Origin of the sequence: Teichococcus oryzae, from assembly GCF_008386565.1 — a bacterium.
GTDB lineage: Bacteria > Pseudomonadota > Alphaproteobacteria > Acetobacterales > Acetobacteraceae > Pseudoroseomonas > Pseudoroseomonas oryzae.
In genome coordinates this window covers 1,053,796-1,109,160 of sequence record NZ_VUKA01000001.1, presented here as the reverse complement: position 1 = coordinate 1,109,160, position 55,365 = coordinate 1,053,796, and the positions used below count along the sequence as shown (strand labels likewise).

General features: G+C 69.4%; 52 protein-coding genes, 1 tRNA gene and 1 pseudogene (2 of these 54 cut by a window edge). 15 read left to right on the top strand and 39 right to left on the bottom strand.

Translation table 11 applies throughout. The features are described from left to right. Positions 1-384, bottom strand: partial view of an aspartate aminotransferase family protein gene (locus F0Q34_RS05130; protein ID WP_149811003.1) — the start only. The gene continues 948 nt to the left of window position 1, outside the view; only the first 384 of its 1,332 coding nucleotides appear in the window; the start codon lies at positions 382-384; the stop codon falls past the left edge of the window. After that, positions 381-1,460, bottom strand: a complete 1,080-nt coding sequence (locus tag F0Q34_RS05125; protein ID WP_149811002.1) for a phosphotransferase — start codon at positions 1,458-1,460, stop codon at positions 381-383. The genes F0Q34_RS05130 and F0Q34_RS05125 overlap by 4 nt, the downstream gene beginning before the upstream one ends. Before the next feature lie 168 nt (positions 1,461-1,628). Here F0Q34_RS05125 and nhaA point away from each other — a divergent pair, with 168 nt between their 5' ends. Beyond that, entirely contained in the window at positions 1,629-2,789 is a 1,161-nt protein-coding gene (gene nhaA / locus F0Q34_RS05120; protein WP_241665325.1) for a Na+/H+ antiporter NhaA, read from the top strand. Between the two features lie 66 nt (positions 2,790-2,855). On the opposite strand, the gene F0Q34_RS05115 is transcribed toward nhaA, so the two are convergent. The 8 genes and pseudogenes from F0Q34_RS05115 to F0Q34_RS05085 all read right to left on the bottom strand — a co-directional run bounded on the left by F0Q34_RS05115 (position 2,856) and on the right by F0Q34_RS05085 (position 11,553). After that, the gene (locus tag F0Q34_RS05115; RefSeq protein WP_149811000.1) at positions 2,856-4,448 is read right to left on the bottom strand and encodes a PhoX family protein; all 1,593 of its coding nucleotides are present in this window, start codon (positions 4,446-4,448) and stop codon (positions 2,856-2,858) included. Then, complete coding sequence (locus F0Q34_RS05110) at positions 4,445-6,760, bottom strand: molybdopterin-dependent oxidoreductase (protein ID WP_149810999.1); 2,316 nt, start codon at positions 6,758-6,760, stop codon at positions 4,445-4,447. The genes F0Q34_RS05115 and F0Q34_RS05110 overlap by 4 nt, the downstream gene beginning before the upstream one ends. Positions 6,761-6,849: 89 nt before the next feature. Then, complete coding sequence (locus F0Q34_RS05105; RefSeq protein ID WP_241665324.1) at positions 6,850-7,578, bottom strand: CHAP domain-containing protein; 729 nt, start codon at positions 7,576-7,578, stop codon at positions 6,850-6,852. A 349-nt stretch (positions 7,579-7,927) separates the two neighbouring features. Next, positions 7,928-8,278 carry a RidA family protein gene (locus F0Q34_RS05100; protein WP_149810997.1) on the bottom strand — a complete coding sequence of 117 codons (351 nt, stop codon included), beginning with the start codon at positions 8,276-8,278 and terminating at the stop codon, positions 7,928-7,930. 111 nt (positions 8,279-8,389) lie between these two features. Then, entirely contained in the window at positions 8,390-9,346 is a 957-nt protein-coding gene (locus tag F0Q34_RS05095; RefSeq protein ID WP_241665349.1) for a Gfo/Idh/MocA family protein, read from the bottom strand. A gap of 91 nt (positions 9,347-9,437) precedes the next feature. Next, positions 9,438-10,574 (bottom strand): annotated as a pseudogene (locus tag F0Q34_RS05090) (MFS transporter); the annotation flags it as partial. A 64-nt stretch (positions 10,575-10,638) separates the two neighbouring features. Further along, the gene (locus F0Q34_RS22280; protein ID WP_241665323.1) at positions 10,639-10,965 is read right to left on the bottom strand and encodes a hypothetical protein; all 327 of its coding nucleotides are present in this window, start codon (positions 10,963-10,965) and stop codon (positions 10,639-10,641) included. A 60-nt stretch (positions 10,966-11,025) separates the two neighbouring features. Beyond that, positions 11,026-11,553: a hypothetical protein gene (locus F0Q34_RS05085; protein WP_149810995.1), complete on the bottom strand. Its 528-nt coding sequence runs from the start codon at positions 11,551-11,553 to the stop codon at positions 11,026-11,028. A 144-nt stretch (positions 11,554-11,697) separates the two neighbouring features. On the opposite strand from F0Q34_RS05085, the gene F0Q34_RS05080 reads away from it, so the two are divergent. Further along, the gene (locus F0Q34_RS05080) at positions 11,698-11,919 is read left to right on the top strand and encodes a bile acid:sodium symporter (protein ID WP_241665322.1); all 222 of its coding nucleotides are present in this window, start codon (positions 11,698-11,700) and stop codon (positions 11,917-11,919) included. Between the two features lie 22 nt (positions 11,920-11,941). Here F0Q34_RS05080 and F0Q34_RS05075 read toward each other — a convergent pair whose 3' ends face one another. The 6 genes from F0Q34_RS05075 to F0Q34_RS05055 form a co-directional block, all read right to left on the bottom strand. Then, entirely contained in the window at positions 11,942-13,000 is a 1,059-nt protein-coding gene (locus tag F0Q34_RS05075) for an alcohol dehydrogenase (protein WP_149810994.1), read from the bottom strand. Positions 13,001-13,149: 149 nt separating this feature from the next. Beyond that, a complete protein-coding gene (locus F0Q34_RS05070) occupies positions 13,150-14,223 on the bottom strand; it encodes a toxic anion resistance protein (RefSeq protein WP_241665321.1) in 1,074 nt (357 codons plus the stop codon). After that, positions 14,220-14,942, bottom strand: a complete 723-nt coding sequence (locus tag F0Q34_RS05065; RefSeq protein WP_149810993.1) for a hypothetical protein — start codon at positions 14,940-14,942, stop codon at positions 14,220-14,222. The genes F0Q34_RS05070 and F0Q34_RS05065 overlap by 4 nt, the downstream gene beginning before the upstream one ends. Further along, positions 14,939-15,094: a hypothetical protein gene (locus tag F0Q34_RS21735; protein ID WP_161600777.1), complete on the bottom strand. Its 156-nt coding sequence runs from the start codon at positions 15,092-15,094 to the stop codon at positions 14,939-14,941. Before F0Q34_RS21735 ends, F0Q34_RS05065 begins: the two co-directional genes overlap by 4 nt. Before the next feature lie 75 nt (positions 15,095-15,169). Beyond that, complete coding sequence (locus tag F0Q34_RS05060) at positions 15,170-17,143, bottom strand: PhoX family protein (protein ID WP_149810992.1); 1,974 nt, start codon at positions 17,141-17,143, stop codon at positions 15,170-15,172. Positions 17,144-17,276: 133 nt separating this feature from the next. Beyond that, positions 17,277-17,984, bottom strand: a complete 708-nt coding sequence (locus tag F0Q34_RS05055) for a GntR family transcriptional regulator (RefSeq protein WP_149810991.1) — start codon at positions 17,982-17,984, stop codon at positions 17,277-17,279. A gap of 91 nt (positions 17,985-18,075) precedes the next feature. Between F0Q34_RS05055 and F0Q34_RS05050 the strand changes: the two genes are divergently transcribed. Beyond that, a complete protein-coding gene (locus F0Q34_RS05050; RefSeq protein WP_149810990.1) occupies positions 18,076-19,263 on the top strand; it encodes a benzoate/H(+) symporter BenE family transporter in 1,188 nt (395 codons plus the stop codon). Positions 19,264-19,278: 15 nt separating this feature from the next. Here F0Q34_RS05050 and F0Q34_RS05045 read toward each other — a convergent pair. From F0Q34_RS05045 to F0Q34_RS05010, 8 genes are all read right to left on the bottom strand, one after another. Beyond that, positions 19,279-19,351, bottom strand: a tRNA-His gene (locus F0Q34_RS05045). A gap of 82 nt (positions 19,352-19,433) precedes the next feature. Continuing rightward, positions 19,434-19,607 carry a DUF1328 domain-containing protein gene (locus tag F0Q34_RS05040; protein WP_149810989.1) on the bottom strand — a complete coding sequence of 58 codons (174 nt, stop codon included), beginning with the start codon at positions 19,605-19,607 and terminating at the stop codon, positions 19,434-19,436. A 111-nt stretch (positions 19,608-19,718) separates the two neighbouring features. Then, positions 19,719-21,323 carry a cisplatin damage response ATP-dependent DNA ligase gene (locus F0Q34_RS05035; protein WP_174241977.1) on the bottom strand — a complete coding sequence of 535 codons (1,605 nt, stop codon included), beginning with the start codon at positions 21,321-21,323 and terminating at the stop codon, positions 19,719-19,721. Continuing rightward, the gene (locus tag F0Q34_RS05030; RefSeq protein ID WP_149810988.1) at positions 21,320-22,381 is read right to left on the bottom strand and encodes a ligase-associated DNA damage response exonuclease; all 1,062 of its coding nucleotides are present in this window, start codon (positions 22,379-22,381) and stop codon (positions 21,320-21,322) included. Before F0Q34_RS05030 ends, F0Q34_RS05035 begins: the two co-directional genes overlap by 4 nt. Positions 22,382-22,433: 52 nt before the next feature. After that, a complete protein-coding gene (locus tag F0Q34_RS05025; RefSeq protein WP_149810987.1) occupies positions 22,434-23,432 on the bottom strand; it encodes a glycoside hydrolase family 26 protein in 999 nt (332 codons plus the stop codon). A gap of 168 nt (positions 23,433-23,600) precedes the next feature. Continuing rightward, positions 23,601-24,332: a proteasome-type protease gene (locus F0Q34_RS05020; protein ID WP_149810986.1), complete on the bottom strand. Its 732-nt coding sequence runs from the start codon at positions 24,330-24,332 to the stop codon at positions 23,601-23,603. 54 nt (positions 24,333-24,386) lie between these two features. Beyond that, a complete protein-coding gene (locus F0Q34_RS05015) occupies positions 24,387-25,337 on the bottom strand; it encodes an alpha-E domain-containing protein (RefSeq protein WP_149810985.1) in 951 nt (316 codons plus the stop codon). After that, positions 25,337-26,893: a circularly permuted type 2 ATP-grasp protein gene (locus tag F0Q34_RS05010; RefSeq protein WP_456316230.1), complete on the bottom strand. Its 1,557-nt coding sequence runs from the start codon at positions 26,891-26,893 to the stop codon at positions 25,337-25,339. The genes F0Q34_RS05015 and F0Q34_RS05010 overlap by 1 nt, the downstream gene beginning before the upstream one ends. 299 nt (positions 26,894-27,192) lie before the next feature. On the opposite strand from F0Q34_RS05010, the gene F0Q34_RS05005 reads away from it, so the two are divergent. Both F0Q34_RS05005 and F0Q34_RS05000 read left to right on the top strand, forming a co-directional pair. Beyond that, positions 27,193-27,912, top strand: a complete 720-nt coding sequence (locus F0Q34_RS05005; protein ID WP_149810984.1) for a DUF1194 domain-containing protein — start codon at positions 27,193-27,195, stop codon at positions 27,910-27,912. Between the two features lie 83 nt (positions 27,913-27,995). Then, the gene (locus F0Q34_RS05000; protein WP_306419377.1) at positions 27,996-28,724 is read left to right on the top strand and encodes a transglycosylase SLT domain-containing protein; all 729 of its coding nucleotides are present in this window, start codon (positions 27,996-27,998) and stop codon (positions 28,722-28,724) included. Positions 28,725-28,782: 58 nt separating this feature from the next. Here F0Q34_RS05000 and F0Q34_RS04995 read toward each other — a convergent pair whose 3' ends face one another. Then, complete coding sequence (locus F0Q34_RS04995; RefSeq protein ID WP_206667950.1) at positions 28,783-30,072, bottom strand: NCS2 family permease; 1,290 nt, start codon at positions 30,070-30,072, stop codon at positions 28,783-28,785. Between the two features lie 347 nt (positions 30,073-30,419). On the opposite strand from F0Q34_RS04995, the gene F0Q34_RS04990 reads away from it, so the two are divergent. Beyond that, positions 30,420-30,938 carry an enolase C-terminal domain-like protein gene (locus F0Q34_RS04990; protein ID WP_241665320.1) on the top strand — a complete coding sequence of 173 codons (519 nt, stop codon included), beginning with the start codon at positions 30,420-30,422 and terminating at the stop codon, positions 30,936-30,938. Here the strand turns inward: F0Q34_RS04990 and glnA are convergent. Both glnA and F0Q34_RS04980 read right to left on the bottom strand, forming a co-directional pair. Then, the gene (gene glnA, locus F0Q34_RS04985) at positions 30,926-32,362 is read right to left on the bottom strand and encodes a type I glutamate--ammonia ligase (protein ID WP_149810983.1); all 1,437 of its coding nucleotides are present in this window, start codon (positions 32,360-32,362) and stop codon (positions 30,926-30,928) included. The genes F0Q34_RS04990 and glnA overlap by 13 nt on opposite strands. A 166-nt stretch (positions 32,363-32,528) precedes the next feature. Beyond that, entirely contained in the window at positions 32,529-32,867 is a 339-nt protein-coding gene (locus F0Q34_RS04980; RefSeq protein ID WP_120007455.1) for a P-II family nitrogen regulator, read from the bottom strand. A 402-nt stretch (positions 32,868-33,269) separates the two neighbouring features. Between F0Q34_RS04980 and F0Q34_RS04975 the strand changes: the two genes are divergently transcribed. Both F0Q34_RS04975 and F0Q34_RS04970 read left to right on the top strand, forming a co-directional pair. Further along, complete coding sequence (locus F0Q34_RS04975) at positions 33,270-34,463, top strand: aminotransferase (RefSeq protein ID WP_149810982.1); 1,194 nt, start codon at positions 33,270-33,272, stop codon at positions 34,461-34,463. Between the two features lie 163 nt (positions 34,464-34,626). After that, positions 34,627-34,896 carry an HU family DNA-binding protein gene (locus F0Q34_RS04970; RefSeq protein WP_149811281.1) on the top strand — a complete coding sequence of 90 codons (270 nt, stop codon included), beginning with the start codon at positions 34,627-34,629 and terminating at the stop codon, positions 34,894-34,896. 48 nt (positions 34,897-34,944) lie between these two features. On the opposite strand, the gene F0Q34_RS04965 is transcribed toward F0Q34_RS04970, so the two are convergent. Together F0Q34_RS04965 and F0Q34_RS04960 are read right to left on the bottom strand one after the other, a co-directional pair. Continuing rightward, complete coding sequence (locus tag F0Q34_RS04965) at positions 34,945-35,943, bottom strand: Bug family tripartite tricarboxylate transporter substrate binding protein (RefSeq protein WP_149810981.1); 999 nt, start codon at positions 35,941-35,943, stop codon at positions 34,945-34,947. A gap of 83 nt (positions 35,944-36,026) precedes the next feature. Further along, complete coding sequence (locus F0Q34_RS04960) at positions 36,027-36,743, bottom strand: ribonuclease activity regulator RraA (protein ID WP_149810980.1); 717 nt, start codon at positions 36,741-36,743, stop codon at positions 36,027-36,029. Positions 36,744-36,845: 102 nt separating this feature from the next. On the opposite strand from F0Q34_RS04960, the gene F0Q34_RS04955 reads away from it, so the two are divergent. Next, the gene (locus F0Q34_RS04955) at positions 36,846-37,742 is read left to right on the top strand and encodes a LysR family transcriptional regulator (RefSeq protein WP_149810979.1); all 897 of its coding nucleotides are present in this window, start codon (positions 36,846-36,848) and stop codon (positions 37,740-37,742) included. A 21-nt stretch (positions 37,743-37,763) separates the two neighbouring features. Here F0Q34_RS04955 and ydiJ read toward each other — a convergent pair whose 3' ends face one another. Beyond that, a complete protein-coding gene (gene ydiJ, locus F0Q34_RS04950) occupies positions 37,764-40,823 on the bottom strand; it encodes a D-2-hydroxyglutarate dehydrogenase YdiJ (protein ID WP_149810978.1) in 3,060 nt (1,019 codons plus the stop codon). Positions 40,824-40,848: 25 nt separating this feature from the next. Then, positions 40,849-41,649: an enoyl-CoA hydratase/isomerase family protein gene (locus F0Q34_RS04945; protein ID WP_149810977.1), complete on the bottom strand. Its 801-nt coding sequence runs from the start codon at positions 41,647-41,649 to the stop codon at positions 40,849-40,851. Between the two features lie 177 nt (positions 41,650-41,826). Here F0Q34_RS04945 and F0Q34_RS04940 point away from each other — a divergent pair, with 177 nt between their 5' ends. Next, positions 41,827-42,819 carry an ABC transporter substrate-binding protein gene (locus F0Q34_RS04940; RefSeq protein WP_149810976.1) on the top strand — a complete coding sequence of 331 codons (993 nt, stop codon included), beginning with the start codon at positions 41,827-41,829 and terminating at the stop codon, positions 42,817-42,819. Next, entirely contained in the window at positions 42,806-44,512 is a 1,707-nt protein-coding gene (locus F0Q34_RS04935) for an ABC transporter permease (protein ID WP_241665319.1), read from the top strand. The genes F0Q34_RS04940 and F0Q34_RS04935 overlap by 14 nt, the downstream gene beginning before the upstream one ends. Before the next feature lie 51 nt (positions 44,513-44,563). Here the strand turns inward: F0Q34_RS04935 and phoB are convergent, their stop codons facing one another. The 7 genes from phoB to F0Q34_RS04900 form a co-directional block, all read right to left on the bottom strand. Then, a complete protein-coding gene (gene phoB / locus F0Q34_RS04930; RefSeq protein ID WP_149810975.1) occupies positions 44,564-45,280 on the bottom strand; it encodes a phosphate regulon transcriptional regulator PhoB in 717 nt (238 codons plus the stop codon). A 19-nt stretch (positions 45,281-45,299) separates the two neighbouring features. Continuing rightward, positions 45,300-46,013: a phosphate signaling complex protein PhoU gene (gene phoU, locus F0Q34_RS04925; RefSeq protein WP_149810974.1), complete on the bottom strand. Its 714-nt coding sequence runs from the start codon at positions 46,011-46,013 to the stop codon at positions 45,300-45,302. A gap of 18 nt (positions 46,014-46,031) precedes the next feature. Next, positions 46,032-46,868, bottom strand: coding sequence for a phosphate ABC transporter ATP-binding protein PstB (gene pstB / locus F0Q34_RS04920; protein WP_149810973.1), 837 nt, complete (start codon positions 46,866-46,868; stop codon positions 46,032-46,034). A gap of 7 nt (positions 46,869-46,875) precedes the next feature. Then, the gene (gene pstA, locus F0Q34_RS04915; protein WP_149810972.1) at positions 46,876-47,766 is read right to left on the bottom strand and encodes a phosphate ABC transporter permease PstA; all 891 of its coding nucleotides are present in this window, start codon (positions 47,764-47,766) and stop codon (positions 46,876-46,878) included. A gap of 4 nt (positions 47,767-47,770) precedes the next feature. Beyond that, positions 47,771-48,775 (bottom strand): phosphate ABC transporter permease subunit PstC, encoded by a 1,005-nt coding sequence (gene pstC / locus F0Q34_RS04910; protein ID WP_370750976.1) that lies wholly within the window; start codon positions 48,773-48,775, stop codon positions 47,771-47,773. 98 nt (positions 48,776-48,873) lie between these two features. Next, positions 48,874-49,923 carry a phosphate ABC transporter substrate-binding protein PstS gene (gene pstS, locus F0Q34_RS04905; protein ID WP_149810971.1) on the bottom strand — a complete coding sequence of 350 codons (1,050 nt, stop codon included), beginning with the start codon at positions 49,921-49,923 and terminating at the stop codon, positions 48,874-48,876. A 169-nt stretch (positions 49,924-50,092) separates the two neighbouring features. Beyond that, positions 50,093-50,317, bottom strand: a complete 225-nt coding sequence (locus F0Q34_RS04900) for a hypothetical protein (protein ID WP_149810970.1) — start codon at positions 50,315-50,317, stop codon at positions 50,093-50,095. Between the two features lie 175 nt (positions 50,318-50,492). Between F0Q34_RS04900 and F0Q34_RS04895 the strand changes: the two genes are divergently transcribed. From F0Q34_RS04895 to F0Q34_RS04885, 3 genes are all read left to right on the top strand, one after another. After that, positions 50,493-51,911, top strand: coding sequence for an aspartate aminotransferase family protein (locus F0Q34_RS04895; protein ID WP_149810969.1), 1,419 nt, complete (start codon positions 50,493-50,495; stop codon positions 51,909-51,911). Between the two features lie 59 nt (positions 51,912-51,970). After that, on the top strand, positions 51,971-53,194 hold the full coding sequence (locus tag F0Q34_RS04890) for an O-antigen ligase family protein (protein WP_149810968.1): 1,224 nt from the start codon (positions 51,971-51,973) through the stop codon (positions 53,192-53,194). Positions 53,195-53,302: 108 nt separating this feature from the next. Beyond that, a complete protein-coding gene (locus F0Q34_RS04885; RefSeq protein ID WP_149810967.1) occupies positions 53,303-54,397 on the top strand; it encodes a glycosyl hydrolase family 8 in 1,095 nt (364 codons plus the stop codon). Between the two features lie 34 nt (positions 54,398-54,431). On the opposite strand, the gene F0Q34_RS04880 is transcribed toward F0Q34_RS04885, so the two are convergent. Then, positions 54,432-55,034 carry a hypothetical protein gene (locus F0Q34_RS04880; protein ID WP_149810966.1) on the bottom strand — a complete coding sequence of 201 codons (603 nt, stop codon included), beginning with the start codon at positions 55,032-55,034 and terminating at the stop codon, positions 54,432-54,434. Positions 55,035-55,128: 94 nt separating this feature from the next. Between F0Q34_RS04880 and F0Q34_RS04875 the strand changes: the two genes are divergently transcribed. Then, positions 55,129-55,365: the 5' portion of an SDR family oxidoreductase gene (locus F0Q34_RS04875; RefSeq protein ID WP_149810965.1), read on the top strand. Its footprint extends 513 nt past the window's final position; only the first 237 of its 750 coding nucleotides appear in the window; its start codon is at positions 55,129-55,131; its stop codon lies beyond the right edge, outside the window.

The following is a 55,365-nucleotide window of genomic DNA, read 5'->3' as shown; positions in this document are numbered from 1 at the left end:
GGCCTCGCTGCCGGTGCAAGTGAACATCACATGCGACAATTCCGGCGGGAAATACGTCAGCAGCTTCTCGGCATAGTCGAGGATGGTGTCGTTCAGGTAGCGCGTGTGGGTGTTCAGCACCGCCGCCTGCCGCGACAGCGCGGCGACAACGTGCGGGTGGCAATGCCCGACCGAGGCGACGTTGTTGTAGACGTCGAGATAGCGGTTGCCATCCGGGTCGTAGAGCCACACCCCTTCCCCGCGCACCAGATGCACCGGATTGCCGTAGAACAGCCGGTAGGCCGGGCCGAGCAGCTTCTGCCGCCGGGCGATCATGGCCTGCTCACGCAGGGCGACGCCATTGGTGGCGCGCGGGTCGAAGGCGTTGATCATGGTGCTGCTCATGCGGCAAGCCTTTCCTTCAGGAAGCGTTGCGCTTCGTCGCGCGGCAGCACGCCGAGGCGCCGCAGGCCGGACAAGGCGCGGTTGTAGTTGCGCAGGATGTAGCTGGCATTTTCCGGCTGCCGCGCCGCGCGCCAGCTGCTGATGGCCACCGAAACGGTAAGACGCGTGCCGATCAGGTCGGCCAGGATCGCGATTTCCTCGGGCTGCAAGGGACAATGGGCGTGGAAGGCCTGCGCCAGCTCGGCGGCGGCGGCCAGGGGGTGGCCCTCGGGCTGCATCTGGTAGGCGCAGGCGGTCGCGAGGTCCTGCACCAGCGGCGCGCGCACCATGTCGCCGAAATCGATGATCCCAGCGATCGCGGCATCGTCCGCCGGGTCGGCCAGGATGTTGTGCGGGTTGAAGTCGTTGTGGATGACCTGCATGCGCAGCCGCGGCAGCACCGGCAGGACATGGCGCTCGAAACGGTCCAGCATGGCGGCGGCCACCCCCCGGTCCCCCACCTGCGGCAGATGCGCCAGGAATCCGCGGAGCCGCAGCGCATGCTGGATGTCCCACATCAGCGGATGGCGCTCGGCGGGATGGGTGAAGCCCTGGAAGGCCAGGTCCAGCCGCGCCAAGCAGGCACCGACGGCCCGCCGCTGGGCCGGGCCCGGCGCCGTCAGGTGGAGAGGCCGGCCGGGGAGGTAGTCAAGCAGGCGCAGGCGGCAGGCCGGACGGCCCTCCGGCTGCCAGATCGCCTCGGTTCCCGGCCCGGCGACAGGCCTGTGCAGGCGCGGCACCGGCAGCGAGGGGTCGCTTCGCGCCAGATGCTCCAGCGCCAGGCTGTGGAAGGCGGAAACCGCGGCGTCCTCGGCCGGGTGGATCACCTTCAGCACGAAGCCGGCCTCATCCCCGGCCCGTAGATGAAAGTTGCGGTCGCGCTCGCCGCCCAGCGGCACGGCTTGGCCCTGCTGGCCGAAATGCTGTTCGGCCAGGGCTTCCGCCTCGGCCTCCGTCACCGGCAGGGGTGGCGCGTCCAGCAGCGCCCCCAGCCTGTCCTGATCCCAGTTCAACGTGCCATCCTCATCCGGCAGCATCAGCGGCAGAATTCCTCCCGCTATCTTGCGACGCGGATCGGCATTCCACCAGCCGGAGGCGCCTCGCCAACCCCGCACCGAGGCGGTAACTCAACCCGCGAACCCATCTGGCCGCCCGGCGGCATCAGGAGAACTGGCATGACAGCAGGCGGCGGCCGCATCCGATCCATGTTGCGAAACTTCCTCGACAACGAGGCGGCGGGCGGGCTGGTCCTGATGGCGGCGGCGGTGCTGGCGCTGGTCGTGGCCAACTCGCCCCTGGCCCCCGGCTATTTCGCGGCGCTGGCGGCTTATCTCGGGCCGCTCAGCCTGCTGCACTGGATCAATGACGCGCTGATGGCCGCCTTCTTCCTGATGGTGGGGCTGGAGATCAAGCGGGAGATGCTGGATGGCCAGCTTTCCACCTGGAGCCGCCGCGTGCTGCCGGGCGTCGCCGCCCTGGGCGGCATGGCGGCGCCGGCGCTGATCTATATCGCCTTCAACGCCGGCGATGCGCAGGCGCTGCGCGGCTGGGCCATCCCTTCCGCCACCGACATCGCCTTCGCGCTGGGCGTGTTGTCGCTGCTCGGGCCGCGTGTCCCGGCTTCCTTGAAGGTGTTCCTGGCGGCGCTCGCCATCATCGACGACCTGGGCGCCGTGGTGATCATCGCGCTGTTCTACACCACCGGCCTGTCCCTGCCGGATCTCGGCCTCGCCGCGCTGGTGGTGGCGGTGCTGTACGGCATGAACCGCCTCGGCGTGCGCAGCCTGTGGCCCTACATGGTGCTCGGCGTCGCGCTATGGCTGTTCGTGTTCCGCTCCGGCGTGCATGCGACGGTGGCCGGCGTGCTGCTGGCGCTGTGCATCCCGATCACGACGACGCCTGGCGCGCCCGAGGCACGGACGGACGAAAGCCCGCTCCACCGGCTGGAACACGCGCTGAGCTGGCCCGTCGCCTTTGTTATTGTGCCGATCTTCGGCTTCGCCAATGCGGGCGTTTCCTTCGCTGGCGTCGGACCGGAGGTGCTGCTGGAACCTTTGACGCTGGGCGTCGCAGTCGGGTTGCTGGCGGGCAAGGTCATCGGCGTGTTCGGCGCCTCCACCCTGCTGATCCGCTGCGGCCTGGCCGATCTGCCGGCCGGCGCGAGCTGGAGCCAGTTCTTTGGCGTCGCCCTGTTGTGCGGCATCGGCTTCACCATGAGCCTGTTCATCGGCCTGCTGGCCTTTGACGGCCTGCCGCTTCTTCAGGAGGAGGTGAAGTTCGGCATCCTGTGCGGCTCGATCATATCCGGCCTGCTGGGCTATGGCGTGCTGCGCGTGGCCCCGCGGGAGCGGCACCAGCTCGCCTGATGCAAGATCCGGCCGGGCCACGGCGCCCGGCCGGCAAAGCGGAAAAGGCGGCCCCTGTGGCGGTTGTCAGCCGCCGACGGGCGCGCCGCTGATGCTCGACAAGGCGATCAGCGTGGTGCGCGGCGGCAGCGTCGGATCAAAGGCCGGCCAGCGCGTCGCGGGCGCCACGAAGCTTGCGCCCGGCGTCGCGCCCGGGGTGCGCACGATGGCGAACAACGTGGCCGCGTCCGGCGTCATCGCCGAGCCGCCGATCGCCGCGCCCACCGGCGCCGCGTAGATCGGCAAGGCAAGGCCACGGCCGGGGCCTGCCGTGTCGGCGCCGAACAACGCATTCGGGGCCTCGAAGCCACGCCCCCGGTGATCGCTGCCGATCCACAGGCGCCCCGCCCCGTCCACGGACAGCACCGTCGGGGCCGCGGGCCAGCTGCGCGCCAGCCGGGCCAGATGCGCATCCGGCATGCCGCCCGTCAGCAGCACGTTCACCGCGGCCTCCCCGGAAGCCGGGTCCCCGCCTTCCGGCGCCAGTTCAAGCACGCGCCCCATGCCTCCACCCGGCCCTAGGCCGGGCGAAGGCGCTCCGGCCATGCCCCGGCAGGCGAGGTAGACCACGCCATTGCCGGGATCGACAGTGACATCCCTGGGCCCATCGAAGCTGGAGGCGCCGGCGGCGCGGGCGGCCGGCGCGGGGTTCATCAGCACCGCCGGCGTCGGCGGCAGGGGCAGCCAGGTCAGGCGCCCGGGCGCGAGGCGCGCAACCGAAAGCCAGCCACGGTCCATCGCATCCGGCGCTTCCGCCGGTCCCGCCGACACGAAGCGGTACAGGTAGCCCAGATTGCCGCCATCGGGCAGATACACCACCGCGCGGCCATCGCGGGACCGCGTGGCGGCGGCACCGGAATGGGCGAAGCGCCCAAGGGCGGTCCGCTTCATCGGCAGCGCGCCCGGGTCCAGCGGGTTCAGCTCCGCCACCCAGCCGAAACGGCCAGATTCGGAGAAGCGCGCATCCAGCCCCGACAGGCGGGCCAGCCAGGCGGTGGGGTCGCCTTCCGCCAGAAGAATGGTGCCCCAGGGGGTGGCGCATCCGCCGCGCGGACCCAGGATGCCCTGGGCGAGGCTGCCCAGGGCTTCGGTGGCGGGGCCGGTCATGCGGCAAAGCGAGGCCGCGGTCAGCCGGCGGGACTGATAGCCGCCATCCACCACCGTCCAGCGCCCGTTCAGGCGGGCGATGTTGAGCAGCGAGGCGCCCTGCATCATCGCCGCCACCGCCGGCCGGTCGCGGCCGTCGGGGAAGGCCATGGCCGGGTCCACCGTCGGGTGCGCCACCGCCAGGAGGGCGCGCGGCACGCCATCGCTGCCCATGGGCTGCACGACCATGCCGCAGATGCAGCCATCCCAGCCGAACTGGGTCGCCGCCGCGGCCGGGTTGGGTGCCAGCGGGTTCCACACGGCGGCGTCATAGGTGACGCGGTCGCCCCAGCGCACCAGCACATCGCGCCGATAGCCGGAGGCCACCGTGTCATCCAGCTTCAGCGGCAGGAACTGGGGCGGCATGTCGAGGGTGGAAAGCCGGCCCGCCTGGGCCTGGGCCGCCCCGCCCTTTCCAGCCAGCAGCGCCGCCGCGCCGGCGGCCAGCAGGCTGCGTCGTCCGTTGCGGATCAAACCGGGCGCTCCGATGGGCGTTCCAGCGGACGCGGCGCGCGATGCACCGTCACCGGAGGCGCGGCGGCCCGATGCGCCTCCACCTGCACCAGGCAGGACTGGGCGGCGCAGCCCTGCCCCAGCCGGGAGGTGCCGACATCCTGGGTCAGCACATTGGGGTTGCCATGCAGGTCCAGCCCTCCTTCCTCCGGCAGCGGGTCCCACCAGGCGCCGGTGGCCATGGCGACGACGCCTGGGCGCAAGCCCTCATCCAGCCGGAGCCCGGCGAGGCACGCGCCCCGCTCATTGAACACCCGGACCAGCATGCCATCCTCCAGCCCGCGCCCGGCCGCATCCCCGGGATGCATCAGCAGCGGCTCGCGGCCCTGGATCTTGCTGGCCGCCGAAACGGGACCGGGATCGAGCTGGCCGTGCAGGCGCGTGGCGGGCTGGACCGACAGCAGGTGGAGCGGGAAGCGCGCCGCCAGCGGCGCGCCGAGATATTCCGCCGGCTCCTGCCAACGTGGATGGCCGCCGCTCTCGGAATAGCCGAAGCCGGCGATGGTGTCGGAAAACAACTCCACCTTGCCGGAGGGCGTGTTCAGCGGATGCGCCTCCGGATCGGCGGCGAAATCGGCGAACAGCACGAAATCCTCATCGGGCGGGGGAACCTCCACATGGCCTTCCGCCCAGAAGCGGTCGAAACCGGGCGCGTCGAAGCCATGCTTGCCCGCCACCTGCCGCCAGCGTTCGTAAAGATGGCGCAGCCAGACGCCCTCGTCCCGCTGCTCGGTGAAGCGGTCGCGATAGCCGAGCGCGTCGGCGACATCCGCCAGCATGGAATGGTCATTGCGGGCCTGACCCTGCGGCGGGATGGCCTGGTGCATGGCGCGCACGAACCGGTCGGAGGATGACGAGCCGATGTCGTTGCGCTCCAGCGTGGTGGTGGCGGGCAGCACGATGTCGGCATGACGCGCGGCAGCGGTCCACCAGGGCTCCTGCACGATGATCGTCTCCGCACGGTTCCAGCCGCGCCGCAGCCGGTTAAGGTCCTGATGGTGGTGGAACGGGTTGCCACCTGCCCACCAGATCATCCGGATGTCGGGCAGCAGGATGTCACGACCATTGTATTGCAGGATCTCGCCTGGCCGCTCGAACAACTCCGTGACCCGGGAAACGGGGATGCCGATGCCGCCCGGATTGCGCGTCGCCGGCAACCCCACCGAGGGCAGCTTCCGCCGTGGCGTGCCCATGCCGTTCAGCGAGCCATAGCCGAACGCCACCCCTTCCCCCGGCCTGCCGATGCCGCCCAGCATGGCGGCGAGCGCCACCAGCATCCACCAGGGCTGCTCCCCGTGCTCGGCGCGCTGCAGCGACCAGGTGGCGGTCAGCATGGCCGGCTGCCGCGCGGCCTCCCACGCAAGGGCGCGGATCGTTTCCGCCGGCACGCCGGTGAGGCTGGCGGCCCATTCGGGGGTTTTCGGCTGGCCATCCGATTCGCCCAGGATATAGGGGCGCAGGCGGTCCCAGCCGGTGCAATGGGTGGCAAGGAAGCCGCGATCCTCCATTCCCTCGGACAACAGGGCGTGGGCCATGCCCAGCATCAGCGCGGTGTCCGTGTTGGGGCGGATCGGCACCCATTCGGCCTTCAGGAACTCCGGCGCGTCCCCGCGGAAGGGCGAGATGTTGACGAAGCGCACGCCGGCCGCGGCCGCCTGCTTCAGCCAGGGCACGTATTCATGCGCGCCGGCGCCGCCGGCGGTGACAAGCGCGTTCTTCAGCGGCAACCCGCCGAAGCACAGCATCACGCGCGTATGCCTGGCAATGCTGGGCCAATCAGTGACCGGCCCCTGCAACACGTCATTGGTGCCGAGGATGTGCGGCATCAGCGTCATGCCGGCGCCATAGGAATAATTGGTCAGCTGGGTGGTGAAGCCGCCGCCGAGGCCGAGGAAGCGGTGCAGCTGGCTGCGCGCATGGTGGAAGCGCCCGGCCGAGGACCAGCCATAGGAACCGCCCAGGATGCTGGCATGGCCATGCTCGGCCCGCACCCGTGCGGTTTCCTCCGCCACCAGCCGGATCGCCTCATCCCAGGGCAGCGGCACGAAGTCCCGGTCACCGCGCTGCGCGCCGCGGCGCTCGCCGCGCAGCCAGCCGGCGCGTGCGTAAGGGCGGTCGATGCGGCTTTCCGCATGCACGGTGGCGGGGATGGATTGAAGCAGGGCGCCGGGATTGGGATCGGCGGCGAAGGGGCGCACGCCGACGACGCGGCCTTGCTCGACAACGGCGTCGAAGCTGCCCCAATGGGCTGAATGCGGCCTGAACGCGGTCATCGCCCCCTCCTCGATCCTGACGGGGGGCGGAGAATGCGACGCCGGGCGGCGCAGGGCAACCGAGCCCGGCGCCGCCCGGCGGAAAAGTCTTAGCGGGTGATGGTCGCGTCCAGATTCAGGCCGCGCAGGGCTTCGCTCAGATGCGCCGCATGCGGCGCCGCGCCGGCGGGTGCTTCCGCCAGTTCCTCAAGCCCCACATCGCCGCCGGCCATCATGGGCTGGCTGGGCGGGCGGCTGCCCGGGGCGCGGTTGTAGATGAAGCCGTTGGTCGGATAGATGCGGCCATAAGCCTCATCACTGCGGCCGACCTGAACCCGGACGGCGGTCCAGTCATTGCGGTCCGACACGTCGATGACCGAGACGTCCTCCATGATGGTGCCCTTGCGGATCCCGGGGCCTTCCCAGTTGGAGTGGTCGATCAGCACCTCGCGCTTGTCCACCACCCGCGACACCACCGCGACATGGCCGAGCCGCATGCCGCCCGAGGAACGGAAGCTCAGCACCGAGCCTGACTCGGGCCGCTGGCCGCGCGCATAGAGGCCGGCGGCGCCGTCCCACCAGGTGTGGGCATTGCCGGTGATGCCCATACCGGTGACGGCGCGCACATAAGGAACGCAGGAGATCGGGCCGGGCGAAACCAGCGCCGCCCGGGACGCTTCGACAGCCGCCCGTCGGACGGGATTGAGCTTGACGTTCTGAGGCTTGGCGCTGCGGCTGGCGGTCTGCTGCAGCGTGATGCGCGGCTGCTTCGTGGCCTCGCGGGTGCTTCGGCCCGTGGTTGCATCGGCCTGCGCCGACCCCAGACCCCAACTTCCCATCAGAACGGCCAAAGCCAGCGCCCTGCTGCCTACCCGCATGCGACCCCCAATCACTGTCCCCCACCCGGCGTTCGCCGTGGCAAGGCTGCGGTAGCAAAGTCGTGAGTGGAGCGACAATCCCGCAGCTGCGCACAGAAGCGGCGCGAGCAACGATTCGCAGGATCGGAAGCGGTTCAGAAGCCGTTAATGTGACTGGAATCCTAATATCACAGATTAGCGAAGTTAAAGTCACAGTGTTGCGGTAAATATGCAACAACGCAATCCAAGTCTCTGATCCGGCTCGGGAATCGGCGCCGCACCCTTAAGGTGACGGCGCCGAAGCCATGGCTTGACTTTTACGCTATCGTAATCAGCGGCAAGCCGTGACCATGATCTCAACCAAGTGGCGCGGGTCGGCCATGTTGGCCTCGACACAGGCCCGCACCGGAGCGCCGCCTTCCGGCAGCCAAGCGGACCAGATCTTGTTCATCGCGTCGCGGTCACGAATGTCCTTCAACCAGATCTGGGCCTGCAGGAGGCGTGTCTTGTCGGTGCCATGGCCTTCCAGGGCGGCGTCGATCTTGGCCAGGACCTGCTTGGTCTGGCCCACCACGTCCTGCGACAGGTCGTCGGCGGTCAGGCCGGCGAGAAAGACGAAGTTGTGGTATTCGACGGCGCCGGACAGGACCGGGTTGCTGTTGTGGCGGGTGATCTTGGCCATCGGTTCGGGCTCCCTGCGATAAGCCGCCCGCCGCAGGGAACATCCCATCGGCGGCGGCATCAGCTCAGCGCTTCTAGGATGCACCCGGCGGGGCCGCAAGGCAGTCCAGGCTCAGGCCACCACCCGCCCCGCGCCGCCCGCCGCCGCCGAGGCGATCATCGCCTCGTACACCGCGACGCCATGCACCGCCTGATCCAGGGGCAGCGGATAGGCCGCGCCGCCCGCCACCGCAGCGGCGAAGGCGGCCAGTTCGGCGCGCTCGATGTCGTGGGGAGGGAAGTCACGCCTGAAGCCTTCGCCTTCACGCGGGCGGAAGGTCATGTGCACGTGGTCCACCAGCTCCACCCAGCCTTCCGAGCCATACAGCGCGATGCGCCAGCAGCGCGGCGCCGCGGCCAGCGTCGCGAAGGTGCCCGTCGCGCCACTGCCGAAGCAGCACAACATGGCGGTGGTGTCGTCGAGGCCGTTGGCCAGCACGCGCGCCGTGCTGTGCACCGACACCTCCGCGATCGGCCCGGCGAGATTGATCATCATGTCGATCATGTGGATGCCCATGCCGCCCATGCCGCCGAGCGGGCTTTCCTTCCGCTCCGCCCGCCACATGCCAGGCTGGTAGGCCAGGGCGGAAGGCCCGCTGAACTGCCCCTCCACATGCATCAGCGTGCCGATCCGGCCATCCGCCAGCATGGACCGGATCTCCGCCACCGCCGGCAGGAAGCGCCGGTTGTGCCCGAGCGCCAGCACCACCCCCGCATCGCGGCAGGCGGCCACGGCGGCCTCCGCGCTGGCCTTGCTCAGCGTGAAGGGCTTTTCGGTGAAGACCGGCTTGCCGGCCCTGGCAGCGGCGATGATCTGCTGCGCGTGCAGCTGGTGCGGCGTGGCCAGCACCACGGCCTCCACATCAGGGTCGGCCAGCACCGCGTCGTAGCTGTCGAGCAGGCGGATCCCCTGCGTCCTCGCCCAGTCGCTCACCTTCTCCGGGCTGCGCGTCTGTCCCGCGGTGAAGCGGATCCCGCTCCCGGGATGGTTCTGCACGCTTTCCACCAGGGTCCGGCCCCAGCGGCCCATGCCGATGATCGCTGCCTTCAGCATCCGTCTTTCCTTCCGGTTCCTCGCGCGGGCTTTCCAGCACCGCTTCAATTCCAGCCTTGCGCCGCATGCCCCAGGCGAACACCAGCAATGCCAGGACACACAGGATGAGGATCGGCCATTTCAGCCCAAAGGCCTCGCCGGATGCGCCCAGCAGCAGCGCACCCAGGGCCGGGCAGGCCCGCGTGATCTGGCCCCACAACGCCAGCACCCGGCCGCGCATCGCCGGCGCCGCTGCCATCTGCGCCAATTGCTGCACCGAGATGCCGTGCAGCGAGGCGCTGGCGCCGATCAGCGCGGCGCAAAGCAGGCCCACCGAGAACCAGTCGGTCGCGATAAAGGCCGCCGTGGCCAGGGCCTGCCACAGCCCCGCCAGAATGGCGAGCCGCGTCGCCCCCTGCACCCGGCCGCGCGCCGCGAGCCACAGCCCTGCCACCAATGCGCCGATGCCGAAGCAGGCGGTGAGCATGGCCAGGGATTCGGCGCCGCGATGGAAATGCCGCTCCACCAGGGGTGGCAGCATCTCCTGCACGCTGCGCAGCAACACCCCGATGATCGCCGCATAGGCCAGCAGCGGGCCAAGGCCGGGATGGCGGATGATGTAGGCGAAGCCTTCCCGGATCTCGCCCAGCAGGCTGGCCGTCGCCGGGTGTCCACGCCGGTGCGCGGCATCGACCTTCAGCAGCGGCATGGTGAGCACCGCGCTGCCATAGGCCAGGGCGTTGCAGGCAATGGCAGGCGCCACGCCGAACCCCGCGATCACCGGCCCCGCCAGGGCCGGGCCGATGAAACGCGCCACGTTGAACATCAGGGAGTTGCAGGCCACCGCCGCCGGCAGGTCGGCGGCGCCGACAATGCCCGACATCAGCGTCTGCCGTGCCGGCTGGGCGAAGCTGGCCGCCGTGCCGGCGAGCAATTCCAGCACCAGCAGGTATTCGATGCGCATATGGCCGGTGGCGATCAGCGTGGCCACCGTGGCGGCCTCGATCCCGATCACGGCCTGGGAAATGGTGGCCAGCCGCAGCCGGTCCACCCGGTCGGCAATGGCCCCGGCGAAGGGGCTGATCACCGCGGCCGGCGCGAGGTCGGCAAAGGCCACAAGCCCGACCCAGAGGGCGCTGTGCGTCAATTCCCAGGTCAGCCAGGCGACCGCGATGCGGTGCATCCACAGCCCGGTCCAGGATGCCAGGCTGGCGGCGAAGAAGATGCGGGCGTTGCGGGTCGCCAGGGCGCGGGTCAGCGCCCCGAATGGCGACCGGAAGGCAGGCAGCTCAGGAGCCCCGCCCGCCTCCCCCCGGCTGTGGCGCGGCGTTGCCCGGCTGCAGGCCGCGCAGGCAGTCCTGCACCATCCGGTCCTGCTCGTAGCGGGCGCCGAGCTGCTCGTTGCGGAGGGAGCTGCCCATGAAGCCGCCCGCGCCGATGCGCGACTCGGCCTCATCCCAGCGCATGGTCTGGCCGCGCTCGCGGAACCGCATGGTGCGCTCCGCATCCTGCCGGCAGGCCGCCGCGGCGGCGTCCTGCTGGGCCGAGTCAGGGCCGCGCGGCGCCGGGGCGGCACAGGCAGAAACCAGCAGCAACAAGGGGAGAAGGCGTTTCATGGGGCGCTCCGGCAGGATCTCGGGCCAGCGCCGAAAGCGGGTGGGCATCGCGCCGGGCCGTTACCCCGCAACCGTTTTCCCCGCCGCGCCGCCGGCGCCGGCGATGCGGTTCGACAATAGACGCTTCATGCCGACTTCGTCGAACCGTGCGCCACCATCCAGGGGCTCGGCTGCGGCCGCGGACAGCAAGGCGGGATGCAACTCGATGCCATCGGCGGCGATGGCGAACAACCCGCTCATCCAGCGCGCCCGGCCAAGCAGTTCCACCAGCGCCAGCAGCCGCAGGCAAAGAGCAAGGCCGGCCAGGCTTTCGAGCCCGACGGCGCGGTCCACCGCCTCCGCCCAGCAGGCGGCATCGGCGTCGGCGAGCACCAGCACAGGCCCATCACGGAACGCCAGGGTACGATGCGGGCCCCAGGCCTCGGCGGCTGCGGCGGCCCGCGCGGCATCCCAGGCGAGGCTCAGGGCCTGTGGGGCGACGGGCGGCAGGGATTCGGGGCGGCAGGGAATGGCGTAGTGCAGCGCGCCCTCGGCCGACACCACGATCCGGATGCCGTCCTGCGCGCCCGCCTGAGAGGGGAACGGCATGACCGCCCAGATGGGGCCGGCCGCCGCCCAATGCCAGGGTTTTCCGCATTGTGTCCGATGAGGGAAGCAGCCCGCCAGGCGGGATGCAGCCGCTCCGGCCGTTCCAGCAGGGCGGCAACCACGCCGTTGGCCTGAAGCGGGCGGATGAGGTGGTGGCGGTGTTCCGCGGCTCAAGAAAAGCCCGGCCGGCGGCATCCTGATGCCAAGATCCTGTTCGCCGGGCAGGCGGCCGGGCTGGTGGTGCTGCCGCTGATGCTGTTCCACCAGATCCAGCTTTTCGCCTGCGCCATCCTGGCGCGTCGCTATACCCAGAAAACGGTCGGGCCGGCGGCCGGGGCTGAGAGCGAGATGCAGCCGGCGGCCTGAGCGAGGTCGCCGGCCCTCCCCTTCAGCCGGCGGTCAGCACCACGCGGCCGCGCACCTGGCCGTCCCGCAGGCGGTTCAGCACGCTGTTCACCGCCGAAGCCGGCTCGGTGGTGACGGGCAGCGGGGAAAGCTTGCCCTGCTGCGCCAGCCCGATCACGTCGCGCAGATCCTGCGGATTGCCGACATAGCTGCCCTGGACGGTCAGCGCCTTGGTGGCCATCAGCGGCAGCGGCAGGTTCAGCTCGCCGCCGAACAGACCGACCTGAATCAGCTTGCCGCCCTTTGTCAGCGCGTCAAAGGCGGAGCGCGCGGTCGAGGTGCCGTTCACCAGGTCGATCACCGCTTCCACGGGACCGCCACAGGCTTCCAGCAGGCGGGCGGTGGTGTTGTCGCCCTCGGCCAGCACCGTGTCGGTGGCACCGGCGGCGCGGGCGCCTTCCAGCTTGGCTTCCGACACGTCCACCACCACGATCCGCTTGTGGCCGAGCGCCTTCAGGATCTCCACCGCGTTCAGCCCGAGGCCGCCGGCGCCGACGATGACGATCGGCTTCTCGGGCGGCAGCGGCATGACCTTCTGGATGGCGGAATAAACCGTGACGCCGGAACAGGCATAGGTCGCCGCCACGGCCGGGTCGATGCCATCGAAGGCAGCCAGATGGCGTGGGCTGCGCGCCAGCACATGGGTGGCGTAACCGCCATGCTGGTAGATGCCGATGGAACGCGGCACCACGGCGCACATGTTGTCCTGCCCGGCCTCGCAGCGCTCGCACTTGCCGCAGCCGAGCCAGGGGAACACCACGCGGTGGTCGCCGACCGCGACGCCCTTGGCATCCGGCCCCAGCTTCACCACGCGGCCCACCACCTCATGCCCCATCGCCAAAGGCAGCACCACACCGCGATCCTTCAGCGACAGCCGGCCACGGCTGCCAAGATCATAGCCACCTTCCCAGATGTGCAGGTCGGAATGGCAGACGCCGCAATGCGTCACTTCCAGCAGCACTTCCTCGCCCTGCGGCTCGGGCGTCGGCAGCTCGATATCCTGCAGCGGCGCCCCGGTCTCAACAACGGCCCAGCCTCGCATGGCGATCCTCCTGTCTTGCTCGTCGGGAGGAGGGGAAACCCAGTCGCCTTCGCGGTCAAGGCTTGACGTCGCGCTTTTTCAGGCCGTTGCCGCGAAGTGGGCCGACGGGGCCGCGGCCCCGCCCCGGCCGTACCACGCGGCCCGGCGGATCACGCGTTGGCAGAGCTGAGGGCCCGCCGGATCTGTGCTTCCGCCTTGGCCAGTTCCTGGGTCGCCTGCCGGCGCGCGGCGCGGCCTTCCTCGGCGATGCGCACGCTGTCCTCCAGGGTGGCCACCAGCGCGGCATTGGCCTGCTGCACGGCGGCGAGGTCGAACACGCCGCGCTCCAGCTCCACCCGCGCCTCGGCGTTGCCCCGCCGCAGCGTCTCGGCATTGGCGGTGAGCAGTTGGTTGGTCAGTTCGGTCGCGGCGCGCACCGCGTCGCTGGCTTCCCGCATGTTCTGGATCGCCAGGGCCTGCGCCAACTGGGTGCGCCAGAGCGGCACGGTGTTGGCCAGCACCGAGTGGATCTTGGCGGCCAGTGCCTTGTCGTTCTCCTGGATCAGCCGCAGACCGGGCAGCGATTGCATCGCCACCTGCCGCGTCAGGCGCAGATCATGCACCCGCCGGTCCAGCTCGTCCCGCGCGGCGCGCAGGTCGCGCAGCTTCTGCGGCGCCAGGTCGTCCTTCGGGTCGGCGGCGGCGCGCTCGGCGGCGGGAATCACCTCCGCATCGGTGCGGGCCAGCACCGCCTCCCCGGCGGCGATGTGCTCGGCCAGGGCATGGAACCATTCCAGCGTGGCGCCATAAAGCCGTTCCAGCCGCTCCACATCCTCCAGCAGCCGGGTGCGGTGGGTGTCGAGCCGGTCGCCGATCACCTCCACCTGCCCCCGCACGCCCTCATAGCGCTGAAGGATCGCGACGGCCTGGGTCTGCCCCCGCCCGGCCAGCCGCGCTAGGCGGCCCATCAGCCCCGGCTTCTCGGAAAGCTGCGTCACGTCGAAGCCGCGCAGGGTGGTGAGCAGGCCGGACAGCGCCTCCCCCGCCTCGCCCGTCGCCTGGTTGCGGGCGGCGCCCAGCATCGCATCGGCGGCGGCGGCGGCACGGTTCTGCGCCTCGGCGCCGAAGCGCAGGATGGTGGACGGATCGCGCAGGTCGATGGCGGCGGCGAGCTCGTCCACCCGCTCCCCCGCCACCGGGATTCCCTGCATCGTGTCGTCGGTGGTGGTGCCGGTGGCGCTCATGCGTAACCCTCCTCGCGCAGGCGGTCGGCCAGGACCTTCACCTGGATCTCCAATGCTTCCTTTTCTTCCCGCCGCAGCCGCTCGCGCAGCGCCTGGCTGCCCCGCGCCATCTCCGCCACCAGGGGCACCAAGCCGTGTGGCGGCTCGGCGCCGAGGCGCAGACGTGACTCGATGCGCTCCAGCCCATCAAGCTGCAGGTTCAGGAAGCGGCGGGCCTCCGGCACGCCATTGGCGGCGCCGCCGGACCGCAGGGACAGGTCCGCCACCAGGTCGCGCAGCGCCACCAGCGCCGGCCCAAGGCGTGGATCGGCCTTCTCCAGCGTGCTGAGGCGCTGGCGGACCGGGGTGAGCGCGTCCGGCGGCGGCGGCGCCTCCTCGGCCGGGAGGGTATCGGTGTAGAGCAGCGTCGTGCCGAACCACGCCATCAGCCCGAACACCGCGGCACCGAGTGGCGCGACGCCCGCCGCCATGGCAGCGGCCAGGCCCGTCGCCACCCCCACCAGGATGGCGCCCTGCCTGACCCTGCCGCGACGCAGCCGCAGCACGCCCAGCCCGATCAGGCCCATCCCCAGCAGCAGCCCCAGGATCGGCTGCTGCTCGCCACCGAACAGCGACAGGAACAACGCCGGCAGCAAGGGCGAGGCCAGCAGCACCAGCAGCGTGCCCCGCAGCTTCCGCAGCCGCAGGGCAAGGCGGCCGAGCAGGTCGCGTTCTGTCATGAGAACAGTTCCACCAGGGCGCGGAACATCGCGATGATCGCCACCAGCCAGACCGAGGCGCCGAGCAGCGCGAAGCCACCCAGGCGCCGCAGCGCGTCCGGCACGGGATTGGCGCCGGCACGTGGGGCCGGCGCGGAGGAAAGCGGGTCCATGCCCCTCAGATTGCCCCGCCGGCCTTGCCAATCAAGCAGCGCCAACGGGACACTTCAGGCGGTTTTTCCGCCTTCTCAGCTGCCGATGACGCCACCGCCGCGACGGGTGATGGCGATGATCGACGGGCGCGGCGGCATGCCGTCCCGGAAGTCCGGCCAGCGGGTCGAGGGATTCTCGAAGGAGCTGCCCTTGTCGTCGCCCGGGTGCTGGATGGCCAGGAACATGGTCTGGTCGTCGGGCGTCAGGCAGGGCCCGCACACCTCCGCCCCCGTCGGCGCCTGGTAGAACAGCCGGGTCAGGGCACGTCCCTCCCCCTCGGTGTCGGCGGCATACAGGCCATCCGCCACCTTCGAGGTGCCGGGGGCGCCGTCGGTGGAGATCCAGACACGGCCCTTGGCGTCGAAGGTGCAGTTGTCGGGGCAGGACAGCCAGCCCTCGGCGCTGGTGTTCTGGTGGTATTGCGCCCCGGCATCGACGCCCGGGCGGCCGGCAACCAGGAAGATCTCCCACCGCCCCTCGGTCGCCGCATGGTCCACCTTGTCCGTCCCTGCGCCGGGCGGGATCATCTCAATCACATGGCCATGCGCGTTGGCGGCGCGCGGGTTGATGCGGTCCACCTGCTCGGGCTTGCGGCGAGTGTTGTTGGTCAGCATCGCATAGACGCGGCCATTCACCGGGTTGGGCTGCACGTCTTCCGGCCGGTCCATCGGCGTCGCCTTCAGCAGGTCGGCGGCGCGGCGGGTCTCGATCAGCACATCGGCCTGGCTGTTGAAGCCGTTGGCAGCGGTCAGCGGGCCCTGGCCATGCACCAGCGGCAGCCAGTTCATGGTGCCGTCCTCGTTGAACCGGGCGACGTAGAGCGTGCCCTCATCCAGCAGGTCGCGGTTGGCGGCCGGGTCATCCGGGTTCCAGGCGCGGGCGGTGACGAATTTGTAGACATAGTCGAAGCGCTCGTCGTCGCCGGAATAGAAGGCTACGCGGCCATCGGCGGAGATGGCATGGGTGCAGCCTTCATGCTTGACGCGGCCGAGCGCGGTGCGCTTCACCGGCACGCTGTCCGGGTCATAGGGATCGAACTCGACGATCCAGCCGAAGCGGTTCGGCTCGTTCGGCTCCTTGTCGAGGTTGAAGCGATCTTCGTGCTGCGGCCAGGAATAGCTGGCCTTCTCGACGATGCCGTAGCGCTTGTACATCGCCGCCTGCCCGCCGGTCCTGGCCGCGGCGCCGCCGAAATACTGGTTGAAGTTCTCTTCCGCCGTCAGCACCGTGCCCCAGGGGGTGTTGCCGCCGGCGCAATTGTTCAGCGTGCCGAGGACGCGCGTTCCGGTCGGATCAGCGCTGGTCTTCATCCGGTCATGCCCCGCCGCGGGGCCGGACACGCGCATCGGCGTGAAGGCGGTGATGCGGCGGTTCAGGCGGCCGCCGCGCACCGGCGCCCAGCGCCCGTTCTCCCGCCGGATCTCCACCACCGAAAGGCCATGCGCCGCCATCTCGATCGCCGCCTGCTCGCGGGAGGAGCGCAGGCGGGCCGTTTCGTCATCGCCCATGCCCGGGAACATCAGCTGGGTGTCGGCATATTCGTGGTTCACCGCCAGCAGGCCATGCTCGGCATTGCGGCTGCCGCGCGGCAGCGGAAAGAAATCCACGTAGTCATTGTTGTAGCCGAACTGCGCCGCCTGCGCCTCGGCGGTCTGGTTGAGCGGGTCGAAGGCGGGCGCGTCCGGCAGCACCGCATCGCCCCAGCGGATCACCGTCTGGACCTCGTAGCCTTCGGGCACCGCGTCGCGGGGCCCCATCTGGTGGGGGATCTCGCGGAAGCCGAGGCTGGAGGAACCGTTGCCCTGTGCCAGGGCACGGCCACCGGAGGCCAGCAGTTGGTCCGACAGCGTCGCCACCGCCGCGACGCCGAACAGGCCGCCCAGCGCGGCGCGGCGCGACAGGCGGCGCTGCACCAGTTCGCCGATGGTGTCACGCGGGCTGGGGTTGCTGCCGATATCCTCGATCTCGACGGGCGGGGCTGGATGACGGGGCGGATTGGTGTCGGGCATGGGCGCGGCGTTTTCCGTTCATGCGGCAGGGTGATGCAGGGGCATCACGGAAAGCCCGCAAGGAAGCCGCCGCGGGCTGCGCGCCGATGACGATTCGATGACCGTTTGATGATGACCGTCCCCCCAGTGCCGGTCATGGCCTGGACGACCTGTCCCGCAGGGCGAAAAAGCGGGCCGTGTCCCGGGCGGCGCCCGCGATATGCGCCTCCAGCACGGCCACGGCCTTGTCCACCTCCCGCTTACGGGCCGCCTCCAGCATGGCGCGGTGCTCGTTCTGGCCCATCCGGCCCGGTCCCTGCGCCGCCAGGTGGAAGCGGAGATAGCGGTCGAAGGCGGTGAGCTGTTGCACCACCAGCGCCATCAGCCGCCGGTGCCGCGTGCCGGCGTAAAGGGCGCAATGGAACTGGCGGTTCAGATGCCCCATGCGCCCGGCATCGGCCTCCGCATCCATTTCGGCGATCAGGCTTTCGGCGCGGTCGAGATCGGCCTGCTTCAAACAAGGAATGGACAGGCGGAATGCGGCCGGCTCCAGCGCCAGGCGGATGGCATAGATGTCGGCCGCATCGTCCGCAGTGATCGCCGCCACCACGGCGCCCCGGTGCGGCATGGTTTCCACCAGCGCCTGCGCTTCCAGCCGTGCCAGGGCTTCGCGCACCGGCATGCGGCTGACACCCAGATGGCGGGCCAGTTCCTCCTGGCCCAGCTTCGTGCCGGCGCGCAGCCGGCCTTCGAGGATGGCCGATTTCAGCACCGCCTCGGCGAATTCAACGGCGGTCTGCCAGCGGCGCGGCGGCAGAAGCGTCAGGGCGGAGAGTGTCTCGTCATCCTGCGCGGCTTCCATTCCATGGATCCCTTCCATCCCGGAATTGATTGGATCCAAGATTACAGCCACCATGGCGCTGGTGCCATCGCTTTCATGGAAGCCCATTCCCATGACCTTCCCCGCTGCGACGTCTTCCGGATTGCGGCAGCCTGGCCTGGTGCAGCCGATCGTGGCCGGGATGCTGGCGGCGGTGGTGGGCTTCGCTTCCACCTTCGCGGTGGTGCTGCACGGCTTTTCCAGCATGGGTGCCACGCCCGGACAGGCGGCCTCCGGCCTGACGGCGCTGTGCCTGGCTCAGGGCCTGTTGAGCGTGGGGCTCAGCCTCAGGCGGCGGATGCCGATCGTGCTGGCCTGGTCCACGCCGGGATCGGCGCTGCTTGCGTCCACCGGAATGCCAGAAGGCGGCTTCGCGGTGGCGACGGGGGCCTTCCTGGTGGCGGGCCTGCTGATCCTTCTCGCTGGCCTCTGGAGGCCCTTTGGCCGCGCGGTTTCCGCCATTCCGCCGGTGTTGGCCAACGCCATGCTGGCGGGCGTTCTGCTGGAGATCTGCCTGGCCCCGATGCGCGCGGTGGGCGTCATGCCGGCGCTGGCCCTTCCGGTGGTGCTGGCATGGGCGGTGACCTGGCGCTTCGCGCGGCTTTACGCGGTGCCGGCGGCGGTGGCCGTGGCGGCGCTGCTGATCCTGCTGGCGACGCCCCTGCCTGCGCTGGGCGATGTGGCGCCGCATCTGGAATGGGTGCTGCCCCAGGCCGAGATCGGTGCCGCCATCGGCATTGGCCTGCCGCTGTTCCTGGTCACCATGGCGTCGCAGAACGTGCCGGGCCTGGCGGTGCTGCACAGCCAGGGCTACCGCCCGCAGCCGGGGCCGATCTTCGCCGTGACCGGCGCCGCCTCGGCCCTGATCGCGCCGCTGGGCGCGCATTCGGTCAACCTGGCCGCCATCACCGCCGCGCTCTGCGCCGGGCCGGACGCGCATCCCGAAACAGGACGGCGGTGGGTGGCGGCCGTGAGCGCCGGGCTGACCTATGTGCTCCTTGGGCTGGGTACCGCCTTCGCGGCGGCCTTCATCGCCGCCTCCCCGCCGCTGCTGATCACCGCCGTCGCCGGGCTGGCGCTGCTGGGCAGCCTGGGGAGTGCCCTGATGGCCGCCATGGCGAATGAGCGCGACCGGCTGGCCGCCACCCTCACCTTCGCCACCACGGCGTCGGGGCTGGCGCTGTTCGGGATCGGCGCAGCGTTCTGGGGATTGCTGGCGGGCAGCGGATTGATGCTGCTGGACCGGCTGCGGAGAAGCTGAGGGGAAAGGCGGATGGGCGACCTACGGGACTCGAACCCGTGACATCCACGACCACAACGTGGCGCTCTACCAACTGAGCTAAGGCCGCCATACCAGTGCCGCGCGCCATTCGGCGGCGCGGAGCCGGGAAATAAGCCGCGCGTGGCCGCTCGTCAACAGGCAGCGAGGGGCTACAGGATGATCTCGCCCGCCAGCAGCGCCAGCAGCACAACCACCACGAAAAGCAGCAGGAAGATGCCGAACAGGATCTTGGCGATCCGGCCCATCGTGGCGGACACGCCAGTGAAGCCGAGCGCGCCGGCCACCACCGAGATCACCAGAAAGATCACCGCCCATTTCAACATAACCGTTCTCCGCCTCGCCTCGCGCCGGGACTCGCGGCCCTTGGCCGGCCTGTCGCATCCAGTGACGGGGCCAACGCTCCGGACGCGGCCGAGTTCCCGCTCGCGCCGGGTTTATTGCGGGCGGTTCTCCACCATGGCCATCAGGGCTTCCAGCCGGTCCGCCTCGGCCGCGGGCTTGTCCGGCCGCAGGCGGCTGATGCGGGGGAAGCGCATGGCCACGCCGGATTTGTGGCGGCTGGAAAGCTGCGCGGCGTCGAACACCACCTCCAGCACCAGTTCCTTTTCCACCTCCCGCACCGGTCCGAAGCGGGACAGGGTGTGGTTGCGGATCCAGCGATCGAGCCAGACCAGTTCCTGGTCCGTGTATCCGGAATAGGCCTTGCCGACCGGCACCAATTCCTCGCCGCCCGCACCGTCAGGGCGCCACAGCCCGAAGGTGTAGTCGCTGTAGGTGCTGGACCGCTTGCCGTGGCCGCGCTGGGCATACATCAGCACCGCATCGACGCTGAGCGGCGCCCGCTTCCATTTCCACCACAGCCCCTTGGGCCGGCCGGCGATATAGGGCGCGTCGCCGCGCTTCAGCATCAGCCCCTCGATGCCGGCGGCGCGGGCGCCATCCCGCAGGGCGGCCAGTTGTTCCATGGATGCGAAGGCGACCTGCGGCGACAAATCCATCCGCGCCGGCTTCACGCAGGCGAACCAAGCTTCCAGACGCTCCCGCCGTGTGTCGAAAGGCAGCGGGCGCAGATCCTCCCCAGCCTCGAACAACAGATCGTAAAGGCGGAGACCGGCGGGATGATCCCTCAGCATCTTCGGCCCGACCACCTTGCGGTTCAGGCGCTGCTGCAGGTCGGCAAAGGGCGCCACCTCACCGTCACGGATCACCAGCAGCTCGCCATCGACCACGGCATGGAAGTCGAGTGCCTCCAGGATCTCCGGGAAGGCGCCCGACAGGTCCTCCCCGGTGCGGGTCCAGAGGCGCCGGCCGCCCGGCCCCGCCGAAGCCTGCACCCGCACGCCGTCCCACTTCCATTCGGCGCGGAAGGCGGTGTGGTCCAGCGCCGCGATGTCCGGCGCCTCCAGCGGCTGCGCCAGCATGGGGGAGCGGAACACTGGCGCGTCGCGCGGGTCCGGGCGTTCCGCCCTGCCCTCCAGCCAGGCGAACAGCGGCAGGTAGGGCGGTGGGACGCCGTGCCAGACTTCCTCGATCTCCTCCACCGGATGGCCGGACCAGTCGGCCAGGGCCTGCCGCGCCAGCCGGCCGGACGCGCCGACGCGCAGGCCCCCGGTCACCAGCTTGATCAGGGCCAGCCTCCCGCCCGGGTCGAGCAGGTCCAGCCATTCGGCCAGCATGGCGGGGATCTCGGCCTTGGCGGCCAGCTCCAGCGCCTCGACGACCTCGGACAATTCGGGTGGCGGGCGGTTCGGGCGGTGCGTGGGCTCCGGCCAGATCAGCGCCACCGTTTCGGCCAGGTCGCCCACATAGTCATGGCTCCAGGCCAGCAGCACCGGATCGGTCCGGCTCGCCACCAGTTCCCGCACCAGGGCGGGCTTGGCGGCGGTGAAGGAGAGTTCACCGCTGATGGCCGCCAGAGCCACGCCGCGGTCTGGGTCGCGCTCCGTGGCGAAGAAGCGCTTCAGCAAGGCCAGCTTGGCGTTGCGACCGGGGGTGAAGACCAGCCGCTCCAGCAATTCGGCGAAAGCGGGCAGGCTCATGCCGCGGCCTCCTCCTCCGCGAGGAGCGGGTCGCCGCCCTCATCCTCCTCGCGGCCGATCAGGTGCAGGGCGCGGCCGCGCACGCCACGCGCCGCCAGGGCGTGAATCAGCGCCTCCTCCCGTCCATGCGTGACCCAGACCTCGGGCGCCTCCACCTCGGCGCAGGTGGCCAGCAGGTCGTCCCAGTCGGCATGGTCGCTAATCACCAGCGGCAGCTCGACACCCCGCGCCTTGGCGCGCTGCCGCACCCGCATCCAGCCCGAGGCCAGCGCCGTCACCGGGTCCGTGAGGCGCCGGGCCCAGGGATTGGCCTCGGCCGAGGGAGGCGCCAGCACGATCTCGCCGGCCAGCACTGTTTCGCCACGCTTCTGGGGGCATGGCACCGGCCGCAACTCGCCAAGCGCGATGCCGTGGCTCTCGTAGAGGCGGCACATCGCCGCCTGCGCCCCGTGCAGATAGAGCGGCCGGTCCCAGCCGGCCTCCCGCAGCCCGGCGATCAGCCGCTGGCACTTGCCAAGGGCGTAGCACCCGACCAGGTGCGCCCGCTGCGGAAACAGCGCGACGCTTTCCAGCAGGCGCTGCACCTCGTGCCGGAGCGGCGGATGGCGGAACACCGGCAGTGCGAAGGTCGCCTCGGTCACGAACACGTCGCAGGGCACCGGCTCGAATGGCGCGCAGGTCGGGTCGGGCTGGCGCTTGTAGTCGCCGGAGACCACCAGCCGGCTGCCCTGCCATTCCAGCACCACCTGCGCCGAGCCCAGCACATGCCCGGCCGGAACCAGCGTGACGCGGACGCCGTTCTGCACCAGGGTCTGGTGGTAGGGCAGTGCCTGTTGCTGCCGGCCGGCCCGGCCTTCCCCCAGCCGCGCGGTCATGATGGCCAGGGTTTCCGGCGTCGCCAGAACGGCATCGTGGTCGGGCCGGGCATGGTCCGAATGGCCGTGGCTGATGATGGCGCGCGGGACTGGCCGGGCGGGGTCGATGTGGAAGCCGCCAGGCTCGCAATACAGCCCCTCGGGCGTGATGCGGGTCCAGCTTTCGGGATGCGGCGCGGCCATGGCCGTTCAATGCATGACGCGGCGATTGGCTGCGCCGCGCCGCCAGAATGGCCTAGCGGTCGCGCAGGATCTGCGCTGGCTGGCCCGGGCGCGGGCAGAAAGCCTGGCGGAAGGCGGCTTCCGTGGCAGGCCAGCGACCGGCCGACAGGTCGCCCTCGTAATCCGCGTCATGGTTCCAGTAGTTGGTGTAGAGGACATTGGGATGGGCGGCGATCCAATCCCGCACCAGCTTGATGAAGGGGCCGGCATTGTCGCTCTGCACGCCCCATTCGGAATAGGCGGTCGGCTTGCCCTTGGCCTTCGCCAGATCCTCCAGCCAGCGCAGGCCGACACGGTCGTCGCGGATCTTCTCGAAGGCCCGCACCGGGTCACGGCCGAGATATTCCGGCTTCCAGTAAAAATCCATGCCCAGGATGTCGACGTAATTGTCGCCCGGATAGGCCTTCATCACATCCATGCGCTGGCCGTAATTGACGTTCCATTCAAAGCGGAACTTGTCGGACACGGAGCGGAAGGAATCGACGATATGGCGGAAGGTCCTGACGAAGTCCTCCTCCTTGCCCGACGCCGACCAGGGGAACCAGTTGCCGTTCATCTCCCAGCCCAGGCGAACCCGGATGGTGCCATCGGGAAAGGGCTTGGTCTTGGCCAGGGCACGCGCCGCCGAGACGTAGTACCGGTTGTACTTCCCGGTGGCGGCCTCCTTCAGGGAGGATTGCCTGGGGATCATCGCCACCGACCACAGGGTCGGCTTGTCCAGCATCTTGAACTGGTCGATGAACCATTGCGGCCAGCCGATGCCCTCCCAGCTGGCCTGGTCCGTGAACACCATCAGGAAGTCCACGGGGCAGCCGAGCCACTTCTCGAACCGGTCCACCAGCTTCGGGTCATTGGCGGCATAGGTGCTGAGCGGCGTGGCCGAGGCGGGGGCGGCCAGCAGCGGCAAGGTGGCCAGCGCGGCGGCCAGCATGCCCAGCCGGCGAGAGCGGAAAGGCCGCCGGGCGATGGGCGCCACGGGCTGGGCCTGGGCGGGCTTGGCTGCGTCACGCATCTGGGTCTGGCCTTTCCTGCTGCGGGGCGACCCCGCGGAGGTAGGGGATGGCACCCCATGATGTCAGCCACCGGATGCGGCGAAAGCACTGGCCTGACGCGGACGTGACGGCCATGCCCACGCCGCCGCTTCCGGCTGCCGGGCAGGATCGCAGGAAGCCGGCGGGCGTTAGAGCCAGTCCGGCGCCGGCATCCGGCGGTAAGCATCGCGCAGCGCCGCCGACCAGGCTTCCCGCAGGTGGCGGAAATACGGATCATCCTCGGTGACGCGCCTTTGCTGGCGGACGCGCAGGGCCCCGGTCTCATAGACCAGCAGGTCCAGCGGCAGGCCGACCGTCAGGTTGGAGCGCAGCGTGCTGTCCATGCTGACCAGCACCAGCTTCACCCCATCCTCCAGCGGCGTCGCGCGGGTCACGGCGCGGTCCAGGATCGGCTTGCCGTATTTGTGCTCGCCGATCTGCAGAAAGGGCGTCTCGGGTGTCGCCTCGATGAAATTGCCGGCCGAGTAGATCAGATACAGCTTCACCGGCCCGCCGGCGATCTGCCCGCCCAGCAAGAGGGACACGGAGAAGCGCACATCCTGCTTCTCCATCATCGCCCCGTCCGCCTCATAGACCGCGCGCACCGCGGCCCCCACAAGCTGGGCGGCGCGGAACATGCTGCCGATGGTGGACAGGGTATGCGTCTCGCCCTCCAGCGCGACGCCTTCCTGCAGCCGGTTCCAGACTGCCTGGGTGATGGCTAGGTTGCCCGCCGCCATCAGGCAGAGCATGCGCTCCCCCGGCACGGCGGCGGTGTACATCTTGGAATAAACCGAGATGTGGTCGATGCCCGCATTGGTGCGGGTGTCGGCCAGCATCACCAGCCCCTGCTCCAGCCACAAGCCGACGCAATAGGTCATGCCGGCGCGTCCTCCTGATCCGGCGCGCGAGCATGAACCCGGCATGATCGCGCGTCAGGCGTTCTTGCCGTTCAGATAGCGCGCCGCGATCTCCTGGCCCAGGGTGATATTCTCGTCGATGATGCCGGTGAGGAAGCCGTGCAGCCCGCCATCGAGGATGCTGTCGAGCCGGCCGAAGCGGAGCTTGGCATGCAGGGCGCCGGCCAGGCGCTGGCATTCCCCCGGATTGCCGCCATTGGCGTTGGCGATGGTCTGGAGCGTCCGCTCGACACGGGCATAGCAGGACAGCAGCGACCGGGGCAGCTCGGTGCGCATCAGCAGCAGTTCCGCCACCCGCCTCGGGTCCAGCCGGGCGTGATAAACATGCTGATAGGCCCGCAGCGCGCCCACCGAGCGGAGCACGGCCTGCCAATGGGCGTAGCACGCCGCATCCGCCGACACGTCGGGCGCGAAGGCGCCATGCCGGGAATCCAGCAGCCTCGCCGTGTTGTCCGCCCGCTCCAGGATGGTTCCGAGCTGGGTGAAGCGCCAGGCATCGTCGCGCAGCATGGTGTCGGCGGCGGCGCCGTTGAACAGCAGCGTGCGTGACTTCACCCAGTCGAGGAAACCGGGAAGCCTGTCTCCCTTGATGGCGCCGGAATCCAGGCGGCGGAATTCGAGCCAGGTGTCGTTGATCGCCTCCCACATGTCCACGGTCAGCGCCGTCCGGACGGAGCGGGCGTTGCGCCGCGCGGATTCCACGCTTGCGGCGATGCCGGAAGGATTGGCCGGATCCAGTGTCAGCCAGTGGATGGCGGCCTCATGCGCCGCGGCTTCGTGGCGCTCGCGAAAGCCGTGCTCGCATCCGGCAGCGACCATCAAGGCCCGCCATTCGCGTTCCGCCCCATCGGCCGGTTCCGCCAGAAGCGCCATGCGCAGCGTGGCGCCAAGGCCGCGGGCGACGTTGCCGGCGCGTTCGGAATAACGGCCGAGCCAGAACAGGCTGTCGGCGGTGCGGGACAGCATCAGCGGAATCCCCGCCCGGGATCATTGGCCGCATCCGGAAGGGGTGGCAGGGGCGGCATGCTTTGCGTCATGCCGTCCATGGTTTGCGCCAGGCCCCGCGGCCCCGCGGATTGCGCCTGGCCCGGCTTCGGCGGGTCATCCAGCACCCAGGTGTCCTTGGTGCCGCCGCCTTGGCTGGAATTGACCACCAGGGAACCCTCGCGCAGCGCCACCCGGGTCAGCCCCCCCGGCACCATGCGGATGCTGCGGCCGAACAGGATGAAGGGGCGCAGGTCCACATGGCGCGACGCCACCTTACCTTCGCACAAGGTGGGCACGGTCGAGAGCGCCAGGGTCGGCTGCGCGATGTAGTCGCCCGGGCGGGCGCGGATGCGGTCAGCGAACTCGGCCCGCTGCTCCTCCGTCGCATGCGGCCCCACCAGCATGCCATAGCCGCCGGAGCCGCGCGCCAGCTTCACCACCAGCTTGTCGAGATTGGCCAGAACATGCTCCCGATCCGCCTCGCGCTCACACATGAAGGTGGGCACGTTCTGCAGGATCGGCTCCTCCTTCAGGTAGAAGCGCACCATCTCCGGCACAAAGGGATAAACCGCCTTGTCGTCGGCGATGCCCGCCCCGGGCGCGTTGGCGAGCGCCACATTGCCGGCGCGGTAGGCCTCCATCAGCCCGGCGACGCCAAGCGCGCTGTCGGGCCGGAACGCCTCCGGGTCCAGGTACTCATCGTCGATGCGGCGGTAGATCACGTCCACCCGCCGGGGCCCGGCCGTGGTGCGCATGTACACCACCTTGTCGCGGACAAAGAGATCGGCGCCTTCCACCAGTTCGACGCCCATCTCGTCGGCCAGGAAGGAATGCTCGTAATAGGCGCTGTTGTAGGGGCCGGGAGTCAGCACCACCACGCAGGGCTCCCCCTGGCAGCTGGACGGGGCGATGCTTTTCAGGGTTTCCAGCAATTCCTCGGGGTAATGGGACACGGGCGCGATCCGGTGGCGCGTGAAGGCCTCGGGGAACAGCCGCAGCATCGCTTCCCGGTTCTCCAGCATGTAGGACACGCCGGAGGGGGTGCGGCAATTATCCTCCAGCACATAGAACTGGTCGGGGCCTGTGCGCACTAGGTCGATGCCGGAGATCACGGTGTAGACGCCCCCGGGCGGGGTGAAGCCCACCATCTGCGGCAAATAGCCCTCGTTCCGCAGCACCAGATCGGCCGGGATGCGGCCCGCCTTGATGATCTCCTGCGGGCCATAAACGTCGGCCAGGAACGCGTTGAGCGCCCGCACCCGCTGTTCCAGTCCCTGGCTGAGCCTTTCCCATTCCATGCGCGACAGGATGCGGGGAATGACGTCGAAGGGGATCAGCCGCTCCGGGTCGCCGCCCTCGGTATAGACGGCGAAGGTGACGCCGATGCGGCGGAACAGCACCTCCGCCTCCCGGCGCTTCTGCTCCAGGGCGGCCTGCCCGCCTGCCTCCAGGAACCGGGCTATCTCCAGATAGGGAGGGCGGATGCCGCCATCGGCATGCATCTCATCGAAGGCGGGAGCAGGGCGATCAGCCACGTTTCTTCCGGCGTCCTCAGGGGTTGCGCAGCGCAGTGCCATCCCTCCCTTCGGCGTCCCGCATGCGGGGGACGCCCATGGCGGCGGTGACATGGAAGTTGAACGCGCCAGAGTGGCTCCGCGCAAGCGGAGTTCACGCAACATTATGCCCCGTCGGCGTGGCGGAAGCCGCGCCATGCCCAAGCCGGCGCCAGAACTGACCATCCCTTCGGCGTTTCGCGCCGCTTTCCCGCCTTGCGGGCGCGCCGGGCGGGCCCAACTCCGCCGCAGCAGGAACGCCGCAACAGCCGGGGAACACCATGCTCCGACGCCCTCTGATTGCCTCCGCCTTGTTGACCGCGCTGCCGTTGCGGCCATTCGCCGGGTCCAGGGCGGCGAGCGGAAGCCCGGCGGTCGATGTGGCGCTGGTGCTGGCGGTGGATGCCTCGGGCAGCATCGGGCCGGAGGAGTTCCGCCTGCAGCGCGAGGGCTGCGCCGAGGCGGTGACGCATCCCGCGGTGCTGGCGGCCATCGCCGGCGGCCTGCTGGGTGGCGTCGCCATCGCCATGGTGGAATGGGGCGCGCCCGGCGGCGCCGAAACCGTGGTGCCGTGGCAATTGGTGCGCGATGCCGCCGGGGCCGAGGCCCTGGCAGGGCGGTTCCGCGACGCCCCCCGCTCCCCCCAGAGCTGGAACGCCATCGGCGATGCGCTGGACCATGCCGCCGTGCTGATCGGCGCCTGCCCCTTTGAGGCCACGCGGGCGGTGATCGACCTTTCGGGCGATGCGCCGGACATGCGAGGCAATCGCCCGGCTGCCCACGCACGCGATGACGCCGTGGCGGGCGGCATCACCATCAATGCCCTGGCCATCGAGCGCGAGGGAGGCGGCCTTGCCCGCCGTTACGAGGCGGAGGTGATCGGTGGCCCCGGTGCCTTCGTGATGACCGCCGCCGGGCGGGACGACTTCGCCCGCGCCTTGCGGGCCAAGCTGGTGCGGGAGATCGCCGCCGGACCACCGGAGGCCGCGCCCGCGGCTTAAGACCCGGTTTCCATAGATCAAGCCTGGCCTCCCCCGGGTGGAATTTTGTTCCACCCGCGCCGGGCGCGTGGTAGCCCCGCTGGATGACGTCCGCGATCTGCAGGATGGCGGCTTCCCGCCGTCCAAGCCCCGCGGCGTTCCACTGCCAAGAGGCAAGGAGCGCCTTCCCGCCTCGCCCGAGAGGCCTAACCGCCCCCCGCAGAAGCCGCCCGACAGGGTGGAAGGGGCTTTTCCTGGGTGCCGCACTGCTGGCGGCGCCTTTGCTGCATGGAACGCCGGCTGAAGCCAGCCCCCGTTCCGCCTGCCTGGACGCGGTTCGCGCGGCCGAGGCGAAGTATGACCTGCCTGACGGGTTGCTGGTGGCCTTGGCCCTGGCAGAGTCCGGGCTGCACGCCCATGCCATCAGTGTGGGGGGCCGCGCCTTTTATCCCGATTCCCGCGCTGAAGCCCGGACCTTGCTTGCCCGGTCCTCGGCCAGGGGATCGGTCATGGCCGGTTGTGTCCAGGTGAACACCAAGGTGCATGCCAGCAATGGCAGCGACTGGCCGCTGGACCCCCGGCGCGCCGCGGACTGGGCCGCGCGCTACCTGCGCCAGCATTACGACAGCTCGGGCAACTGGGCCGCCGCCATCCGCCGCTGGAACGGGGCGGGGCCCAAGGACAACAAGCTGGTCTGCCGCGTGCAGGCCAAGCTGCAGGTCACGAGCCCCAACAGCACCGCGCTCGGCCGGCCGAATTGCGGCGGCAGCCACATGGCCCGGATGCGCCGCGACGGCCAGGCCCTGCTGGAACTGGCGGAAGCGCCGGAATGAGCCCCCTGGACTGATTTGCCCCGGGAGCGGCCGGACCGGATGCCGGCCGCCCCTTCAATCAGCTTTGCAGCCAGAACTTCACCGCCGAGGCGGCGGCGATCACCCACACCGCGCCGCCCACCTGCCCTGCCCGGCCCGCCACCACCTTCACCAGCGCATAGGCGATGAAGCCCAGGCCGATGCCGGTGGCGATGGAGAAGGTGAAGGGCATGGCCAGGGCGGTGACGATGGCCGGCATGTATTCCGTCGCATCCTCCCACTCGATGTCGCGCAGGCTCTGCGCCATCAGGCAGGCCACCAGCACCAGGGCCGGCGCCGTGGCGAAGGCCGGGATGGAGGTCGCGAGCGGTGCCAGGAACAGCGTCAGCAGGAACAGGGCCGCCACCGTCAGTGCCGTCAGCCCCGTGCGGCCGCCCGCCTGCACCCCCGCCGCGCTTTCGATGTAGGACACGGTGGTGGAGGTGCCGAGGGCGGCGCCGATCATGGCCCCTCCCGAATCCGCCATCAGCGCCCGCCCGAGCCGCGGCACCGAGCCATCCTTCCGCATCAGCCCCGCGCGGTGCGTGGTCGCGATCAGCGTGCCGGCATTGTCCAGCAGGTCGACGATGAAGAAGGTGAAGACGATGCCGAGCAGCCCGAGCCCGATGGCGCCGGCCAGATCCATCTGCAGGAAGGTCGGCTCCAGCGAGGGCGGCATGGAGAAGACGCCGTTGAACTGCGTCAGCCCGAAGGGCAGCCCGAGCAGCGCCGTCACCAGGATACCGATGACAATGCCGCCCGTGATGCCGCGCGCCACCAGCCCGGCCGTCAGCACGAAGCCGATGCAGGACAACAAGGTCGCCGTTTCCTTGAGCGAGCCCAGCGACACCAGCGTGGCCGGGTTGTCCGCCACCAGCCCCATGCCGCGCAGCCCGATCAGCCCGAGGAAGAAGCCGATGCCGGCGGCGATGCCGAGCTTCAGCGAAATGGGGATGGAGTTGATCAGCCATTCGCGGAAGCCGGAGATCGACACGGCGAAGAAGATCATGCCGGACAGGAACACGGCGCCCAGCGCCACCTGCCAGGGCACGCCCATGCCGCCCACCACGGCGAAGGCGAAATAGGCGTTCAGCCCCATGCCCGGCGCCAGCGCCACGGGATAGTTGGCCAGCAGGCCCATCAGCGCGGAGCCGATCGCGGCGGCGAGGCAGGTGGCGACGAAGGCCGCGCCGTGGTCAATGCCCGCGCTTGCCATCATGCCTGGATTGACCACCACGATGTAGGCCATGGTGAGAAAGGTGGCGAGGCCTGCGAGCATTTCCCGGCGCGGATTGGTGCCGCGCTCGGTGAGGCCAAAAAAACGATCCAAAGCGGCGTCTCCCGCGGTTGCTGTGCTGCAACAAGAGTAGGGGCGGCGTGGCTGTTCCAGCAATCGGCATCAGGTTGCCGCCTGCCCTCCCGTGGCCCGGCGTATGAAGGCCAAGAAATGAAGGCAGGCGAAGCCGAGTGCCTGGCGTGCTCTGGATGCGAAACCGGACATGCATGGCGGCACGCGCCGCGCAGGCAAGCGAATGGTGATCGGTGCCCATGCGCGCCGGCCGCGCACGCTGCCGGCGGCGATGGACCGCGCGCTGGTGGGCCATCCCGAAAGCTGGATGCCGGTGGGGATGGTGCTGCTGGACATCCTCGGGACATGCGCGGAGATAGGAGATAAGCGTGGCGCACCTGCTCGGCGGGCGGGTTCGGGACGCCGCTCCCCTTTCCTTCTCCCTCGCCGACCCCGATTTCGCCGCCGACCTGGAACGGATGAAAGCCATGGTCGCGGCCGGCAACCGCCTGTTCAAGGCGAAGACCGGCGTGCAGCCGCATGCCGACGACATGGCGCATCCGGAAGCCATCCGAGACGGCTTCGGAAACGGCATCGGTCTTGGCCTGGACTACATGGAGCCGTTCCGCGCCAGGACAGTGCTGCGCGACGTGGACCGTTTCCGGCCCACCTTCATCGAGCAGCCGGCAGCTGATCGCGGCGACGCCCAGCATCTCGCTCGGCTGCGAGTTCCACCTGCCGCACCATGTGCTGACCGGGAATGTGCCGGAAGGACGGATCGCCCATCGCGGCGGCGTCATGGTGGTGCCGGATGCGCGCGGCACCTGTTCGCCGTCGGGCAACGAAAAAGGCCGGGGAGGTTTCCCTCCCCGGCCGGCATCCGATCGCGCCGCGATCAGACGGAGTAGTACATCTCGAACTCGACCGGGTGCGGGGTGTGCTCGAAGCGATACACGTCCTGCCACTTCAGCTCGATATAGGACTCGATCTGGTCCTTCGAGAACACGTCGCCCGCGAGCAGGAACTCGTGGTCGGCGGCCAGGGCTTCCAGCGCCTCGCGCAGCGAGCCGCACACCGTCGGGATGCCCTTCAGCTCCTCGGGCGGCAGGTCATACAGATCCTTGTCCATGGCTTCGCCCGGATGGATCTTGTTCTTGATGCCGTCGAGGCCGGCCATCAGCATCGCCGAGAAGGCCAGGTAGGGGTTCGCCGTCGGGTCCGGGAAGCGCACCTCGACGCGCTTGGCCTTCGGGCTCGTCGCATAGGGGATGCGGCAGGAGGCCGAGCGGTTGCGGGCGGAATAAGCCAGCAGCACCGGCGCCTCGAAGCCCGGGATCAGGCGCTTGTAGGAGTTGGTGGACGGGTTGGTGAAGGCGTTCAGCGCCTTGGCGTGCTTGATGATGCCGCCGATGTAGTAAAGCGCTTCGTTCGACAGGTCGGCATAGCCGTTGCCCGCGAAGACCGGCTTGCCGTTCTTCCAGATCGACTGGTGGACATGCATGCCCGAGCCATTGTCGCCATAGATCGGCTTCGGCATGAAGGTGGCGGTCTTGCCGTAGCTGTGCGCGACGTTGTGGATCACATACTTGTAGATCTGCATGTGGTCGGCGTGCTGCACCAGCGGGCCGAACTTGGTGCCCAGCTCGTGCTGCGACTGCGCCACCTCATGGTGGTGCTTCTCGCCGGCCACGCCCATCTCGATCATGGTGGACAGCATCTCGGCGCGCAGGTCGACCTCGCTGTCGACCGGGTTCACCGGGAAGTAGCCGCCCTTCACCAGCGGGCGGTGGCCCATGTTGCCCTCGGGGAAGTCCTTCAGGCTGGCGCCCGGGCCCTCGATGCTGTCGAGCTGGTAGATGCCGTAATTGCCGCCCGTGCCGAACTTCACGTTGTCGAAGATGAAGAACTCGGCCTCGGCGCCGAACAGCGCGGCATCGCCGATGCCGGTGGAGGCGACATAGGCCTCGGCCTTCTTGGCGGTGGAGCGCGGGTCGCGGCTATAGGCCTGGCCGGTCGAGGGCTCGATGATGTCGCAGAACAGGATCAGCTGCGGCTTCGCGGCGAACGGGTCCATGCAGGCGGACGCAGCGTCCGGCAACAGGATCATGTCGGACTCGTTGATGGCCTTCCAGCCGCCGATCGAGGAACCGTCGAACATGATGCCGTCGGTGAACATGTCCTCCTCCATGGTGGAGACGTGCTGGGCCGTGTGGTGCCACTTGCCCTTCGGGTCCGTGAACCGGAAGTCCACGTACTCGACGCTGTTCTCCTTGATCATCTCCATGACCTTGGAAACCGCGTTGGACGCTGCGGCTGCGGGCTTCTTCGCCATCGTGTGTGGTCCTGTTCCCTAACAACACTTAATCCATGTCACGGCGCCGGTTTTCCCCGGCGCCATGGCGGCTGCGAAACGGCGAAGCTGACGCCATTCCTGGGGCCGCGCCCATGCGCGCCGTGCACCTTGTGCCGGCGACGGCGGCGGAAACCTCAGGCTGCGATCAGACCGCGTCCTCGCCCCGCTCCCCGGTGCGGATGCGGATCACTTCCTGCACGTCGGAAACGAAGATCTTGCCATCGCCAATGCGCCCGGTGCGGGCGGCGGCCTGGATGGCCTCGATGGCGCGTTCGGCCAGATCGTCGGCGCAGACCACCTCGATCTTCACCTTGGGCAGGAAGTCGACGACATATTCGGCGCCGCGGTACAACTCGGTATGGCCTTTCTGCCGGCCAAATCCCTTGGCCTCGACCACGGTCAGGCCTTGCAGCCCGATCTCGTGCAGGGCGTCCTTCACCTCGTCGAGCTTGAAGGGCTTGATGATCGCCTCGATCTTCTTCATCGGCTCCATTCACGGTCCCCATCCCGTCGCGGCGCCGCCGCCAAGAGATGCGTTCCGTCCTTCCTTCCCCCCAGGTCCTCCGCTCCGAATTCCGCCCGGCTATGGCCGTCCGGGGCTTGGAGCGGCTCGGTTGCTGTGTCGCATGGGGCAGCCGGGCGCGGCAATGGGATGCTGCGGGGTTTTTCCGGCTCCCAGGCAGGCCGAAGCCCGTCCGGCAGGCAGGCTGCCTGCGGAAAAGGCAGCCATGCGGCGGATGCGGTTGCATCCTGGCCCCCATCCCCGCATGATCCCCCCTCGCCCGAGGCCGGGGCGGGGGTTTCCAGCAGCCCCGGAGAAGCGGGCCGCGCCATGCCCCGGCGGATGCTCCCGCGGGGCCATCACGGGACCGGTTCAAAGCCCATCATGAAGCCGCAGAACGACTTGCTTTCCGCCACCGGCACCACCGTATTCACGGTCATGTCGGCGCTCGCCACGCAGCATGGCGCCATCAACCTCGGCCAGGGCTTCCCCGACTATGAGGGGCCCGAGGATGTGGTGCGCGCCGCCGCCGACGCATTGCTCGACAGCCGCAACCAGTATCCGCCGCTGACCGGCCTGCCGGAGCTTCGCCGCGCCGTGGCGGAGGCCAACCGCCGGTTCTACGGGCTGTCGGTCGATCCGGAAGCCGAGGTGGTGGTCACCTCCGGCGCCACGGAGGCCATCACCGCCTCGCTGATGGCGGTGCTGAACCCGGGCGACGAGGTGGTGCTGCTGGAACCGCTCTACGACATCTACCTTCCGGTGGTGAAGCTGCTCGGCGCCGTACCGCGCATAGTGCGCCTTTCGCCGCCGAAATGGGAGCTGCCGCGCGCCGAGCTGGCCGCCGCCTTCGGCCCGAAGACCAAGGCGATCCTGCTCAACACCCCGATGAACCCGGCCGGCAAGGTGTTCACCGCCGCCGAACTGGCCTTCATCGCCGAGCTTTGCCAGCGCCACGACACCTATGCCGTGTGCGACGAGGTGTATGAGCACCTGACCTTCGATGGCTGGAAGCACATTCCGCTGATGACGCTGCCGGGGATGCGGGAGCGCTGCATGCGCATCGGCTCCGCCGGCAAGACCTTCAGCCTGACCGGCTGGAAGGTCGGCTACATCACCTGCGACCGCTCCCTGGCGCCCAATGTGGCCAAGGCGCACCAGAACCTGACCTTCACCACGCCGCCCAACCTGCAGCGCGCCGTGGCGGTGGGCCTGTCGAAGGATGATGCCTATTTCGCGGGGCTTTCGGAAAGCCTGCAGGAGCGCCGCGACTTCCTCGCGGCCGGGCTGGCGAAGCTTGGCTTCACGCTGCTGCCGTGCCAGGGCAGCTACTTCATCACCGCCGACTTCACGCCGCTGGGCTTCGCCGGCGATGACGTGGCCTTCTGCCGCCACCTCACCGAGGTGGCCAAGGTCACCGCCGTTCCCGTCTCGGCCTTCTATGCCGGCGCCGACGCGCCGCGGCACTTCATCCGCTTCGCCTTCTGCAAGCGGCTCGAAGTGCTGGAGGAAGCGCTGCGGCGGCTGTCGGCCTGGAAGGCGTCGCATGGTCCCTCGGCCCTGGCGCAGGCCGGCTGAACATTGGCGCCCGTCCGTTTGGCGGGCGCCATCCGCTTTGCCTTCTTCCTGCCACAGTGCGGCCGAACATTCCGCGGCCAAGGCAAGGATTGCCGGGTAGCACTGCGTCGAAAATGATCGCGTGCCAAAGGTTCAAGCACAGGCAAGACGAGTCAAAGACACAATGTCCAAGGCTTTCATCACCCAGGTCATCCAGGATGCGACCGGCTGCACCGGCGTGGCCGCCAGCCGCGCCGCGGGCGAACTGATTTCCGCCATCGTCGAGGAAATGAAGAAGAACGGCGGCTTCACACTGCCGAGCTTCGGCACGTTCTCCGTGCGCAAGACCAAGGCCCGCAAGGCCATGAACCCGCGCACAGGGGAACCTGTGAAGGTGAAGGCCAGCAAGACCGTGCGCTTCAAGCCTTCGCCCAACCTGCGCAAGGCCGTTTGATCGAACGGGGTGGCGCCGCCTGCCTGGAGGCGGCGCCACGCCATCACCTCACTGGTCGCGCCAGGGCTTGCGTGACCACATCTGCTGCAACCGCGCATCCAGGCCCAGAACGGCCTTGCGGTAATCCTCCCCCAGCATCGGCTTCAGCGGCAACTGCACCTTCTGCGCTTCCGCGCGGAATTGCGGGTCCGCCAGGGCCGCCCCGAAGGCCGCGAGCAATGCCTGGCGCGCTTCCGCCGGCATGCCGGGAGGTCCGACAATGCCGCGTTGCGCGCCGGCGATCACCTCGACGCCCTGCTCAGTCAGCGTTGCCACCTCCGGCAGTGCCGGGTCGCGCTGCGCGCCCGCCTGGCCGAGGCAGCGGAAGCGGCCATCGCGGAAGCCCGGATTGCCTTCGCTGACATTGAAGCAGCCCACATCCAGATGCCCGCCCAGCACCGCCGTCTGCAACGGAGCGGCGCCGTTGAACGGCACATGGCTGAACTTCACGCCCGGCACCGCCTGCTCCAGTTCCAGCATCAGCAGATGGTCGTCGGAGCCGATGCCGGTGGTGCCGAGGGTGAGGCCCCCCGACGTGGTCTTCGCCCGCTGCAGCATGTCGGCGAGGTCGCGGATCGGCGAATCCTGCTTCACCCACAAGCCGCCCGGATCATCCACCACATTCGCCAGATACTCGAACTCCGCCACCCGGTAGCGCACGGGGCGCTCATAAGGGATGGTCATCATCGCCGGCGAGGTCACGGCGCACAGGGTGTAGCCGTCCGGCCGCGCGGTGAAGGCGTATTCCATGCCGATCTGGCTGCCGGCACCCGGCCGGTTCTCGACCACGAAGGTGCTGTTGGGCAGATGCCGCTGCGCCGCCTGGGCGATCAGCCGGGCCATCTGGTCCACTCCGCCCCCCGGCGGAAAGGGAACCACCACCGTGATTGGCCGCTCGGGCCAGGCGGTCGCGGCATGCGCGCCGCGGATCAAGGCGGGGCGGCCCAGCGCCGCGAGGGCACCGAGGGCAGCCCCGCCCGCGACGAATTGGCGGCGGGATATGGCCATCTTTCCTGTCTCCATCTTCTCCCTCGTACCCGCAGGGCCCGCCCCTCTCACCTGGGGGCGTGAAACCCTGCGGGCGGGTCGGCTTACTTGTTGCGGCTGGCTTCGTAGCGTGCCTTGTTCTCGGCATTCGGCGGATACAGGCCTGGCAGCGAGGCACCGCCCTCGACCTCGGACATGATCCAGCTTTCCAGCGCCTCCTGCTCCGCGGCCATCTCGACCACGGTGGAAAGCAGGGCCTGCGGGATCAGCACCGCGCCATCATCATCCACCACCACGACGTCGTTCGGGAACACGGCGACGCCGCCGCAGCCCACCGGCTCCTGCCAGTTCACGAAGGTCAGGCCGGCGACGGAGGGCGGCGCGGCGGCGCCCTGGCACCACACCGGCAGCCCTGTGCCGATCACGCCCGACGCATCGCGCACCACGCCGTCGGTGATCAGCGCCGCGACCTGCTTCTTCGCCATGCGGGCGCACAGGATGTCGCCGAAGATGCCGGCATCGGTAACACCCATGGCGTCGGCCACCACGATCACGCCTTCCGGCATCGCCTCGATGGCGGCGCGGGTGGAGATCGGGTTGGACCAGGATTCGGGGGTCGCCAGATCCTCGCGGGCCGGCACGAAGCGCAGCGTGAAGACGCGGCCGACCAGGCGCGGCTGGCCCGGCTTCAGCGGGCGGGTGCCGCGCATCCACACATTGCGCAGGCCCTTCTTCAGCAGCACCGTGGTCAGCGTCGCGGTGGAGATGGCGGACAGGGTGTCCTTCACCTTGGGATCGAGCGGCTGGATTTCGACAGGCATGGTCTGGTCTTCCTGATGGTCGCGTCGCTGCCATCCTGCGGCAACCGGCCAGGATCGGAAAAGCCTTTCTTTCCTGCTTTCATTCGATAGTTTTTCCGATTCATGGACACACGCTTCCTGGAAAGCTTCGTCGCCGTGGTCGAGGAAGGCTCGATCGCCGGCGCGGCCCGCCGCCTGCACCTGACGCCGGCGGCGCTGGCGCAGCGCATCCAGACGCTGGAAGCCGATCTCGGCGCCCCGCTGCTGCAGCGCGCCGGCCGAGCCGTGGTGCCGGCGGAAGCGGGGCTGGCCATCCTTCCGCGCGCCCGCGCCCTTCTGCGCGACCTGCGGGACCTGCGCGACAGCGCCTCGGAAAGCGGCGTTTCCGGCGAGTTGCGCCTGGGCGCCATCGCCACCGGCCTGACCGGGCTGCTGCCATCGCTGCTGGCCGGGCTGGCCGCCCGCTTTCCGCAGTTGGAAGTGCATGTGTCACCCGGCATCTCCTCCGAGCTGTATCAGCGCGTGGTGGCCGGCGACCTCGACATCGCGCTGATCGTCCAGCCGGAATTCGCCCTGCCGAAAAGCTGCGACTGGCGCCTGCTGCGGGAGGAGCCCCTGGTTGCCCTCGCACCCGCCGTCCTGGCCGGCCAGGACCCGCACATCCTGCTAAGCGCCGCGCCCTTTATCCGCTACGACCGCAACCAATGGGGCGGCCGTATCGCCGACCGCTACCTGCGCGAGGCCCGCCTGCGGCCACGCGAACGCTTCGAGCTGGATGCGCTGGATGCCATTGCGGTGATGGTGGACCGGGGGCTCGGCGTGTCCCTTGTGCCGGACTGGGCACCGCCCTGGCCGGCGGGATTGTCGCTGGTCAAGCTGCCCCTCCCCTTGCCGGTGCCGCCGCGGCGGGTCGGCTTGATATGGACGCGCAACCCGGCGCGGGCTCGGGTGGTGCGGGCATTCCTTGACCAGCCGGCGGAAAGCGGAAACGCCGTGGCCCCGCCCCTTCCGCCGGGATGACAGTGCCGCGGGGCGCGGCCTTCAGGCGGCCTCGCGCTCGCGCTCCATGGGAAGGGGCGCTTCCCGCAGCCGCAGAAGCAGCGCCTGCACCGGATGCCGCAGCGTGACGCCATCGAACCGCTTAACCTGGGAGCGGCAGGAATAGCCGCTGGCCAGCAGACGCTCGCCTTCGCGGGCCACATGCGCCTTCCAGCTCAGGCCGTAGAGCCTTTCCGAGAGATCGCGATGCTCCGCTTCATGCCCGAAGGTGCCGGCCATGCCGCAGCAGCCAGATGCGAGCACGGCGAGCGGCGCGCCCAGATGCGCGAACACCGCCTGCCAGTCCTTCACCGAGGCGGCCGCGTTGGTCCGCTCCGTGCAATGCGGCAGCAGGGCGAAGCTCTCGCCCCGGGCCCGCGCCGGGATCAGGTGCAGGCGCTTGGCCAGCCATTCCTGCGGCAGCAGCACCGGCGCCACCTCCCCCCGCATGGCATCGCGATACTCGCCGCGATAGGTCAGGGTGATGGAGGGATCGACGCCCACCAGCCCGACGCCGCTGCGCGCCAGGTCGCGCAGCATGGCCGCGTTGCGCTCAGCCTGCCGGCCGAAGCGGGCCAGGAAGCCATGCACATGCAGCGGCTTGCCGTTGGGCCGGAAGGGCGCGATCCAGGGCGTGAAGCCCATCAGCCACAGCGCCTCGGCCAGGTCCAGCACCAGCCCGGTCTCGAAATGGCTGGTGAAGGCGTCCTGCACGATGACCACGTGCCGCTCCCGCTCGGCCTCGGGCAGGGCGGCCAGGGCCTCGGGCGTGGCGCGGGCGATGCCGCGCCGGGCCGCCTCCGCCATCAGGTCCAGGCCGGAGAACAGCGGCGCATCCACCAGCCCGGCCTTGGCCGCCAGGGCGCGGCCGATGCCGCTGCCCATCACCGCGTTGGCCAGCCTCGGCATCTGCGCCCCGAGCGGCAGCAGCACCTCAAGCTGGCCGATCAGGTGGTCCTTCAGCGGCCGCAGATAACGACCATGATAGAGCTCCAGGAACTTCGCCCGGAAGCTCGGCACATCCACCTTGATCGGGCACTGGCCGGAACAGGATTTGCAGGCGAGGCAGCCATCCATGGCCTCCTTCACCTCATGCGAGAAATCCGCCTCCCCCCGCCGCCAGGCCAGGGTGTTGCGGATGCGCCCGGCCAATCCCGCGAAAGGCGAGCCGGCGCGCAGCCGCTTCGCCTCCGCCGCCGGATCGACGCCCTGCGCCGAAAGCTGCCGCAGCCATTCACGGAACAGCATGGCGCGGCCTTTCGGCGAATGCCGGCGGTCCCCCGTCCCCTTGTAGGAGGGGCACATCGCGTCCTGCGGGTCGTAGTTGAAGCAGGCGCCATTGCCGTTGCAGTGCAGTGCCTCCTCATAGGCGGCGCGCACCGGGGCGGGCACGGTGCGGTCCAACTGGCCGCGCATCGGGACGGCGTCAATGGCCAGCAGCGCTTCGCCATTCGGGGCCGCGATCTTGCCGGGGTTGAGCTGGTTGCGTGGATCGAAGGCCGCCTTCAGCGCCTGAAGCGAGGGGTAGAGCGGCCCGAACACCTCCGGCACGTATTCCGAGCGCACGCCTTTGCCATGCTCGCCCCAGAGCAGGCCGTTATACTTGCGCGTCAGCGCGAAAACCTCGTCGGAGATGGCGCGGATGCGGGCCTCGGCGCCTTCCTCCTTCATGTCGATGGCCGGGCGGACATGCAGCACGCCGGCATCGACATGGCCGAACATGCCGTATTCCAGCCCGCGCCGGTCCAGCGCCGCGCGGAACTCGGCGATGAAATCGGCGAGGTTCTCGGGCGGGACGGCGGTGTCCTCGACAAAGGGGATGGGCCGCTTCTCGCCCTGCATGTTGCCGAGCAGGCCCACGCCGCGCTTGCGCATGCCCTGGATACGCTCCCCCGCCGCGTCCCAGGCCACGGTGTAGCCGCGGCGGCCGAACTGCTTGCCTTCCTCCGCCAGCCGCGCCTCCACCGGGGAAAGCTTGGCGCGCACTTCCTCCTCATCATCGCCGACGAACTCGATGAGGTTGATGCCGGCAGCGACGCCTTCGGGATCGTCGGGGAAGAATTCCTTGATGCCCTCCCACACGATGTCGCCGCGCGCCAGCCCGAGCACCTTGCTGTCCACCGTCTCGACCGAGGCGGCGCCGAGCGCCATCAGCACCCGCGCATCGCGCAGCGCCGCGTCGAAGGAGCCGTAGCGCAGATTCACCAGCGCGCTGCGCTTCGGGATCGGCAGGACGCGGATCTTGGCCTCGGCGATCATCGCCAGCGTGCCCTCGGAGCCGCACAGCACGGAATTGAGGTTGAACCGCCCCTCCCCGTCCCGCAGATGGGCTAGGTCATAGCCGGTGAGGCAGCGATTGAGCTTGGGGAAACGCTCGGCGATCAGCGATGCCTGTTCCCGCGCGATGCCGTCGGCGACGCGGTGGATGGCGCCCACCATGTCCTGCCGGCGGGTGACGGCGGACAGCTCCGCGTCATCCATCGGCGCCGAGTTCCACACCGTGCCGTCGAGCAGCACGACCTTCAGTTCCAGCACATGGTCGCGCGTCTTGCCATACAGGCAGGAGCCCTGCCCGCAGGCATCGGTGGAGATCATGCCCCCCATGGTCGCACGGTTGCTGGTGGAGCATTCCGGGGCGAAGAACAGGCCGAGCGGCTTGAGCGCCGCGTTCAGCGCGTCCTTCACCACGCCCGGCTCGACACGGACCCACCCTTCGGCCTCGTTGATCTCCAGGATGCGGTTCATGTGGCGGGACATGTCCACCACCACCCCATCCGTGAGCGACTGTCCGTTGGTGCCGGTGCCGCCGCCACGGGGCGCGAAATGCACCCCGTGGAAGCGCGGATCGGCCGACACCCTGGCGATCCGCACCAGGTCATCCAGGGTGCGCGGGAAGCACACCGCCTGGGGCCAGCGCTGGTAGATGGAATTGTCCGTCGCCAGCACCGTCCGGTCGTCGTCCCGCGCCGAAAGATCCCCGGCGAAGCCCCTCAGCCGCAGTTCCTCCAGGAAAGCGAGGGCGGGCGTGGCCGGGGGCAGAAGGCCGGCGAGACGTGGGATCATCGGGCGGACAGTCTTTCGCTGGCGGTCAGCGCCCCTTCCACTGGGGCGGCCGCTTGTTCAGGAAGGCATCCATGCCTTCGCGGAAATCCTCGCTCATGTAGCACATGAGAACGAGGTCCTCGCCTTCCTCGGCCGAGATCTTCTGGCCCAGGCGGCGGATCGCCTCCTTGGTGGCTCGCAGGGTCAGCGGCGCGTTGCCGGCGATGGTGCGGGCGACCTCCAGCGCGCGGGCCTGCACGTCGCCGCCCTCGGGCACCACCTCATGCAGCAGTCCGGCCTGGAGAGCCTCCTCGGCGCCGATCAGGCGGGCGGTGAAGATCATCTCCTTGGCGCGCGAAGGCCCGACCAGCGTCACCAGCCGGGAGAAGGACGCCATGGACAGGATGTTGCCCAGCGTCTTGGCGATCGGGAAGCCGTAGCGCGAATGGGCCGAGGCGATGCGGATGTCCGACACCGCCGCGATGGCGCCACCGCCGCCGGTGCAGGCGCCGTTGATGGCCGCGATCACCGGCTTCGGGCAGGCCTCGATGGCGGACAGGATCTTGCTGATCCGCGCCTCGTACTCGATGGCGTCCTGCGGCGTCTTGAAGGCGCGGAACTGGTTGATGTCCGTGCCGGCGGCGAAGGCCTTGTCGCCCGCCCCGGTCAGGATGATGGCGCGGACCTCCGGGTCCTCCCCGGCCTGGCCGCAGAACTCGCCGAGCCGCTCATACATGGAGAAGGTGAAGGCGTTGCGGGCCTGGGGCCGGTTGAAGATGACGCGGGCGATGCCGCCCTCCAGCCGTTCGAACAGGATCTCGTCCTGGGTATCCACCTTGGCGTCCATAATCATTTCCTTCCCGGTCACAGGGTTCAAGCTGCCCTGAGCGGTCTTACGGATGCGCCGGGAGGCTGTAAACTGGGCGCGGCGATGCAGCACTTCATCGAAAATTCATCCGCCCCCCCTGCCCCCGTGGCGCGGCCCCGGCTAGGGCAGGCGCGACTCCTGCCTGAGGACATCCCGATGCGGCGCGCAAGCTTCCTGCTTCTTGGCCTTTCCGTCCTGGCCGCCCCCTTTGGCGCCACACCGGCGCGGGCCGAACCCACCGGCCGGTTGGTGCTCTACACCAGCCAGCTGGAGCCGGACGCCGCCCGCACCGTGGAGCTGTTCCGGCAGAAGCACCCCAAGGTCCAGGTCGAATGGATCCGCGGCGGCACCAACCAGATCATGCCGCGGCTGCGGGCGGAGATCGCGGCCGGGGCGCCGCGCGCCGACCTGCTGCTGCTGGCCGACAGCCTGACCTTCGAGGGATTGAAGAAGGAAGGTCTGCTGCGCCCGAGCCCGGAAGTGCAGACCGGCAACACCCCCGCCACCGTGCATGACCCGGACCGCACCTATTTCGGCACCAAGCTGCTGACCACCGGCATCGTGGTGAACACCCGCGCGCCCTTCACCCCCAAGGGCTGGGCCGACCTGCTGCGGCCCGAGGCGCGCAACATGACGGCCATGCCGTCGCCCTCGGTTTCCGGTGCCGCCGCCATCCATGTGCAGGCCGTCGCTCAGGCCACTGGCCTTGGCTGGAACTACTGGGAAAAGCTGGCCGGCGCCGGACTGCAGCCGCGCGGCGGCAATGGCGCGGTGATGCAGGCTGTCGCCGGGGGGGAGCGCGCCTTCGGCATCGTCGTGGACTACATGCCGATTCGCGAGGCGGCGAAGGGCGCCCCGGTGAAGTTCATCTTCCCCGAGGAAGGGGCCAGCGCCATCACCGAGCCGGTCGCCATCCTGAAATCCAGCCAGAACCCGGAAGCCGCCGCCGCCTTCGTCACCTTCCTGCTTTCGCGCGAAGGCCAGCAGCTCGCCGCCACCCAGGGCTTCCTGCCGGCCGATCCCGAGGTGGCGCCGCCCGCCGGCTTCCCCGACCCCAAGACGATCAAGCTGCTGCCCTTCGACGCCGCCCGGGCCGCGGCCGAAGGCGAGCAGGACCTGCGCCGCTTCAACCAGCTTGTCAGCCAGTAAGCTTTCCGCGCCGCGGGCTGTTCTCGCGGCGCGGGCCCGTTTCCGGCCAGGGCGGTCCTGGACGCGCCCGCCGCTGCTGGGCGTGGTCGCCATCCTGTGGCTGGCCGTCATCGGCCTGGCCCCGGCGGTCCGCCTGCTGGCCGAGGCCGTCGGCCCCGCCTTTCCTTCCCTGCTGCAGGATGCCTCCTTGTGGCGGGCGACCTGGCGCAGCCTGCTGGTCGCCTCAGGCGCCACCCTGCTCGCCACCGCCATCGGCACCACGCTGGCGGGGTTGCTGCTGTTGCGGGCCGTGCCGGGGCGGCGGGTCCTGATCTTTCTGTGCATCCTGCCGCTCCTGGTGCCGCCGCAGATCCTGGCGCTGGCCTTCACGCAGATGGCGGGGCCTTCCTCGCCCCTGCTGGTGTCGCTGGACCTGGCGCCGCCGCTTGGCAGTTCCAACCCGTTCCATGGGCCGGGCGGGATGATGCTGCTGCTGGGCATCCAGGGCGCGCCCCTGGTGTTCCTGGCGGTTGCCGCCCTGGTGCGCCGCCTTCCGGGCGAGCTGATCACGGCTGCGCGCGGCATGGGCGCCTCGCCGGGAATGGCCATGCGGCAGGTGGTGTGGCCCCTCCTGCTGCCGGGGGTGCTGGCGGGGGCTGGCCTCGCCTATGTGGCGGCGCTGGGCAATTTTGGCATTGCCGCGATGCTGGGCATCCCCGGGCGCTACACGGTGCTGACCGTGCTGATCTGGCAGCGCCTTTCGGCCACCGGGCCCGCCGCCCTGTCGCAGGTGGCGGCATTGTCGCTGTTGCTGGCGGCAATCGCCCTGCCTGGGCTTCTGGCGCAATTCCTGGCGGCGCGGCAGGACGGCTGGCGCGGCGGCCAGCCCTTCGAGCCGCTGGCGCCGACCGCCTGGTCCCGCCTGGCCCTGCTGCCGCTCGGCCTTTACCTTTTCGCGGTTCTGCTGCTGCCGCTGGCGGCGCTGCTGGCCTCGGCGCTGGTGCCCGCCATGGGTATGGCGTTGACGCCGGACACCGCGACCCTGCGGCATTTTGCCGCCACCATGGCACCCGGCGCCCACACCCTGGCGGCCTTCGGCAATTCCCTGCTGCTGTCCGGTGGCGCGGCGCTGCTGCTTTCGCTGGCGGCATTGCCGGTTGCCCTGGCGCTGCGGCACCGCCTAGTGCGCTGGGCAACGCTGGGCGCCGACCTCCCCTACGCCCTGCCAGGAGCCTGCACCGCCGTGTCGGTGATCCTTCTGGTGCTGGGCCTACCCGGCGGAGGAGCGGTTTATGGAACGATCGGGCTGATCCTGTTCGCCTATCTGGCGCGATTCCAGGCCCTCGCCCTGCGTCCGGTGACCGCGGCGGCCGGGCGCCTCGATCCGGCGCTGGACGATGCGGCGCGTGGCCTGGGCGCCGGAACGCTGCGCCGGCTTCTGGCGGTGCACCTGCCGCCATTGGCGCCTTCGCTGGCGGCAGGCGCCATCCTGGTGATGCTGCTGGCGGTGAACGAGGTGACGGTGAGCAGCCTGCTGCACGGCCCCGGCACCCAGACCCTCGGCGTACTGGTGTTCAACCTGCAGGATGGGGGGCAGTCGCCGCAGGCCGCGGCGGTGTCCTGCCTTTCGCTGCTTCTCGTGGCAGGGCTGATCGGGGTGGCGACATTGCTGGGCCGCCGCCTGCCGGCCGGAACGCTGCCCTGGCGGCCATGAACGGAAAAGGCCAGGGAAGCTTCCCTGGCCTTTCATCGGGGCGAAGCCGCCTCAGTGGGGTTCCAGATCCAGCGCATAGCCGGCGCTGCGCACGGTGCGGATGATATCCACCTCGTTCTCGGCGTTCACCGCCTTGCGCAGCCGGCGGATATGCACATCCACCGTCCGTGGCTCCACATGGATATCACGCCCCCAGACGGCATCGAGCAACTGTTCCCGCGAGAAGACGCGGCCCGGATGCTGCAGAAAGAACTCCAGCAGCCGGTACTCGGTGGGGCCAAGATGCAGGGGGCGCCCATTGCGGGTGACGCGATGGGCATCCTGGTCCATGGACACGTCGTGCCAGGTCAGCATGCCCTTGGTGGCGACGCCGCCCGAGCGCCGCAGCAGGGCCCGGATGCGCGCCAGCAGTGCATCCATCACAAAGGGCTTGGCGATGTAATCATCCGCGCCGGTGTCCAGCGCGCGCACCGCATCCTGGTCTTCCGTGCGGGCGGTGACCATGATGATCGGCATGTCGCGCGTGTCGGGGCGGCGGCGAAGCTGGCGGCAGACCTCCAGCCCCGAAAGGGCCGGCAGCATCCAGTCCAGCAGCACCAGGTCGGGCGGCGCCTCGGCCACGCGCATCAGCGCTTCCTGGCCATCGGCGGCCTCGTCCACGCGGAAGCCCTGCTTTTCCAGGTTGTAGCGCAGCAGGGTCAGCAGCGGCGCCTCGTCCTCCACCACCAGGATGGTGGGACGCGACATGCCGTTGTTCAGATCAGCCATCGGACGGGTCCCTCGCCGCTCAGGAGGGTGGGCGGGCGATGGTGTAGGCGGAAGCATCGGATTTCGGCCTGTCATCGGGCAGGTTGCGGCCGAGCACAGCGTAATGCACCGTTTCCGCGATGTTGGTGGCGTGGTCGCCGATGCGCTCGAAGTTCTTTGCGATGAACAGCAGATGGGTCGCCGCGGTGATGTTGCGCGGGTCCTCCATCATATGCGTCAGCATTTCCCGGAAGATGCCGTTGTAGATGTCGTCCACCGGCGCATCGGAGGCCCAGACGCGCTCGGCCACCGCGGCGTCCTCCCGGACCAGGGCGTCCATCGCGTCCTTCAGGTTTTCCTGAACCAGCTTGGCCATCCACTGGAAGCCGTTGAGGCTGCCGATCTGCGGCTGCTGCGACACCACGATGGCGCGCTTCGCCGCGTTGCGCGCGTAGTCGCCGATCCGTTCGATATTGGTCGAGATCTTCAGCGCGCCGACAACCACCCGCAGGTCGCCCGCCATGGGCTGCCGCAGCGCCAGCAGGCGGACGCAGAAATTCTCGATCTCCACCTCCAGCGCGTCGATCTCGCCATCCCGGCCAATCACCTCGCTGGCGAGATCGACATTGCGGGTGATAAGGGCCTTGGCGGCATCGGCCACCTGGCGCTCGGCCAGGCCGCCCATCCGCGCCAGCAATTCCCGCAAACGCTTCAACTGCTCCTCGAAGGAGCGGACGATGTGCTCGTTGGGCATCTGTTCCGCCTCCATGCCTCAGCCGAAACGGCCGGTGATGTAGTCCTGGGTGCGCCGCTGCTTCGGCGCCGTGAACAGCTCGTCAGCCGGCGCCACCTCCACCAGCTCGCCCAGATAGAAGAAGGCGACCTGGTCGGCGCAACGCGCCGCCTGCTGCATGTTGTGGGTGACGATGGCGATGGTGAAATCGCGCTTCAGCTCGTCGATCAGCTCCTCGATCTTGAGCGTGCTGATCGGGTCGAGCGCCGAGGTCGGCTCGTCCAGCAGCACCACCTCGGGCCGCACCGCGATGGTGCGGGCGATGCAGAGGCGCTGCTGCTGGCCGCCGGAAAGCCCCATGGCCGAGCTGTGCAGCCGGTCCTTCACCTCGCCCCAGATGGCGGTGCGGGTCAGCGCCCATTCCACACGCTCATCCATGGCGGCCTTGGACAGCTTCTCATGCAGGCGCACGCCGAAGGCGATGTTCTCGTAGATGGTCATCGGGAACGGCGTCGGCTTTTGGAACACCATGCCGATGCGGGAACGCAGCGCGTTGATGTCGATCCTGTTGTCCAGGATGTTCTCCCCATCCATCAGCACCTGCCCCGTGGCGCGCTGCCCCGGATAAAGGCTGTACATGCGGTTCAGCACGCGCAGCAGCGTGGACTTGCCGCAGCCGGAGGGGCCGATCATGCCGGTGACCTGCCGCTCCGGCAGGTCGAGCTCGATCTTCTTCAGCGCCTTGTTGCTGCCGTAATAGAAATCGAGGTCGCGGACGGCGATGCGGGGCTCGTTCAGCGCGGAGTTGGAGCGCGCCTGGAACGCCGCGCGCTGCGGCGAGGAGGACGCGTTGGCCGTGGTCATGGAATCAGCCATGTGAACCTCACTTCCTGCCGCGCAGCAGGCTGCGCGCGACGATGTTGAGCATCAGGACGCCGAGCGTGATGATCAGGGCGCCCGCCCAGGCAAGCCCGATCCAGTCCGGATAAGGCGACCCGGCATAGGAGTAGATGGTGATCGGCAGGCTGGACATGGGCGCCGAAAGGCTGAGCGACCAGTTCAGGTTGCCGAGGGAGGTGAACAGCAGCGGCGCCGTCTCGCCCGCCACGCGGGCGATGGCCAGCAGCACGCCGGTCAGGATGCCGCTGGCCGCGGCACGCCAGCAGACCAGCGTCACCATCTTCCATTTCGGCGCGCCGAGGCCGATCACCGCTTCCCGCAGCGTATCGGGCAGCAGGCGCAGCATGTCCTCCGTGGTGCGGACCACCACGGGAATGACGATGATGGCCAGCGCCGCCGAACCGGCCCAGCCGGAGAACCCGCCCATTGGCACCACCATCGACTGGTAGACGAACAGGCCGATCAGGATGGAAGGGGCGGACAGCAGGATGTCGGACACGAAGCGGACAGCATGGCCGAGGGCCGAGTTCTTCGCGTATTCGGCGAGGTAGGTGCCGACCAGCAGGCCGATCGGGGTTCCCACCAGCGTCGCGATAAAGGTCTGGATCAGGCTGCCGACGATCGGGTTCAGCAGGCCGCCCCCGGACCCCGGCGGGCGGGTGACGTCGGTGAACACATTGATCGAAATGGCGGAAGCGCCATTCCAGAACAAGGTGCCCAGGATGAGCAGCAGCAGCAGCAGGCCAAGGGCGGTCGCCGCGTAGCAAGCCACCTTCACGATCAGGGCGGCGCGGCGGCGGCGGGCGCCAAGCGCGGCGCTGACCCGCGGGTCGCGGGCGGGGCCGCTGCTGGGGGAGGCGATTGTCGCGCTCATGATCTCAGGCCTTCAAGCTCGAGCGCAACAGCCAGCGCGACGCAGCGAGCACGATAAAGGAGATGACGAACAGGATGAAGCCGAGGCCGAGCAGGGCGGACAGCTTCAGGCTGCCCATCGTCGCCTCGCCGAACTCCAGCGCGATGACCGAGGCGATGGTGTTGCCCGGCCCGAAAAGGCTGGCGGAAATGCGGTTGGCGTTGCCGATCACAAAGGTCACCGCCATCGTCTCGCCCAGCGCGCGGCCCAGCCCCAGCATGATGCCGCCGACCACCGAGACCCGGGTGTAAGGCAGCACGACATTGCGCACCACTTCCCACTGCGTCGCGCCCAGGCCATAGGCGCTTTCCTTGAACACCGCGGGCACCGTCTCGAACACGTCGCGCATGGTGGCGGCGATGAAGGGCAGCACCATGATGGCCAGGATGATGGAGGCCGTCAGGATGCCCGTGCCGAAGGGCGGGCCGGCGAACAGATCCCCCACCAGCGGCAAGGTGCCGATCGTGTCGATAACCGCGGGCTGGATGTAGCGCGACATCAGCGGCACGATGATGAAGAAGCCCCACATGCCGTAGATGATCGAGGGGATGGCGGCCAGCAGCTCGATGGCGATCCCTACCGGCCGGCGCAGCCAGGCGGGCGCCAGCTCCGTCAGATAGAAGGCGATGCCGAAGGCAACCGGCACGGCGAAGAGCAGGGCCAGGATGGCGGTGATGACGGTGCCATAGATCGACACCCCGGCACCGAACACCTCCTTCACCGGGTCCCACTCCGTGCTGGTGACGAAGCTGAGGCCGAAGGTGCGGAAGGCATCCAGGCCGCCGATGAACAGCTGCACGATGATGGCGCCGAGCAGCAGCAGGACGAGGATCCCCGCGGCCTTGCAGGCGCCGGCGAAGATCGCATCGCCCAGGGCGCCGGAGCCGCCGCGGCGGAGAATGGCGGGCGAAGCGCCGCCGGGCTCCTGCCGCGGGGCGTTGTCAGCGGAAATCGGCACGGCCTGCTGCAAGGTCCTACTCCATGGTCCAGGCGGGTTTCGTCGCGGAATGGACGAAACGGGCGGTGCCTTCCGACCCGCCCGTCCCGCCTTCTAGCACCAAGTCCGGATCAGCGGGCGGGCCAAACGGCCTTGCCGTCGACCGTGATGCTGCTCCAGGCGGCGCGGACCGCGCCCTCGACCTGCTCCGGCAGCGGGATGTAGTCGAGGCCGGTGGCGATGGCATCACCGTCGCGGTAGGCCCAGTCGAAGAACTTCATCACGGCCTGCGCCTTGCCCGCATCCTGCGGGTTCTTCGGCAGCAGGATGAAGGTCGGGGTGACGATGGGCCAGGAATTCGCGCCATGGGTATCGACCAGGGAGGCGGCGAAGTTCGGCGCGCTCCAATCGGCATTGGCGGCGGCGGCCTGGAAGTTCTCGGCCGTCGCGGACACGAAGTTGCCGGCCTTGTTGCGCAGCTGCGTGGTGGTCAGGTTGTTCTGCGCCGCGTAGGCATGCTCGACATAGCCGATCGCGCCGCGGACATTGCGCACGGTTCCCGCCACGCCCTCATTGCCGCGCGCGCCGGTGCCGGTCGACCACCGGACCGAGTTGCCGACGCCCACATCCTTATTGAAGGTCTCGGACACGGCGGAAAGGTATGACACCCAGACATAGGTGGTGCCGGAGCTATCGGCCCGATAGACCGGGGCGATCGCGAAGCTGGGCAGCGACACGTCGCGGTTCAGCTCGGCGATGCGGGGATCGTTCCACTTGGTGATCTTGCCGAGATAGATGTCGGCCACGATCTCGCCGGTCAGGCGCAGCTTGTGGTTCTCGATGCCGGGCAGGTTCACGATGGGAACCACGCTGCCCATCACGGCGGGGAACTGCAGCAGCTTGTGCTGTTCCAGGTCTTCGGCCTTCATCGGGGAGTCGGAGGCGCCGAAATCCACCGTGCGATTGCGGATCTGGGTCTGGCCGGCCCCGGAGCCGATCGACTGGTAGTTGAGCTGGATGCCCGTCGCGGCCTTCGTGGCCTCGCCCCATTTCTGATAAAGCGGTGCGGGGAAGCTGGCGCCGGCCCCGGTGATGTTGGTGTTCTGCGCGGAAGCCGCCGCGCTCAGCCCAAAGGTCGCCACAACGCCAGCAGCCAGTGCTAGAAGCCGATTGCTCACCATCTTTCTCCGGTTTTGGGCCCTGCGGCCATCCTGGATGGATGAGCCGCCGGTCCCGGTTCGGTTGACGGCGTTCTAGGACAAAGGCAGGACTCTTCGATTGCAGTTTTATGAAGCTGAGATGACAGTAGCGGCCGGCTGTCCCATCCTGGGGCGTTCCGGCCGCGCCCGGTCATTTCTTCTTGGCGTCGCCTTCATCCTCCGGAGCGCTCCAGCCCACGGAGGTCCCGGGCTCTGACTGGGCCGGCGGGTCGCTGGCGGGAAACGTGTCCTCGACACTCTTGTCCAGCGCCTGCTCCTGCTTCTGCCTGCCGCTGGGCGCGGGAGAGCCGGATTTGGGCACGGAGTTGTCCTGCCGCGCCGCCTGGTCCGCTTCCGTCCCTTTCTGCGTCGTCATGGCGTGGTTCTCCTGATTCTCGCAGCGGCCGGGGTGCCGCCGCCTGTCTCCTCAACCAGTGGCGATCGGCAGGGTTGCACCACCGGGCGGGTGAGCGTGAGCGCAGGCATGGCAGGTTGCACTCCCGACCGGTCGGCGTAGTCTGAAGTTTCCCGTTGTTGCTGGATGAATCGCCATGACCCCACCGCCCCCCGCCTCCCCCGCCGCCGGCGCCAATTCCGCAGCCGAGCGGGATGTGGCCCACGTTCTTCATCCCTATACCGACCACAAGGCGCACCGCGCCAAGGGCCCTCTGATCATCACCGGCGGCAAGGGCGTGCGGGTGACGGATCAGAACGGGCGCGAATACATCGAGACGGTCGCCGGCCTCTGGTGCGCCGCGCTCGGCTTCAACAATGAGCGGCTGGTGCAGGCTGCCGCCGACCAGATGCGCAAGCTGCCCTTCTACCACGCCTTCACCGGCCGCTCCCACCTGCCGCTGATCGAACTGGCGGAAATGCTGGTGGAACGCGCGCCCGTGCCGATGAGCAAGGCGTTCTTCGCCAATTCCGGGTCGGAAGCGAACGACACGGCGCTCAAGATGGTCTGGTACATGAACAATGCGCTGGGCCGGCCGCAGAAGAAGAAGGTGATCTCCCGCATCGGCGGCTATCACGGCGTCACCATCGCCTCCGCCAGCCTGACCGGCCTGCCGGTCAACCACAAGCTGTTCGACCTGCCGATCGCCGGCATCCTGCACACCTCCCGCCCGCACCACTACCACCATGCCCTGCCCGGCGAGTCGGAGGAGGATTTCGCGACCCGCCTCGCTTCCGAGCTGGAGGCGATGATCGTCGCGGAAGGGCCGGACACCGTGGCCGCCTTCTTCGCCGAGCCCATCATGGGCGCCGGTGGCGTGATCGTGCCGCCCGCCACCTATTTCGAGAAGATCCAGGCCGTTCTGCGCAAGTACGACGTGCTGCTGGTGGCGGATGAGGTGATCTGCGGCTTCGGGCGCACCGGCAATTACTGGGGCAGCCAGACCATGGGCATGCAGCCGGATATCCTGACCTGCGCCAAGGCCCTGTCCTCCTCCTACCTGCCGATCTCGGCGGTGCTGGTGAATGAGCGGGTCTATGAGGCGATGTCCGAAGGCGCCAGCCAGATCGGCACCTGGGGCCATGGCTACACCTATTCCGGCCACCCGGTCGCCGCCGCCGTCGCGGTCGAGACGCTGAAGATCTATGACGAGATGGACATCGCGGCCCATGCCGCCGAGGTCGGCGCGGTGATGCAGAAGCGCCTGCGGGAACGCGTCGCCAGCCATCCGCTGGTGGGCGAGGTGCGCGGCGTCGGCCTGATCGGGGCCGTGGAGCTGGTCGAGGACAAGGCCGAGCACCGCAACTTCGACCCCGCCCGCAAGATTGCGCCGCGGCTGGTCGGCATCGCCGAGAACCATGGCCTGATCCTGCGTGCCCTGCCGAATGACAGCATCGCCTTCTCGCCGCCGCAGATCATCACCGCGGCCGAGGTGGAGGAAATGGTGGAGCGCTTCGGCCATGCGCTGGACGACCTTTCGGCCCAGCTGAAGCGCGAAGGGCTGACGGTCGTTTGAAGGCAGCGCCACCGCGCGCCGCCACGGCGCGCGCTTCGCCTGGCTGGGGCGCGCCATGCGTGCCCCTGTGCGCGGCGGCGCTCCTGGCGCCGCCGCTCGCCGTTCTGCAGTCCAAGGCCATGGCACCCTTGGCGTTGCTGGCGCTGCTGGCCACGGTGCTGCTGGCGCGGCGGGCGCAGGGGCGCTGGCCCTGGCCTTCCGCCCCCGCCTTCTGGGCCGGCTTGGCCCTCGCCGCCTGGGGTTGCCTTTCCGCCCTGTGGGCCATCGAGCCGGGCCGCGCCCTTTCCAACGGGCTGAGCCTCGGCGGGCTCGTGCTGCTCGCCGGCGCCGCCGCGCGCGCGGCGATGGAGGATTTGGGGGCAGCCCGCCGCCAGCTGGGCTTCGCCATCCTGGCCGGCCTGGCCATCGGCCTCGCCGCGGCCCTGTTCGATCATCTGACCGGCTCCACGCTGCGCGCGGCCGTGCGAGGCCTGGACCAGATCCCGCCCAGCCTTGCCTTTGGCCTGAAGCCAGCGGCCTCGGTGATGGCATTGCTGCTGCCGCTGCTGGCGGGGATCGCCCTGCCGCCGGCGGCGCGGGCGCTCCTGCTGGTCGCCGGATGCGTTCTTTTGCTGTTCATCCCCGGCGACACGGCCCGGCTGGCGGCGCTGGCCGGCATCGTGGCGGTGGCCCTTGTCGCGGCGGAGCAGCGCTGGCGGCGGCAATCCGCGCCCCGCCTGCCCGTGGTGCTGGGGGCGGCCCTGGGCACCGCCATGCTGCTGACGCCGCTGATGCTAGGCCCGGCGATGCAGGCCATGGCACCGATGGTCGAGCGGCTGCCGCCCTCGGCAATCCACCGCCTGGCGATCTGGGATTTCGGCCTGGAAAAGGCGGCCGAACATCCCCTTCTGGGCTGGGGCATGGAATCCGCCCGCGCCCTGCCGGGCGGCAAGGACCGCCCCGAGCCCGAAAGGCTGGCGGAACTGGGCGTCCACAGCGCGGCCGTCCGGGCGTGGTTCGAAGCGCCCCATCTCGAATTGATGCCCCTTCATCCGCATAACGGCCCCCTGCAGATCCGGCTGGAACTGGGATGGATCGGCAGCGGGCTGGCGGCTTTGGCCTTCCTGGCGCTTGGCTGCTCCGCAGCCCGGAGCGCGGCACCGGCCGCCGCGTCGGGGGTGCTGGCATCCGCCTTTGTCACCTTTTTCGCCAGCTTCGGGACTTGGCAGATCTGGTGGCTTTGCTCGGCGGCCATGGCGCTGGCCTTTGCCGCCGCGCTTCGCAGAACAATGCCTGGTCGGTAGTGACACCACGTCCACATTCTGCGCGCGAAATGTTGTTCGACTCCTCACCTCTTAAGATCGCAATTTTCTGGCACAAGGTTCCAAGGAATTTTGAGCCAGGAGTTGTAAATGCCGGCCGGACTCGCGCGGCGCAGCCTGCTCGGATGGACGGCCGCCCTGGTGACTCTGCCTGCGGGGGCCACCAGGGAAGCCGAGGTGACGGCCACTCCCCCTATTGATGGCATCGAGGAGTGGCAGGATTTCCTCCGCCTCTATGTCACGGAGGAAGGCCGGGTCGTGGACACCGCCAATCACGGCACCTCCCATTCCGAGGGTCAGGGATGGGGTCTGCTTCTCGCCGAAGCATTCGATGACGAGCGAAGCTTCAACCGGATGCTGGGCTGGGCCCGCCGTGAGCTGCGGCGGCCCAGCGACAACCTGATGGCCTGGGCTTGGCGGCCGGATCGCGCCGTGCCGGTAGAAGACCACAACAACGCAACCGATGGCGACATCTTCGTGGCCTGGGCCCTGCAACGCGCTGCCCGGCGCTGGCAGCGGCCCGAGCTTCTCGAGCTCGGCATCAGGGTGGCGCAGGACCTGCACTCGGCCTGCGTGCGGGAACTGCGCGGCCGCATGGTGCTGCTGCCGGCGGCCTTCGGCTTCGAGCACCGCGACCATGTGGTGCTCAACCCATCCTATTATGTGATCCCGGCCTTCGGCGCCCTGGCGCAGTTGATGCCGGATGGGCGCTGGCTGGCACTGCGGCAGGATGGGCTGGCGCTGCTGCGCGAGGCCCGCTTCGGGCGATGGGGCCTGCCCGCCGACTGGATCAGCCTGTCCCGCCACGAAGCCTCGCCGCCATCCCTTCCTTCGGGCTGGCCACCACGCTTTTCCTATGATGCGGTGCGGGTGCCGCTCTACCTCGCCTGGGCGGGGCTGGAGGCCGAGCCAGCGGCGCAGGCCGCGGCACGCTTCTGGAGCAGCAGTCCTGTGACACCGGCCTGGACCGACCTGGTTCAGAACAATACCGCCCCTTACCCGGCGGATAGCGGTTTCCTCGCCGTGGCCAAGCTGGTTCACGATCCGGCCGCCGGGCCGGAATTTCTGCCGCGCGTCCGCCAGGCCCCGCATTATTATGCCGCCGCGCTGACCCTGCTGGCACGCCTCGCCGCGTTTGAGCGCCCCTATGCCCAGGCGGATGCCAGCAGGCAACGCAGGCTCTGATCCTCCCGCGTGGAAGACGGCTGTTGCGATGCCGCTACCGCATCAGGCCCTGCAGCAAGGCGGGCGGCAGGGTCACTGGGGTGAATCCGGGCGGGATGGCGAAGCGGGAGGCATCCTGCGGGCCGTAGCTGACGGCCTTGGCCTCGATCCGTCCGCTGCGGCCGCGATGCTGCCCGGCGGCCCGCAGCATGACCCCGTCCGCGGTCAGGCAAACCGTGCCTTCCGTGTCAGGACGCACGACGCGCCAATTGGTGCAGCGATGTCCCGCCACCGTGGCGCTGCCGGCAGCGGAAAGCTTGGTGCCAGGTGGAACGCCGCCCAGCAGCGGTGACAGGTCCCCGGCCGGCAGCTGCACCACCATGCTCTGGGCTTCCAGCACCATCTGCGCGCTGTTCCGCGGCAGATCGAGCAGAAGCCAGCCCGGCACGCCGTCCGGCTCCGCCCGCGCCCGCTGCGTGGCGGCCTGCCACGCCACCGGGATCCGGCGCGTTCCCTGCCCTTCCGCCTGCACCTCGTAGGTGATCCTGACATCCCGCGTCGGGCGCAGGTTCTGGGGCGATGCCTGGGCCTGCCCAGCCTGGGGCGACAGGGCGCCGAGGCCCAGAACAAACAGGGCCAGGCGGAATGGGCGGGGCATGGGTTTCCTCCCTCGCGAAGTGGCAGGCGGGCGCTTGCGCTGTAGCGCACCGGGCCGCACCTTGTCGCCCCAAGACACCCGAGGAGGACGTCATATGAGCAAGATCGCAGTGGTGACCGGCGCCGGCAGCGGCGTGGGCCGCGCCGCCGCCCTGGCGCTGCTGGGCGCTGGCTGGAGCGTGGCATTGGCCGGGCGCCGCGCCGACGCGCTGCAAGGGACCATCGATGCCGCGGGCGAAGCCGGCGCGCGTTGTCTGGCGGTGCCGACCGATGTGGGCGACGCGGATTCGGTCGCCGCCCTGTTCGCCGCGGTGGCCCAGAAATGGGGCCGC

Bases quoted from the DNA above. Each gene is read 5' to 3' on its own strand.
- F0Q34_RS05125 (WP_149811002.1), bottom strand. From the start codon at position 1,460: ATGCTGCCGGATGAGGATGGCACGTTGAACTGGGATCAGGACAGGCTG.
- nhaA (WP_241665325.1), top strand. From the start codon at position 1,629: ATGTTGCGAAACTTCCTCGACAACGAGGCGGCGGGCGGGCTGGTCCTG.
- F0Q34_RS05110 (WP_149810999.1), bottom strand. From the start codon at position 6,760: ATGACCGCGTTCAGGCCGCATTCAGCCCATTGGGGCAGCTTCGACGCC.
- F0Q34_RS05105 (WP_241665324.1), bottom strand. From the start codon at position 7,578: ATGGGAAGTTGGGGTCTGGGGTCGGCGCAGGCCGATGCAACCACGGGC.
- F0Q34_RS05100 (WP_149810997.1), bottom strand. From the start codon at position 8,278: ATGGCCAAGATCACCCGCCACAACAGCAACCCGGTCCTGTCCGGCGCC.
- F0Q34_RS05095 (WP_241665349.1), bottom strand. From the start codon at position 9,346: ATGGGCCGCTGGGGCCGGACCCTGGTGGAAAGCGTGCAGAACCATCCC.
- F0Q34_RS22280 (WP_241665323.1), bottom strand. From the start codon at position 10,965: ATGAAACGCCTTCTCCCCTTGTTGCTGCTGGTTTCTGCCTGTGCCGCC.
- F0Q34_RS05085 (WP_149810995.1), bottom strand. From the start codon at position 11,553: ATGCCGTTCCCCTCTCAGGCGGGCGCGCAGGACGGCATCCGGATCGTG.
- F0Q34_RS05080 (WP_241665322.1), top strand. From the start codon at position 11,698: ATGAGGTGGTGGCGGTGTTCCGCGGCTCAAGAAAAGCCCGGCCGGCGG.
- F0Q34_RS05075 (WP_149810994.1), bottom strand. From the start codon at position 13,000: ATGCGAGGCTGGGCCGTTGTTGAGACCGGGGCGCCGCTGCAGGATATC.
- F0Q34_RS05070 (WP_241665321.1), bottom strand. From the start codon at position 14,223: ATGAGCGCCACCGGCACCACCACCGACGACACGATGCAGGGAATCCCG.
- F0Q34_RS05065 (WP_149810993.1), bottom strand. From the start codon at position 14,942: ATGACAGAACGCGACCTGCTCGGCCGCCTTGCCCTGCGGCTGCGGAAG.
- F0Q34_RS21735 (WP_161600777.1), bottom strand. From the start codon at position 15,094: ATGGACCCGCTTTCCTCCGCGCCGGCCCCACGTGCCGGCGCCAATCCC.
- F0Q34_RS05060 (WP_149810992.1), bottom strand. From the start codon at position 17,143: ATGCCCGACACCAATCCGCCCCGTCATCCAGCCCCGCCCGTCGAGATC.
- F0Q34_RS05055 (WP_149810991.1), bottom strand. From the start codon at position 17,984: ATGGAAGCCGCGCAGGATGACGAGACACTCTCCGCCCTGACGCTTCTG.
- F0Q34_RS05050 (WP_149810990.1), top strand. From the start codon at position 18,076: ATGACCTTCCCCGCTGCGACGTCTTCCGGATTGCGGCAGCCTGGCCTG.
- F0Q34_RS05040 (WP_149810989.1), bottom strand. From the start codon at position 19,607: ATGTTGAAATGGGCGGTGATCTTTCTGGTGATCTCGGTGGTGGCCGGC.
- F0Q34_RS05035 (WP_174241977.1), bottom strand. From the start codon at position 21,323: ATGAGCCTGCCCGCTTTCGCCGAATTGCTGGAGCGGCTGGTCTTCACC.
- F0Q34_RS05030 (WP_149810988.1), bottom strand. From the start codon at position 22,381: ATGGCCGCGCCGCATCCCGAAAGCTGGACCCGCATCACGCCCGAGGGG.
- F0Q34_RS05025 (WP_149810987.1), bottom strand. From the start codon at position 23,432: ATGCGTGACGCAGCCAAGCCCGCCCAGGCCCAGCCCGTGGCGCCCATC.
- F0Q34_RS05020 (WP_149810986.1), bottom strand. From the start codon at position 24,332: ATGACCTATTGCGTCGGCTTGTGGCTGGAGCAGGGGCTGGTGATGCTG.
- F0Q34_RS05015 (WP_149810985.1), bottom strand. From the start codon at position 25,337: ATGCTGTCCCGCACCGCCGACAGCCTGTTCTGGCTCGGCCGTTATTCC.
- F0Q34_RS05005 (WP_149810984.1), top strand. From the start codon at position 27,193: ATGCTCCGACGCCCTCTGATTGCCTCCGCCTTGTTGACCGCGCTGCCG.
- F0Q34_RS05000 (WP_306419377.1), top strand. From the start codon at position 27,996: ATGACGTCCGCGATCTGCAGGATGGCGGCTTCCCGCCGTCCAAGCCCC.
- glnA (WP_149810983.1), bottom strand. From the start codon at position 32,362: ATGGCGAAGAAGCCCGCAGCCGCAGCGTCCAACGCGGTTTCCAAGGTC.
- F0Q34_RS04980 (WP_120007455.1), bottom strand. From the start codon at position 32,867: ATGAAGAAGATCGAGGCGATCATCAAGCCCTTCAAGCTCGACGAGGTG.
- F0Q34_RS04975 (WP_149810982.1), top strand. From the start codon at position 33,270: ATGAAGCCGCAGAACGACTTGCTTTCCGCCACCGGCACCACCGTATTC.
- F0Q34_RS04970 (WP_149811281.1), top strand. From the start codon at position 34,627: ATGTCCAAGGCTTTCATCACCCAGGTCATCCAGGATGCGACCGGCTGC.
- F0Q34_RS04965 (WP_149810981.1), bottom strand. From the start codon at position 35,943: ATGGCCATATCCCGCCGCCAATTCGTCGCGGGCGGGGCTGCCCTCGGT.
- F0Q34_RS04960 (WP_149810980.1), bottom strand. From the start codon at position 36,743: ATGCCTGTCGAAATCCAGCCGCTCGATCCCAAGGTGAAGGACACCCTG.
- F0Q34_RS04955 (WP_149810979.1), top strand. From the start codon at position 36,846: ATGGACACACGCTTCCTGGAAAGCTTCGTCGCCGTGGTCGAGGAAGGC.
- ydiJ (WP_149810978.1), bottom strand. From the start codon at position 40,823: ATGATCCCACGTCTCGCCGGCCTTCTGCCCCCGGCCACGCCCGCCCTC.
- F0Q34_RS04945 (WP_149810977.1), bottom strand. From the start codon at position 41,649: ATGGACGCCAAGGTGGATACCCAGGACGAGATCCTGTTCGAACGGCTG.
- F0Q34_RS04940 (WP_149810976.1), top strand. From the start codon at position 41,827: ATGCGGCGCGCAAGCTTCCTGCTTCTTGGCCTTTCCGTCCTGGCCGCC.
- phoB (WP_149810975.1), bottom strand. From the start codon at position 45,280: ATGGCTGATCTGAACAACGGCATGTCGCGTCCCACCATCCTGGTGGTG.
- phoU (WP_149810974.1), bottom strand. From the start codon at position 46,013: ATGCCCAACGAGCACATCGTCCGCTCCTTCGAGGAGCAGTTGAAGCGT.
- pstB (WP_149810973.1), bottom strand. From the start codon at position 46,868: ATGGCTGATTCCATGACCACGGCCAACGCGTCCTCCTCGCCGCAGCGC.
- pstA (WP_149810972.1), bottom strand. From the start codon at position 47,766: ATGAGCGCGACAATCGCCTCCCCCAGCAGCGGCCCCGCCCGCGACCCG.
- pstS (WP_149810971.1), bottom strand. From the start codon at position 49,923: ATGGTGAGCAATCGGCTTCTAGCACTGGCTGCTGGCGTTGTGGCGACC.
- F0Q34_RS04900 (WP_149810970.1), bottom strand. From the start codon at position 50,317: ATGACGACGCAGAAAGGGACGGAAGCGGACCAGGCGGCGCGGCAGGAC.
- F0Q34_RS04895 (WP_149810969.1), top strand. From the start codon at position 50,493: ATGACCCCACCGCCCCCCGCCTCCCCCGCCGCCGGCGCCAATTCCGCA.
- F0Q34_RS04885 (WP_149810967.1), top strand. From the start codon at position 53,303: ATGCCGGCCGGACTCGCGCGGCGCAGCCTGCTCGGATGGACGGCCGCC.
- F0Q34_RS04880 (WP_149810966.1), bottom strand. From the start codon at position 55,034: ATGCCCCGCCCATTCCGCCTGGCCCTGTTTGTTCTGGGCCTCGGCGCC.